This is a genomic window from Rhodococcus globerulus (assembly GCF_019334125.1).
Lineage (GTDB): Bacteria > Actinomycetota > Actinomycetes > Mycobacteriales > Mycobacteriaceae > Rhodococcus_F > Rhodococcus_F globerula.
On record NZ_CP079698.1, the window covers coordinates 4,233,027 to 4,290,697 of the forward strand.

The window sequence follows — 57,671 nt, forward strand, 5'->3', positions numbered from 1 at the left end:
TGCGGCTGGCCTCTTCTTCGATCTCGGCCCACGCTGCTGCCGAAATGGGTGCTAGGTCGCGGTGCAGGTTTGTCATTGCTGGGCACTCCTTTTGAGACTGCCGATTCCGAGAGAACCGTCAGAGATGGGCTTTGTGAACGTTGCTTCGGGGACGAGCCTGGCCGGCACGTCCGGGGGATCATCGAGAAAATCCGCCGTCGGAACGAAGAAATTGATACCGGTGACGGCGGTCGAGAAATCGAGAATGCGGTCGTAGTTGCCGACGGGATTCCCGATGAACATGTTGCGGAGCATCTGCTCGGTGACCGTCGGCGATGCCGAGTAACCGATGAAGTAGGTGCCCATCTCCGCCGAGCCGACATGGCCGAACGGCATGTTGTCACGCAGAATCTGGATCTGCTCGCCAGATTCGTCCTCGATGACGGTGAGTGCGGTGTGAGCGTTGGAGGGCTTGGTGTCGTCGTCCATCTCGAGGTCTTCGAGCTTGGAGCGTCCGATGACGTTCTCCTGCTCCTCAACGGGCAGAGCATTCCACTCCGACATGTCGTGGAGATACTTCTGGACGATGACGTAGCTGCTGCCCGCGAACTCCGGATCCTCGTCGCCGACAGTGACCGCGACATATGCCGCTTGCCCGGACGGGTTCTCGGTGCCGTCCACGAACCCCATCAGATCGCGCTGCTCGAAATACTTGAATCCGTGCACCTCGTCGACCACGGAAGCCGCCCCGGCCAACCTCGTCGTCACAACCGAAGCGAACTCGAAGCACAGATCCATCTGACGGGCCCGGATGTGGAACAGCAGGTCACCCGGCGTGCGGGGAGCGTGGTGTTTGTCACCGGTCAGCTCGACAAACGGATGCAGTTCCGCAGGTCGCGGGCCCTCGAACAATCGGTCCCAGGCATCCGAACCGATGCCGACCACGGTGGCCAAGCCACCTGCGGGAACCCGGAATCCGATGGATCGCTGCAGCCCCGAGATATCAGCCAGAACGTCGTGAACTGCCTGCTCACCACCCTCGTCGATGGTGAAAACCAGGAAGATCGCAGCCTCCGTGAGCGGCGTCAGCAGTGGCTGGGGTACCGCGGGCAGGCTTGTCCCAGCTCTCTCGGCCTCGTCGATCGCACTCGTTTCCGCCATGCAGACCAGTATGGCCGATTTGGACACTCCCGGCAGCAGTAGTCGAGAAGTCCGCCTTACGGTGTCGCCGCCTGAGCACCCGCGTCGAATCCCGCCGGAATCTCGAAAATCCGGCCGTCGAAGCCGGCCCGGTAGAGGTGTCCGGCCGCAAATCCGGAATTGCCGCGCCCGTAGGTCAACACGCTCGATGCCTGAAGTCCACTGGTGAGCGCGCAGTACTGACCGGGGCCGTCGATACGCCACACCTCACCGCTGATGTCCGTGGGGACGATCGCGCGGTCTTGCGAATCCAACGTCAAACCATCTGGGGCTGAGAATATTTCGAGACCACTGAGATCAACCAGCGACTCCGAATAGCCCGGATTGTCGACGGAGATGCGGCTGACTCCCGGATTGGCAAACGTGCGCGACACGTAAAGCCACCGATTATCGGCACTCAATGCGGCCCCGTTAGCACTCGGGAGGCTCGCCCACACCGGGTCTACGGCGCCGTTGGGGCTGACCTTTCCGATCAGCGAACCAAAATCGTTGGTGGCATAGATCGTTCCGTCATGTGCCACGGCAAGACCATTTGCAGCACTCAGGCCACCGGCGATCGGCGTCACGACACCCGAGTTCACGTCCACCCGCGCGACCGACGCAGCCCGCGTCAGATCGCCGATCAGCACGCCGGCGTTGGCTCCGGTTCCCACCAGCAGTGAACCGTCCGGGCTCCACGCGAGTGCGCCCGCACCGCCGGGAACCGTCGCGATCGGGACTGCTGCCGCACCCGGCGCGTCGACTCGGAAGATGCGCCCACTCACCAGGTCTGTCGCGTACAGGCGACCCTGCCCGTCCACGGTGACACCCTCGAGGGCCGCGCCCGGAATCTGGGCGCTGAGGATTGCGGGGGACGATCCAGGGCAGGGCGGAGCGGCGGCGGCACCGGACACACCCAGAGCCAGAAGCGAACCGGCAACAAGAGCACCGGTGATACCCACTCGAATACCGCGATCGAAGATCCTGGTGCGCATCTGCGCAACGCTAGACCTTTGGCCCGATTTCGCCTAGAGAGACCGAAGGAAAGAGATCAAAAGTTCATTGACCTCGGCAGCACGTTCTTGTTGTACGAAGTGCCCCGCGCCGCCGAGAAGGTGCACACCTCGCAAGTCGGGGACGGTGTCCTTCATGCGGTCCAATGCCTTGGGGCCGCTCATCGCGATGACCGGATCCTCGGCGCCCGCGACGAAGAGCGTCGGGACGTTGATGTGAGCGCCGTCCAAATCCGCACTGCGTTCCCAATTGGCGTCGTAGGCTCGGTACCAGCTCAAGCCACCGGTGAATCCTGTTGCAGTAAAAGTCTTTACGTAGACATCGAAGTCCTCTTCCGTGAGCCACGACCACGGCAACGCGGGCGCCTCGGGGAGTACGTCCAGGTAGCCGTTTCCCTCGGAGGGGTGATCCCACACATCGAGGTATCGATAGGCACCGGACAAAGCGTGGAAGAGTCGCTGCAGGAATTCACGCGGCTGGGCGTCGAGTTCCCGCTCCGCCACACCTGGTTCTTGGAAGTAGTGGATGTGCAGAAAGTGCTTGCGCGCCATGGCGGCGTAGATTGTGGACGGCCTGGCCGGAAAGCGGTCCGGCGCATAGGGAACCGCCAAGGAGACCAGCCCCGCAACACGATCCGGGTAGCGCAGAGCGGTGGTCCACGCAGCCGGTGCGCCAAAATCGTGACCGACAAAGACGGCTTTGTCGATTCCGAGAGCGTCGAGAAGCGCGATCATCCGGGCGGCGACCGCGTCGTTGGTGTATTCGTCGATCGCATCGGGGCGTGTAGTGCCGCCGTAACCGGGCATGTCGAGCGCGATCGCCCGAAAACCCGCGTCTGCCAAGGCCGTCGACTGATGTCGATAGCTGTAGCCGAGGCCAGGGAAGCCGTGACACAGAACCACAGCTGTCCCTGAACCGGAATCGTCCATCTGCCAACGGAATCCGTCGACATCAATCGTCTTCACCGTCATGTCAGGCGCTGATCATGTCTTCCTGGTTCCAGAATGCGCGCATCGACAGGATCTTTCCGTCGTCGTCGAAGGTCATGACGTCGATGGGCGCGATGGTCAGCGTCTGCTCACCGAGCTTGGTGATCAGCGAGAAGTGGAAGGCCGCTTCGTTTCCGGCAATGCGGAGGGTGTGCAGGTGAGCTTCCTGGTCGAAGTTCTCGATCACGGAGTAGAACTCGAGAATGGACTCGCGGGTGGTGCGCACGTCGGAACCAACCGGGTCTTCGACCGTTGCACCCTCGGCATACAGGGCCACAACCTGGGCGGCAGTGCCCGTGGCGACTGTCTCGATGTAGGCGTCGACGGTCTTGCGGATTACCTCTGCGGACGGTGCCATGGTCTACCCCTCGTAGTTAGAACAGGTTCTAATTCTGAGGATAACCTACGTCTCTGATCCACGGGTCAGGTTTCGAGCACCTTGCGCAGGCGAGCCTTCTTCCGGTTCTCCCGCACGATCCAGACGACATCGGTGTCGTCCGACGCCTCCAGGCAGACGAATGCCTGCAGGGCGTTCTCCGGATCCGCCGCGACCGCGACGCTCCAGCAGTATCCGAGCGCCTGCCGGAGAGTACGTGTGTCGGCGTCACGACGGGAATCAGCTGGTTGCGAGACGATCCACTCGGTAGCGTCTCGGCACACCCGGACGGCCAGCACAGCGTTGGTCTTGTCCTTCAGCAACCGCGGCTCGCAGATCCCGGCAGCCGCTGCGCGCAGCATCAATGGATGGGTGGAGCGTGCCCACTGCTCGATGATCGCCCGGAACAATTCCGGATCCGTGTCGCCTATCGCCTGAACAGCCATCGCGGCAGCTTCACGTGCACGCCACGACGCACTGGTGGTCGCCTCCGTCAGACTGCCCAAAACAGCCTTGTCGCGCGAACGAACAAGGATGAATCCGAACCCGACGATCCCACAGCAGCGGATGTATTCGTCTTCGGACTCCACCGCCTGCAGGATGTCGTCGCTGTCGGCGCCGCGCGCGAACTCGAGCATGAGCGCGAGGTTCGCGCGCGGGCCGGGCAATCCTGAACGCTCCTGCAGATAACTCCACAGTTCATCGCCGTCCAGATCCGCGAACGTCATGGGAGTCCTTTCGTCGGTACACCCAATCCTGTCAGCCCGGATCTACACGCGCAGCATTTCCGATCAGTGAGCAGGAAGGAGGGACGTCTCCTGCGCCGCGCCGTCTTCTGCGCCGATCTGGACGATGTTTCGCGGCAGGAACACAGCTGCGATCGCGCCGAGAACTGCTGCAGCAGCGCCGATCAGGAACGCGATACGCATGCCCTCGTCGGTGTAGAACACAGCGCCCTCCATCGCCATCGCGATGTGCGAGTTCAAGACCGTGAAGGCGATGACGGGAAGCACTGCGGGGAAGATGCTCTGGAAGACCGCGACCATGCTCGCCGTGGTCGCCTGCAACTGCGGCGGCACTGCTTCGATGAGCAGGTTCGGAATCGACGCGTAGCCCATACCCATACCGACGCCGAAGATTCCGGCAAAGATGATGAGCAGCGGCTTGTTGTCGTGGATGGTCGCTGTCAAGGTGAACCCGACCGCCATGAGGGTCATGCCGATGATCATCAGCAGACGAGGTCGGATGTTGCGGCCAACGAGGAAGCCGACGATCAAGCCACCGACCACTACCATGCCGCCCAGAGGCGCCTGGAAGATCGCGAATCCTTCTGCCGTGACGCCGAATCCGTATCCCAACCCGAGGACTGCTGGGGTCATCACCATCATCGGTAGCAGAATCGTGAATACGCCCGAAGCGCCGTAGCAGAACCCTGCGCCGACGGCAGTGAGCATCACCGAACGCTTACCGAAGTAGCGCAGGTCGATCAGCGGCTCACGGATGGCGCGAGCAGAGGCCACCCACGCGATCAGTAGCGCGACGCCGCCGATCAGATAAGCCAGCGTCGAACCACTCTTCCAGCCCCAGGTCGGACCGAAGCTGACGCCGATCAGAATTCCTGCGATACCCGATCCGAGGAGCGCCGCACCGATCAGATCGACCGACGAGCGTAGTCGCACAGCAGATTCCGCCGTCGAAGCGAAGATCATGCCGCCAAGGATGATCAACCCGACGAAGAAGAACCAGAAGATGCTCCGGAAACCGTGGTTGTCGATCAACCAACCCGTGAGGAACGGCGCCGGAATAGCGATCAGACCCATACCGGAAGTTGCGATACTGACTGCCAGCGCAACAGTTTTCGGCGGAAACACATCTCGAATGAGGGAGTAGCTCAAGAACAAGCATGGAACGAGCAGACCCGTCAGCGCCCGGCCCAGAATCAGGACGGCATAGCTCGGCGCGATCGCCGAGATGAAGGATCCGACTGCTGCACCCGCAACCGCAAGGAGCAGGATTTTTCGCTTGCCGTACATGTCTGCCAGCTTGCCGAGCAGTGGCGACGCAACCGCACCCAGCAGCAGGAACGACGTCAGCAGCCAGGCTCCCTGCGTCGTTTGATAGTGCACCGAAATTGCGGGCAACGCCGTGGAAATCATCATGTAGCTCACTGCGAGCATTTCCAGGAGTAGAACGATTGACGCCAGCGAGAACACCAATCGCGGAGTCCACCGCTCCGGTATCGATGTCGGTTCAGACAGACTGGGAGACGAACCGGAGCTGTGGACATCAGACGCCATGGCTGGAGATCCTTTCGGGAAATCTGCGAATTCGATTGACCCCCTGTCGAATACAGCCAACCGGGGGCCTTGCTGGGAAGTGCGGTGAACGACAGCTACCGATCTCGGTAACGTGTTACCTGCATCACAGCCCTCGCGTCGAACGCGCGCTACGCCATGTTCCGCGGAGCGGGACAATCAGGACAACGACTGAACGGCCCCCAGATACGACTGTGCGCCCTTCTGGTAGCCGGAACTACCAAAAGGGCGCACAGGGCCGAAGGCCCTACAGGACGATGTTCACCATCTTGCCGGGCACGACGATCACCTTGCGGGGCGCATTGCCCTCGAGCAGGGCAACGATCTTCTCGTCGGCCAGCGCGATCTCCTCGACAGCCTTGCGATCGGCGTCGGCCGGGACGCTGATGCGGCTACGCACCTTGCCGTTGACCTGGATCGGGTACTCGACGGTGTCCTCGACGAGCCACTTCTCCTCGACAGCCGGGAAGGGCCCGTGCGCAAGGGATTCCGTGTGACCGAGGCGTGACCACAGCTCTTCTGCCAGGTGCGGTGCCAGGGGAGCGAGCATCAGCACCAGCGGTTCGACGGCGGAGCGCGGAGCGCCGCCGGGGAAGGCCTTGGTGAGGTGGTTGTTGTACTCGATCAGCTTGGCGGCCGCAGTGTTGTCGCGCAGTGCGGTGTAATCCTCGCTGACACCGGCGATTGCCTTGTTGAGTGCACGAAGCGTCTCTTCGCCCGGGGCGTCGTCGGTGACGCGGGGCTTGCCGGTCTCCTCGTCGATGACAACACGCCACACGCGCTGCAGGAAGCGCGAAGCACCGACGACGTCCTTGGTCGCCCAGGGACGCGAGGTGTCCAGCGGACCCATCGACATCTCGTACACACGGAGAGTGTCCGCACCGAATTCGGCGCAGATCTCGTCCGGCGCAACGGCATTCTTCAGGCTCTTGCCCATCTTGCCGTACTCACGGTTGACCTCGGCGCCGTCGTAGAAGTACTTGCCGTCCTTCTCGACGACCTCTTCGGCGGGCACGTAGACGCCACGGGCATCGGTGTACGCGAAGGCCTGGATGTAGCCCTGGTTGTACAGGCGACGGTACGGCTCGCTCGAGGACACATAGCCCAGGTCGAAGAGCACCTTGTGCCAGAACCGCGAGTACAGCAGGTGCAGCACCGCGTGCTCGACGCCGCCGACGTAGAGGTCGACTCCACCGGGATCGTTGGGGCCGTGCAGCTCCGGACGCGGGCCCGTCCAGTAGGCCTCGTTCTGCGGATCGCAGAATGTGTCCTGGTTGGTGGGGTCGATGTAGCGCAGCTGGTACCACGAGCTACCGGCCCACTGCGGCATGACGTTGGTGTCGCGGTGGTAGGTCTGCAGGCCGTCGCCGAGGTCGAGTTCGACGTTGACCCAGTCGGTTGCCTTGTTCAGCGGGGGAGAGGGCTCTGAGTTGGCGTCGTCCGGATCGAAGGACACGGGTGCGTAGTCCTCGACCTCCGGAAGAACCACCGGCAGAGCCGAATCCGGTAGAGCATGCGCGTTTCCGGCAGCGTCGTACACGATCGGGAAAGGCTCGCCCCAGTAACGCTGACGCGCGAAGAGCCAGTCGCGCAGCTTGTACTGGATGGTGCCCTTGCCGTGACCGGACTCCTCGAGCTTGCTGATGACGGTGGCCTTGGCCTCAGCCACGTCCAGACCGTCGAGGTAGTCGGAATTCACCAGAGCGCCGTCACCGGAGTACGCGGCCTCCGAAACATCGCCGCCGGCAATAACTTCGAGAATATCGAGACCGAAAGCGTTGGCGAACTCCCAGTCACGGTGATCGTGTCCCGGAACAGCCATGATCGCGCCGGTACCGTAGCCGGTCAGAACGTAATCGGCGATGAAGACCGGAACCTTGTGGCCGTTGACGGGGTTGATCGCGTAGGAACCGAGGAAGACGCCGGTCTTCTCCTTGTTTTCCTGACGCTCCAGGTCCGTCTTGGCAGCGATCGACTTACGGTATGCCGCAACAGCTTCCGCAGGAGTGGTGGCGCCACCGGTCCAGCGCGCGTCGACGCCTTCCGGCCATTCGTCGGCAACAAGCTTGTCGACCAGATCGTGCTCGGGAGCCAGCGTCACGTACGTGGCACCGAACAGCGTGTCGGGACGCGTCGTGAATACGTCGATGCCGTATTCACCTGCCGCAAAGGTAACTTCGGCGCCGTACGAGCGGCCGATCCAGTTGCGCTGCATGGCCTTGACCTTGTCCGGCCAATCCAGGTATTCGAGATCGTCGACCAGGCGGTCGGAGTACGCGGTGATGCGCATCATCCACTGCTGGAGGTGCTTGCGGAAGACGGGGAAGTTGCCGCGGTCGCTACGACCGTCGGCAGTGACCTCTTCGTTGGCCAGCACGGTACCCAGACCGGGGCACCAGTTCACCATCGAATCGGACTGGTAGACAAGGCGGTACGAGTCCACAACCTTGGCCTTCTCGGCCACGGTCAGCGAAGCCCAGTCGCGGCCGTCGTCGACAGCGCGTTCACCGGACTCGAACTCGGCTTCCAGCTCCGAGATACGACGGGCCTTGCCGGCCGCCTTGTCGTACCACGCGCCGTGGATCTGCAGGAAGATCCACTGCGTCCAGTGATAGAAGTCGACATCCGTCGTCGCCAGGCTACGACGCTCGTCATGGCCCAGGCCAAGGCGTCGGAGCTGACGCTTCATGTTGGCGATATTCGCCTCGGTGGTCGTGCGCGGGTGGGTACCCGTCTGCACGGCGTACTGCTCGGCCGGCAGACCGAAGGCGTCGTAGCCGAGGGTGTGCAGGACGTTGCGGCCGTGCATGCGATGGAAGCGCGCAAAGACGTCGGTGGCGATGTAGCCGAGCGGGTGGCCGACGTGCAGACCCGAACCCGAGGGGTACGGGAACATGTCCTGAACGAACAGCTTGTCGGCGGGCACGCCGTCGGGGGAGGAGAGCGGACCGACCGGATTGGGCGCGTTGAACGTGCCCTCCTCGCTCCAGCGGTCCTGCCAGCGCTGCTCGATCTGGCCGGCAAGCTCCGCGGTGTAGCGGTGCTGCGGGGTGGCGTCGACTGGTGAATCGGGGGACTGCGGAGACTCGGTCACTGTGGTCGCTATCTACTTGGCTGCCGTTGAATACCGTTAACCAGGGTAGAGCCTGCGCCACCCGGGCATACCATCAACTCCACTCGCGCCTATCCTGTATGGGTGATCGTTGTTGCTGTAGTGCTGTTCGTGCTCGCTCTTGCCGTTGGTGGAGTCGCTGTTGCCGGACTGATCGGCAAGCTTCCGCGTAACCGCTGGGCGGGTATCCGGACCCCGGATACGTTGCGAAGCGAAGAATCGTTTGCGCTCGCCAACAAGGTGGCAGGCCCGACGATGGCCGCTGCGGCAGGCCTCCTCGTTCTCGGTGGCATCGGCGCATTGACGATGAGCACCGCCATGGGCCTCGGCATCGCTCTTGTCGCCGTGGTGGGCGCAGTGTTCACCGCTGGTTTCGGCGGCAGCATCGGCGCCCGAGCGGCCGCAGCCCTGCCCGAGCAGAGCGGTTGCGGCAACGACTGCAACTGCGGACACACCGAAGAACCCGCGGCCGAAACCCCCGAAGCCAAGGCAAATGCCGCCGACTGCGGCACCGGCTCCTGCGGTGCCTGCTCGCTCAAGGATGCTTGCCAGCCGACTCATTGATTCACGTGAAACATCGTGTAATCGATCCCGCCGGGGCATTCTTCGGTCTCCTTATCCCCGTGCTGTGCGCGCTCGGCGGCGTTGTACTCACAACACTGTGGGACCCCCGGCTCCCCGACAAGATCGCCACGCACTGGTCCATGACGTCGGCCGACGGCTTTGCGACACCCACGACCAGCGCGTGGACGTTTGCTCTGCTGACCATTCTGTTCGGCGCCGGACTCTCGGCAATCGCAGCTCTCGCGCCCGCGATGCTGATGATGCGTCGATTCATGATTGTCCTCGGCCTGATCGTGGTGGGCATCATCACCGGTGGCCAGGTCGCATCGCTCCACGCTCAACTCGACGTGGTCGACCCGTCGTCCGTTCCCGCGCCCATCGGAGCCCTCGCGGCCGGAGCGCTCGGAGGATGCGTCGTCGGCCTGCTCGGAGCGTCGTTGCTACGCGACTATCGCCAGCGCACCGCGGCGACGGAAGCTCCGAACCGCGCTCTGCCCCGTAGCGACGCTGCACTGCCCATCACCGACGACGTCGGGTTCTCCACCAAGGGTTCCGTGATCTTCGGACTGATCATGGCGGCGCCCGGAATCATCCTCGGCCTGGTCAGCTCCGTCTGGTTCTTGGCACTGTTCCTCGTGCTTGCCGTGTTCTGCGTGACCCTCGTTCGCTTCCGTGTTGTTGTCGACACCACCGAGATCAAGGTGTTCAACATGGGCATGCCTGCCATGACCTACGGCGTCGACGAGGTTGTCGGTGCCAAGGTCGCGGAGATCAAACCATTTGCGGATTTCGGCGGCTGGGGACTCAAGAGCAAGGGGCGTCGCAACTACGGCATCGTCACGCGCACCGGCCCCGCAGTCGTCATTACTTTTGCGGGCGGCGACAAGCTCACCGTCACCACCCCGAAAGCCGACGACATCGCCGGCGCATTGAACAGCCTCGCCGACGCCCGGAGCAGTTAATCGATCGCGCTCGACCCGATCGCTTCCTTCGTCTTCTCGAGATAGCCACACGCGGCGCTGCGGGCTCTGTTGACATCTCGGTCCTCGATGGCTGCCGCGACTCCTCGGTGATGCAGCGACGTCAATGACGGCGGGTGCACACCTTCCGTCACGTTGTAGGTGGCTCGAACGGTTTCGAGGATGCCGGCAAACAATTCCTTCAGAACCGGATTGTGTGCGGCCTCGACAACCGCGATGTGGAAGCCGAGATCGACCTCGACAAAATCGTCCCCGGCGTGGTCTCGCTTCTCCGCCAGCTCACGCAGAATCCGGACGTCCTCGTCCGTGCGCCGCTCGCACGCCAATCGGACCGCCTCGACCTCGAGCGCCCGACGCACCTCGAAGACGTACGTCATCTCTTCGACCGCGGCGTGGCGGCCCAGCAGACCGCCGATATCCGTCCGCGCCCGGACAAAGGTGCCCGATCCCCGCCGGATCTCGAGCACACCCGTAGATGTCAGGGTCTTGATTGCCTCTCGGACAGTGTTCCGCCCGACGCCCAGGACGCTCATCAGCTCCGGCTCCGTCGGGATGCGATTGCCGACGGTCCACGAACCATCCGCGATCTGCGCACGCATCCACTCGAGGGATTGTTCGTACGCCGATTCCTTGCGAACCACTGTCATCTGCCCATCCTCACAGCTTTTGCGCCATTCGCGCCATTCGTTCCGCTCCCTTACGATACGTAGGACGACCCATGTATTTGAGGAGGGGCTTCCCACGTCCACGACAGCACTCACCGCGCAAACCGCAACCCGCCGGACCAATCGACACTTCTACGGTGTCGGCTACGTCCTCACCGTGATCCTGCTCGGCGCGAACATGCCCACCTCCGTCTACGGGCTCTACCGCAGCGAGTTCGGATTCACGCCCACAATCCAGACGCTCATCTACGGCGTCTACGTCGCTGGGTTGGTGCCGGCGCTGCTGTTCTTCGGCCCACTCTCCGACTTTCTCGGCCGACGCGCCGTGCTCCTGATGTCACTGGCTTTGAGCGTCGCCGGAACGCTTGTCCTCGCTTTTGCCGACGCCACCGTCTGGCTGTTTCTCGGTCGAATCGCACAAGGAATTGCGGTGGGCGCAGTCAGCGCGGCCGGTAGCGCGGCGCTCGTTGAACAGGAACCGACGTTCGATCACCGTCGCGCAGCTCTCGTCTCCACTGTGACGGGTGCGCTCGGGGGCGCGCTGGGACCGCTCGTCTCGGGCGCAATTGCGCAATACCTGCCCCAACCGCTGCGCCTGCCGTACCTGATTTTCCTTGTCGCGTTTGTTCCCGCCCTGATCGTTCTGTTGCTGCTGCCGCGCGGCACAAGGACCGCTCGCCCGAAGAGCCTGTTCCAGATTCCCCGCGTTCCCGCGGTAATCCAGCAAACGTTCTGGCTCAGTTCACTTGCTGTCGCACTCTCCTGGGGAGCGGTCGGCCTGTTCCAATCCGTAGTCCCGTCCTGGATGACCAGCTTGCTCGGGATCAACAATCTTCTACTTGCCGGCGGCGCTGCCGCACTGGTCATGATCTGCTCCGTGATCGCTCAACTCGGTGGCAGCCGGATGGACCCCCGCGCGTCCACGATCGTCGGTCTCGGAATTCTTGCTCTCGGGATGATCGGGTTACTTGTTGTCGATATCGTTCCGAGCCTCGCACTGCTGAGCGTTGTCACCATTGTGGTCGGCGCCGGGCACGGATTGGTATTTGCCGGCGGCATGAAACGAGTCAACGCCGCGGCGCGAGCACACGCCCGCGAAAGCCACGGCGCGATCCTCGCGGCGTTCTTTACCGTCAGTTACGCGGGGTTGGCGATACCGTCCATTCTCGCGGGCATCGCCATCACCGTCCAAGGGATGCAGACCGCGATAATCGAGCTGTCGATCATCGGAGCAGTCTTGTGCCTGGTCATGATGACCTTCAACGCCCGCGCAGCACGTCGTTATCCTTAGCCAGGTGAAGTTTCTCAGCAGGTTCTACATCGACGGGTTCATCCTCGGCATCATCATCGCCGCAGTGCTCGGAAGTGTGTTCCCGGTATCGGGCACCGCTGAGACAGTGCTCGACTGGGCCACCAAGATCGCCATCGGCTTCCTGTTCCTGCTCTACGGCGCCCGCCTCTCGCCGCAGGAAGCCTGGAAGGGCGTCAAACACTGGCGGCTGCACAGCGTCGTGTTGGCGTCGACGTTTATCTTGTTCCCCTTGATCGGCCTGGCACTGCGATTCCTGTCGCCGACGCTGATCAGCGACGAGCTGTACACCGGCATCCTCTACATGTGCCTGGTCCCGTCGACGGTTCAGTCGTCGATCGCCTTCACGTCAATTGCCAAGGGAAACGTTGCGGGCGCGATCGTCAGTGCGTCGTTCTCCAACCTGATCGGCGTCTTCATCACCCCGCTGTTGGTGGTTCTCCTGATGAATACCACCGGCGAGGCAACCGTCGATTTCTCGGCGATCCTCGACATCGTCGTGCAGTTGCTGATCCCGTTCATCATTGGCCAGCTGATCCGGCCACTGGTAATCGGCTGGCTTCAAAAGTACGCAGAGCCAACAAAGTTCGTCGACCGCGGGTCCATCCTTCTGGTTGTCTTTGCCGCCTTCAGTGAGAGCATGAAGGAAGGCATCTGGAGCACCATCACGATCTGGCAGATCCTGATCCTGGTGGCGGTGTGCTGCGTGATCCTCGCGGTGGTGCTTGCGGTGACAACCTTCGCGGGGCGCAGGCTCGGCTTCGATCTAGCCGATCAGATCGTCATCATCTTCTGCGGATCGAAGAAATCCTTGGCGACGGGCCTGCCGATGGCGGCTGTCCTGTTCGCGGGTCAACCTGTCGGCCTGATCGTGTTGCCGCTGATGATCTTCCATCAAATCCAGCTGATCGTGTGTGCCGCGCTGGCGCAACGCTTCGCGAACCGGGATCCCATCAGAGTTGGTTAGATCAGTTCCGCTCAACCTCGATGGGATGAGTGGCCAACATGGCCAGCGGCAATGGTTGGCGTCGTAGCACCCGGGCCCACACATCGATACGCGACGGCGTCACAACGTCCGACGGCAAGGAAGCGGTCACCATCCAGTCGTCACGCTCGAGTTCCGAATCAAGCTGCCCAACAGTCCAACCCGAATACCCGGCGAAGATACGAATTCCCTCGACCAGCGGAGCAATCACGTTGGGATCGGAATCCAGATCCACCATCACCACCTTGCCGTCGACGCGCCGCAAACCCGCGACACCGTCGATGATTGCCCCGTTGCGCGCGGTGCCGAGACACAGTGCGGAATCGCGTTTCACCGGCCCGCCGACGTAGAGGGCCGACGGATTGGCGGCCAGTGGCGCCCACTGCGGAAGGACGTTCTGCACAGTCGTCTCGCTCGGCCGATTGATCACGACGCCAAGACTTCCCGCGTCGTTGTGTTCGATCATGTAGATGACGGTGCGGCGGAACGCAGGTTCAACGAGGTCGATGGACGACACCAACAAGCTGCCTGGCCCAACCTCGGGTTCGATCCAGGCCATACGGTCTTCGGGTTCTTCTGCGTGCGACACACCTACATCATCTCACTCCAAGCCCGCCATTCCCGCGAGCAAGGCGAGGTGCCGCTCGAAAAGCTCGGCCGGTTCGGTGAAGGTGTCCGATCCATACTGCCCGAACACCTCGAAGTTCACAGAACCGAACAGCGACACCCACACCAAGGTTCCGCGGGTGATTGCCTCGGGCCGCAATTCGACGCCCATCTCCGCGCGCACACGTTCCAGATCCGCCTTCAAGGGTTCACCGACTGCTGCGTCGGGGAACGATGTGAGGGCACCCGCCCGATGCGCGCTGTCGACTATTGCGATCAGCCTGGTGACCACCCGCGTGCCCGGCCCGGTGGTTTGCTCACCCGGTGCGTTGTAGCCGGGCACCGGACTGCCGAACAGCAGTCCGTATCTAGCGGGTTCGCGTATCGCCCAGGCCCGCACGGCTCGGCCCAACGCCAAAAACTGCCCCCGATAATCTTCTGCCGCAACAGCATCCACTGCAGCATCCACTTCGGCGCCCAGCTCGGTGTAAGCATCCACGACAAGAAGGGTGAGCAGTTCGTCGCGGCTGGCCACATACCGGTAGACCGCCGAGGATACGACGCCCAGATCTCGCGCCACCGCGCGTAGCGACAGAGCCGCAGCGCCGACCGCTGCCAGATGCTCGCGGCCGATCCGGGTGATGTCTTGCAAGGTCTGTTCACGCGCGCGTTCGCGGGGGGTACCGGCCATGGGAACAGCTTGCCTCAATTCCGAGAGCAGAGCCAACAAACGAGAGCAGTGTCGATAAAAGAGAGCAGTGCTCTTGACATAGTCATCCACGTGGTGCATCCTAGAAATCGAGAGCAGTGCTCTCTAAACCACGAACCTCAGGTAGGAGACATCATGTCGAACCTCGAAATCGTCACCGGCGCAGGACCAGTCGGATCCACCGTGGCGCTACGACTCGCCGAGCAGGGGATCAACGTCCGTCTCCTGACCAGATCCGGAAGCGGACCTGCGCACCCACGGATCGAGCGTCGACGCGTCGATGTGTCGGATCGAGACGCACTGCGCGCCGCCGCCGAGGGCGCCACCGCGATCTACCACTGCATTCATGCCGCCTACAACGCCGCGGACTGGGAACGCGAACTCCCCGCGGCAGAAAAAGTCATCCTCGACGTCGCAGCCTCGTTGAATGCCGTTGTGGTGTTCCCCGAAAGCCTCTACGCGTACAACTCCGACACCGTGATGACGGAATCCGACCCCCGCAACGTCACCGGCGGTAAGCGCGGAGTGCGCGCGATGCTACTGCGCGCCCGCGAAGCCTCTGCCACACCGACCGTCAGCGTGGTGGCGTCGGACTTCTTCGGCCCCTACGTGCGCACAGCTCACGCCGGCGAACGCATGGCTCCGAAAGTGATGGCAGGAAAGAAGATTCGGGTAATCGGATCGGCAGATCAGCCACACTCCTTCACGTACGTACCCGATCTTGCGGCAGCGATGATCGCCGCGGCACACAACCCGGAACTGTGGAACTCCGTCCTGCACGCACCCACCGGACCCGCGCTCACCCAACGCACCATTGCCGAGGCGTTTGCCGACGCCGCAGGAGCCCCCGCCGCCAAGGTGGGCGTACTCCCTGCCTGGGTTCTCGATACCGTCGGCAAGGTACACACCGATACCCGCGAACTGGCAGAGATGAACTACCAGTTCACCAAGCCTTTCGTGATGGATTCGACTGCCAGCGAAGCCCTCCTCGGGCTGTCGCCGACGCCACTCGATCAGGCAGCGCGCGAAACTGTCGGCTGGTGGCGAGCAGAACAGGCCCGCACCGCGGCAGCCTGAAGAGCACGCACCTTTCCAATGAATGGGATTTGCGTTCCCACCCGGCCCACGAGCTCCCTAGTGTCCACGTCACACCGAGCGAAGCACTAGAGAGGTACTTATGCCCACGCTTCTACGAACAACCACTCTGCCCGTCGAGCCGGACCAGATCTGGTCTGTGATCAAAGGATTCGACGAACTCGCCTCATGGCACCCGCGCGTCCCCCCTTCCGAAATGGAAGAAAGCGCAGACCCGACCACGCCAGGTGCCGTACGCCGATTCATCGTCGACGGCAATGTCGTAGCACGTGAAGAGTTGATCGAGCATGACAACAGCGGCCGAACGTACAGCTACGAGGTACTCGACCAACCGCTACCGGTCAAGAACTACATTGCGCGCATCGAAGTAGTTCCGACGCCTGACGGCAGTGAAGTCAGGTGGACCGCCACCTACGACGGAGGCGACGAGATCATCCCCGTCGTGGAGAACGCCTTCGGCGACAACGTGTACCTGGTTGGCCTCGATGCATTGCGGGACCGGTTCGACGGTCGATAGTTCGGTTCCCGCTAGAGTTTCACTACATGACCCCAGCCTCGAACCGCCGCGAGGCCTGGTCCCGGACGCTCCACACCGTGCGGGAATCCCCGGGCCTCGGACGGTTGGCGCTTGTCCGCTTCTCGAGCCAGTTCGGCGACGGGTTGTTTCAGGCCGCGCTGGGCGGCGCGATCCTGTTCAACCCGGAACGCGAGACAGATCCCGTGGCGATTGCGGCGGGGTTTGCCGTACTGCTGCTGCCCTATTCGATCATCGGACCCTTTGCGGGTGCGCTACTCGATCGCCTCGACCGGCGCCTCGTCCTGCTGTGGGCAAGTGTTCTGCGCGGTCTGCTGATCCTCACGACCGCTGTTCTGCTCGCCAGCGGGGGAGGGGACACGCCGCTGCTGTTGTGCGCATTGGCGGCTATCGGGGTCAGCCGATTTGTTGGCGCCGGAGTCTCGGCTGCACTACCGAAAGTGGTTCGGCAATCCTGGTTGGTGGCCACCAATTCCGTTCTCACAACCGCAGGTTCAGTGGTGTCAGCCCTGGGCGCAACCGCGGCGGTGAGCATTATCGGGATTGTGGGTGCCGGTGATCGGGCGTCCGCAATCGCCGTGGCGTGCGCTGCCGTCGGATCGGCCGTTGCAGCTGTGGCAGCTGCACGGTTCACCGCCAGATCCCTTGGCCCCACCACCTCGGAAAGAATCAACACGGGCGCTCTTCATTCCGTTCTGACGGGCCTGAAGACCGGAGCCACTGCCGTCTGGGAGGCTCCCGGTGTCACTACCACGATGATCGGAATCGGCGCGCACAGAATCTGTTTCGGCATCAACACACTGATCATGGTGCTGGTGCTTCGGAACACGTCCAACGGCTCGGCGCTCCCTGGTGGGATGGCGGGATTCGGTGTTGCCGTTGGCGCTACGGCCATCGGCATGCTGATCGCCGCACTGATCACACCGTTTGTGATTCCGCGGCTCGGTCGCTCGCGAACCGTCACCTACGCACTGACGGCCGCCGTGATCATCCAACTCGTTTTTGTCACCACACTGACGCAGGGATCACTCCTGATCGCCGCATTCCTTCTCGGCATTGCCGGCCAAACCGTGAAACTGGCCGGCGACGCGGCGATGCAGATCGACATCGACGACAACCGTCGTGGCCAGGTTTTCTCCTTGCAGGACACCGTGTTCAACGTCGCGTTCATCGGTGCGATCGCCGCCGCGTCGACGGTGATCGCACCCGACGGCAAGAGCGTCGGATTAGCCCTTGCCGGTGCGGGCGTCTACGCCGCCGGACTGTCGGCGGTGTTGATCAACCGCAAAAAGCGAGAAGGCTAGGACTGCTGGGCAGCCCACCACTTCAACAGTTCGGCCTCGGCCTCGTCGCGGTCGAGGGGACCACGATCGAGACGCAACTCCTTGAGGAAGGTCCACGCCTTACCCACCTGGGGACCGGCAGGAATGTTCAACAGTTCCATGATGGCGTTGCCGTCGAGGTCCGGACGCACCCGAGCGAGGTCTTCCTGCTCGGCGATACGGGCGATCCGCTCTTCGATGTCGTCGTAGGTGGCCTGCAACTGCGCGGCCCGACGCTTGTTGCGGGTGGTGCAGTCGGCGCGCACCAACTTGTGCAAGCGGGGGAGTAGTTCACCGGCATCTGTGACGTACCGGCGTACGGCAGAGTCCGTCCACTGCCCCTTGCCGTAACCGTGAAAACGCAAGTGCAGGAACACGAGCTGCGAGATGTCGTCCACCATCTGCTTGGAGAACTTGAGGGCACGCAAACGCTTGCGCACGAGCTTGGCACCGACAACCTCGTGGTGATGGAAGCTGACGCCGCCGCCGGGCTCGTTGCGCTTGGTGTCCGGCTTGCCGATGTCGTGAAGCAGTGCGGCCCAACGTAATACGAGGTCCGGGTCGCCATCCTCGAGGTCGATGGCCTGCTGCAGCACCGTCAGAGAGTGCTGGTAGACGTCCTTGTGCTGGTGATGCTCGTCGATCTCGAGCTTCATCTGCGGGATCTCGGGCAACACGTAATCTGCCAAACCGGAATCGACCATGACGTTGATGCCGTCCAACGGGTACATGCCGAGCATGAGCTTGTTGAGTTCGGTCTGCACGCGTTCGGCCGTGATCCGCTCGATCTGCGAAGCCATGTCCTTGATGGCGTCGAAAACGCGATTGTTCAACGTGAAACCAAGCTGAGATACGAACCGTGCCGCGCGCAGCATCCGCAGCGGATCGTCGTTGAACGAGTTCTCGGGAGCCGACGGCGTATCGAGTTCCCCGGCGAGCAGAGCGTCCATGCCGTTCAGCGGATCGATAAACGTGAACGAACCGTCGGCGCCTATCGCCATGGCCATCGCGTTGACCGTGAAATCACGACGCACCAGATCGTCGGCAAGATTCTCGCCGTACTGGACTACCGGATTACGGGACACACGATCGTAGGCATCGGCCCGGAACGTCGTGATCTCGATCTCCTGGCCGTCCTTGATGGCGCTGATCGTGCCGAAATCGATCCCGGTATCCCACTGCTTGTCGACCCAGCCCTTGAGCAGAGCCTGCACCTTCTCGGGACGCGCGTCCGTCGTGAAATCCAGATCACCGCTGAACCGGCCAAGGATTGTGTCGCGCACGCTGCCACCTACCAGGTACAGCTCGTGGCCGGCCGCTGCGAAGCGCTCACCCAGCGGGGTCAACACATCGGAGAGCGTGCGCAATGTGTCGGAAGCGTCGGCAAGGAGCCGTGCACGGCGATCGGCATCGGAGGTAGGGGCAGTCACGTCGATTGAGCTTACTTAAGGTGCGCAAATAGCAGAACGCGCATATCAACGCGAGCACCCGGTTTGCGCGGGTTACCGGCCAACCAGACGATGCCAACTAGTATCGATGGGGTGTCAGGTGCCGAACGAACGAACAGGAGCCGCCGCAACTCGCGGCGTCGTCCTGCCGTCGGCAATCCTGAACGATCCCCGATGCGTACAGTCCGCGAAACTTCGGCGGGCGGATTGGTCGTCGACGGCTGGGGCGGCCCGCCCGAACGCCTGTGTGCTGCACTGATCGGACGAACCGACCGCCGTGGTCGTCTGTTGTGGTCACTGCCCAAGGGACACATCGAGCAGGGCGAGACCGCCGAGCAGACGGCGATGCGTGAGGTCGAGGAAGAAACGGGCATTCAGGGAACCGTCCTCGCGCCACTCGGCAGCATCGACTACTGGTTTGTCACCGAGGGCCGACGCGTCCATAAAACGGTGCACCACTATCTCTTGAGATTCCTCGGCGGCGAACTGTCCGACGAAGACGTCGAAGTCACCGAAGTGGCCTGGGTACCGCTCGCGGAACTGCACTCACGCCTGGCGTACGCGGACGAACGAAAACTAGCCGAACTTGCCGCACAGATGATCGCCGAGATGCCCCACGCACCCATGCTTCCGAAGGAACCGGACGCAGGATGAAAATGGCTCTACGGCGAGCGGGCATCGCCGCTCTGGTGATGGCCGCTGTCGGTGTGACGGGATCGCTCGGGGCGGCACCGGCACACGCACTCCCCGCCTCGCACGACAAACACGTTCAGGCACCACGCACCAGCACCGACGGCAAGTTCCTCGAACTGTCCATCGAATCCACGACACCGACCACCGTCACGACAACCAGCACGCCCACCGTCGTGGTGAAGGGCACGGTCAAGAACGTCGGCGACCGTCCCGTCGAAGACGTCGGAGTGCGGTTGCAACGAGCGCCGGCCATCGACAATGCAGCCGACGTACGCGATGCCCTCGAATTCGACCAAGCCATTTTCGACACAGTCGGCGAGTTCGACACCGTCGCCACCAGCCTCGAGCGGGGCGAATCCAGGCCGTTCACCCTCTCGCTGCCACTGCGCAGCACTACCGGAACCTCACTGGAGATCTCCGAGCCCGGCGTCTACCCGATGCTTGTCAATGTCAACGGCACCCCCGAATACGGCGGCGCAGCCCGGCTCGACGACGCGCGTTTCCTCCTCCCGGTACTCGGCGTTCCCAGCGCGACCAACACACGAACGTCAAGCACCTCGGCTTCAGCCGTCGTCGCACCCGACACGTCCAATCCCGTCGGCGTGACGATGATGTGGCCGCTCGCTACCGCTCCCAGCCTGGTCGGCGGAATCCCCGGATCCGTCAATGACCCCGTTCGACTGATCAACGACGACCTCGCCACCGAACTCTCGGACGGCGGACGCCTCGACGCGCTTGTCGACGCCGTCGAAAATGCCACGAAACCCGAGATCGACGCCGACAACAAGGTGCGGGATTCGCTGTGCCTCGCCATCGACCCCGACCTCGTGATCACGGTCGACAACATGACCCGCGGTTATCTGGTCGTCGACAACGCGGCAGACCCCACCGGCGCAGCCCACGACGGTCGCGGACAGGATGCGGCGTCCAATTGGTTGTCGCGAATCAAGACGCTGGCAGCATCGATGTGTACGACGTCGGTTCCGTTTGCGCAGGCAGATCTCGCGGCAGTCGGTACCGTCGCCCATCCCGAACTGACGGCGACGGCCATCGACCGGCCGGCCGACATCGTCGACACCATTCTCGGCGTGACTTCGCTCCGCAATTTCGTGTGGCCGGATTCCGGAGTCCTCGATTCCGTCACCGTTGACACTCTGAGCACCAGGCCGACAACCACCCTCGTAGCGGCCTCGTCCGTGGATTCGAGCGAGGCACAACTGTCCTCGCGCATCACCGACACCGTCGACGCACTTGCCTTCGACACAGCGGCGGCCGCAGCTTTTGCCGCGACCGGATCCAACCCGTCGACGCCGTCGTACATCGACGAGGACACCGCGCCGCAACTCGAGACGGAATCGCGGGTTGCCCGGAGACAGGACGCACTCGGCGCGATGGCGTGGTCCGCGTTGACTCCCACCGCCGTGCCACGCAATCAGATTCTGGCGCCGCCGCAACTATGGAGCGCCGACGCGGAGGACGCCGGCGCGATGCTGTCGATGCTCGCCACGCTCATCCGCTCCGGCCTGGCGACACCACAGTCCCTTCCGGCGCTGCTCGGCACACAACCCGGCGCTACGGACACGGCAACTCTCGAATATCCGGAGCGGGCAACTCAGGACGGTCCGCAAACAGCGGTCATCGACACGGCGAAGGCTCAACTGCCCCGAATCGATGCGCTCGAACTCTCACTCGTCGACGACCCGCAGGTTCTGCTCACTCCGCGCTCCTTCACCGCCCCGCTGCGTGAGGATCTGCTGCGCGCGATGAGTTCGGCCAACCGGCGCGATACCAGTATCTTGTCCGTCCGGAATGCCGAACGTGCTGCAAGCATCCGCGCAGGCAACGTGACCACCAGCGTCAACGGTCTCTATCAAGCCGTCAGCGTCGTATCGCCGGGCGGCGTGTACACACTGGCGTCCGGTCAAAGCCCGCTGCTCCTCGTGGCCCGCAACGAACTGCCGATCGCCATCAACGTCAACCTGCGGGTGGACGCTCCGCCGGAGATGAAGATCAGTGACATCGGTCCCAAACAATTGCCGCCGCGCGGTAGCCGACAATTGACTGTGCCAGCGGAAATGAACGATTCCCGCAAGGTGGTCGTGAGCTTCTCGCTCACCACCACCGACGGGTTCCAATTGGGCAGCCCGACCAGCGTGACCGTACGGTCGAATGCATACGGTCGTCCGTTGGCCGCTGTGACAGCCACAGCAGGAGGATTGTTGTTGTTCTTGGCCGGACGACGGCTGTGGCATCGATATCGGGGTCAGCCCGACCCAGCTGATGAAGGGTACAAACGTTCATGACCGGGAATCCGCCTGAGGGCAAACGGTCCGCGATCACGCGCCGGAGCACCGCAACCGCGTCACATCCGCGCATGCCACCGTGGGAACGCGGGTACCCGATCCAGCCGGTCAACCCGGACGCACGTTTCGACGACTCACCAACCATGACCATTCCGGTCATCCGCGACTACCCGCGGTACCGGGAAGCGGAAATGGAGTTGGCGAACCGTCCCGTCTCCGAGTCCGGTGACGTCGACCCCGACTCTCACGTTCTGCCAGGAGACCGCAAGGAATCCAACTCGCGACTTCTCGCGGCGACGGGTTCCATCGCCATCGCGACACTGACGAGCCGCATCACGGGATTCGCCAAGCAGCTGATGATCCTGATGGTTCTCGGTCCGGCCATCGCCAGTTCGTTCACAGTCGCCAGCCAGATCCCGAACATGATCGCGGAGCTGGTTCTCGGTGCAGTGTTGACCGCGATCGTCGTGCCGGTCCTTGTCCGCGCCGAACGCGAAGACAAGGACAAAGGCGAAGCCTTCATCCGACGCCTCTTCACGGCGTCCCTTGTCCTTCTCGGCATGGCCGCGCTACTCGCGACCCTCGCCGCACCTGTGCTCACCAAATACGTCTTCCTGTCCGAAGACGGCAAGGTCAGCACCGACCTGACGACGGCCCTGTCGTACCTGCTACTGCCGGCGATCCTGTTCTACGGACTGTCTGCGCTGTTCACGGCGTTCCTCAATACCCGTCAGGTCTTCAAACCCGGAGCCTGGGCGCCGGTGCTCAACAACATGGTCGTCCTCGTGGTGCTCGTGATCTACCGCCTGACACCAGGTGAGATCTCGCTGAATCCGGTCTCGATGGGTGACGCAAAACTGCTCACCCTCGGCATTGGCATCACCGTCGGCGTCATCGTGCAGGCTGCCAGCCTCATTCCCGCGCTACGACGCGAGAACATCTCCCTCAAGCCGCTGTGGGGTCTCGACGACCGCCTACGTCAGTTCGGCGGCATGGCCGTCGCCATCGTGTTGTACGTCCTGATCAGTCAGATCGGCATGATCTTCGCGACGCGCATTTCCTCGCACGCCGACGAAGCCGGCCCCGCGATCTACAGCCAGGCCTGGCTGCTGCTGCAGTTGCCGTACGGCGTCCTCGGTGTGACAGTTCTGACCGCGATCATGCCGCGCCTGAGCCGCAACGCCGCAGCCGACGACACCCCGGCCGTCGTCGACGATCTGTCGGTCGCCACGCGTCTGACCATGATCACGCTCGTTCCGATCATCATGTTCCTCACCTTCATGGGCCCCCAGGTCGGTGAAGCGCTCTACGGTTACGGCCGCTTCGGACCTGAACAGGCCGAACGTCTCGGCACTGCGGTGAGCTGGTCGGCATTCACGTTGATTCCGTACGCGCTGGTGCTGATCCAACTCCGCGTGTTCTACGCCCGCGAACAAGCCTGGACGCCGACGTGGATCGTTCTCGGAATCACCGCTGTGAAGATCGCCTTCTCCGCTCTCGTCCCACTCGTTGCATCCGATACCGATCAGGTCGTGATCCTGCTCGGTGCAGCCAACGGACTCGGCTACATCACCGGTGCGGTCATCGGTGGATACCTTCTGCACCGCAGCCTCGGAAACCTCCAGATGGCCAATGTCGGTAAGACCGTATGGTCCGTCGTCGTCGCCTCCCTGGCCGGTTCACTGACAATGATTGCCGTCGACCGGGTACTCGGATTCCACAAACTCACCGAGAACCTGGGCGGTCCCGGATCCTTCATTCGCGTAGCCGTCGGCGGCATTCTCATGCTCGCCATCACCTTCACGATCCTGTACTTCAAGAAGATCCCCGAAGTGCGCTCGGTAACGGTTGCGGTCTCCCGCAAGATTCGTTCTGTGTTGGGTCGCCCCGAACCAGCCTCGAAGTCCGCCACCGGTAATTCGGCGCAGCGCGACGACGATGCTGTAACCGAGCTGATCCCCGCCGTGCGAACGGAATCGAACCAGCACGAACGACCAGGTGCGCTGCCGTACCCTGGTCCTGGAACCACAAGGTCGCAACCCGCACAGACACGGGGATGGGCAACCGAAAGTGAAGGAGCGAGGGTGAGCGACGACAAGGTCTCCGACGACAAGAATGCCGGAACTTCTGCCGTGAAAGAGTCCACGTCGGCTGGGGCAGCGCCTACGGGTGCGCCGCGAGCAGAGGCTCCCCGGAAGCAAACACCACAGCAGCAAACACCACAGCAACAGGCGCCGCAGCAACAGGCGCCGCAGACACAGGCAATCAAGTCCGAGCCGCCCAAGGCTGTGCCGAACAAGGCGGTGCCGCAAAAGGCTGTGCCGAACAAGGCTGCGCCCCCCAACCCTGTGCCGCCCGCCGGATCTGCCAAGACGCCGCCCGCTGCACCCACCTCTACTTCCCGGCCCTCTCCCCGCGGACCGAAGCTCATTCCGGGTGCCTCCGTCGCCGGCGGCCGCTACCGTCTGCTCGCCCCGCACGGTGGCACTCGTGGACTGCAGTTCTGGGAAGCACTCGACGTCAAACTCGATCGCGAAGTAGCCCTGACGTTTGTCGACGCGGAACAGCGCGGCGACGACAACGCCCAGTCCGGTCCACAGGCCGTGCTCTCCCGCACCTTGCGCCTTGGCCGGATCAACTCGCCGGGCCTGGCCCGGGTCCTCGACGTCGTCCGCGGCAGCTCGGGCGGCATCGTCGTCGCCGAGTGGACGCCTGGCCGATCACTGCGTGAAATGGCCGAGACGACGCCGTCGCCCATCGGCGCAGCACGCGCGATCCGCAGCCTCGCGGCCGCTGCCGAGGCAGCTCACCGCTCGGGTGGCGCGCTGTCCATCGATCATCCGGATCGGGTGCGCATCAGCATCAACGGCGACGCCGTACTCGCGTTCCCCGCAACGCTTGCCGACGCCGATTCCACCAGCGACGTTCGTGGTCTTGGTGCCATGCTCTACGCCCTCATCACGGCTCGGTGGCCGCTGGCAAAGCCGTCAGCCGGACCCGTCGGCGGGTTGCTCCCGGCCGGCCGCGACGCGTCCGGGAATCCCGTCGAGGTGCGAGGAATTCGTCCCGAGGTGCCGTTCGACATCTCGGCCGTTGCCACGCGCGCACTGCAAGCAGAGAGCGGAATCCGCACTGCCGCAACGGTGCAACACATTCTCGATCAGGCATCCGTCGTCAACGACAAGACGGAACTGATTCCCGCCCTGCGCCTCGGACATCGCGACCCCGGCAACTCCGGACACGCTCTGACGGATCCCGAGGCCATCGAAGCCGAGAAGAAGAAGTCGACGCGCATGCTCGCCGCGTTGACCGCGCTGGGCGTATTCACCGTCATCGTGCTGATCCTGCTCGGCGTGTGGGTTGCCAGCTTCCTCTCCGGGAGCAGTTCCAACACTCCCTTGAGTGAACAGAGCTTCGGCTTGACCTCGGAAGCTGCTGCACCCGAGGAAAGTTCGGCTCCCGCTGCCCCGCCGGTTGCCACGGCCCCTGTCGGTGCGTCGACGGTCGCGGTGTTCTCGCCGCAGGGCACCCCGGATCAGCCGGCTACGGCCAAGAACGCCATCGACGGAAACCCCACAACGGAGTGGTCGACGGACTCGTACTTCCAGCCGTTCCCGGCGCTGAAGAACGGCGTCGGCCTGATGGTCACGCTGGACGACGCCGCGACTCTGAAGAACGTTGCCATCACGTCCGATTCGCCGGGTAGCGTCGTTGAAATCCGTTCTGCCCCTTCTGCCGGAACAACTCTCGATCAGACGAAGCAAATCGGGACCGGAACATTGAAGAACGGTGTCACGGATATTCCGGTCACCACCGACAGCCCGAGTCAGTACGTTCTCATCTGGATTACCGAACTCAGCACGCAATCCGGACAAAACCAAACAGCCATCTCGGACATAACGTTCAACGCCGCTCGATAGCCCGTCCCTGACCCCTCCCGATGGCCCGCTCCTGGGTTAACATCCGCCGGTGCACACTTATCGGGGGGGCACCGGGGGCGAGGTAACGGATGTCGAATTACTGACAGCACATGTGGCGGGCGATCCACATGCTTTCCGTGAATTGCTGACCCGGCATCAGGATCATCTATGGCACGTCGCCCGGCGTACCAGCTATTCGGACGAGGACGCCAGTGACGCCTTGCAGGAAGGCTTGCTGTCTGCGCACCGCAACGCGTCCAAGTTCCGTCGCGATGCCGCTGTGCGAAGTTGGCTCCACGCGATAGTTGTCAACGCGTGCCTGGATCGAATTCGGCGAAACAAGTCACGCCAAGCCTTTTCGCTCTCCGCCGACAATGTGGAGGAACCTCGCGATTCTCACGATCATGTCGAAGCCGTGGACATGAGGATGACCGTCGATCAAGCCTTGGCCCTGCTGCCGCCTGAGCAGCGCGCTGCCGTCGTTGCGGTGGACATGGAGGGTTATCCCGTAGCCGAGGCCGCAATTCGGCTCGGCATCCCTGTGGGAACGGTGAAGAGTCGCTGCGCTCGCGCGCGCAAGCGTCTAGCCGCCGAATTGGCCGAGTTGGGTGGCCGAGGGAACCGATCGTGATGTCGACGCGTCTAATCTTTGTGAGCACCAGAACAGGTAGCCGCGCGCAGAAAGGGGAGGCTCGTGAACGATTCGTACGTTCCTGCCCCACCTTTCTCCGAAGACTTGCTGGCCGATCTTCACGGCGGTGTTCTCGACCCCGAAACCAGTGCTGCCTTGTGGGTCCTCGTCGACGACGATCCTGACGCGCTGGCGTTCGTCAGCAAACTCGACAACGTCAGTCATTCACTGCGGACGTGGGACGAGCGCATCGCCCCGCACGAGCCCATGCCGCCCGAGTTGGCAGCGCGCATCCACAGCGCATTGGACAGCGAGTGGAAACAGCAACAGACGCAACATGATTCCGATTCGAATGTAATCTCCATCGCCCGCTCGCGACGCCGGCTACTGATGGGTGGTGCCGCTGCTGCAGCAGCCGTAGCGGTTGTGGCTGTGTTGATTGCGGTACGCCCCACCGAACCGAACGCCGTCATCACTGCGCAACCCACTCCTACCGTAAGCGAAAACCCGACTCCCGAAAGATTCCTCACCTTGATCGGATCCAAAGATCTTGGCCCACTAGAGGATTCACTCAAACTGGCAGGTTGCCTGCAGGCAAACGGATTCTCGCAAGATGAGCCACTTCTCGGATCGGGCGAGGTCACCGTCGACGGCAACCCAGCCGTGGTGCTCCTACTGCGCGGCACGCAGCCACGTCAGATCACCATCCTTGCCGTCGGCCCGGAATGTAGCGCTGACAAACCGAACACGCTGTCCGTCAACACTATCGGCTAGTTCACTTTTCTGCGACCGGCAACAGCAGTGCCAGGATGCGCTCGCGGAGTTCCTCCGTATCATCTTCCACCGCAATAAGACTCGAGAACATCGCAGCGCCGGCCGCCATCACGAGCACAGCTTTTGCGTCCAACAGTGCGGCGTCGCGGTCTTCCGAATCTTCCAGGAACAACTGGGTACTCGGCCCACTGAACCCGCGCCACAGCTCGTTACGTAGATCGTCGTGATCGCGCAATGCCGCCAATAGTCCGGGCGCCGCGGCACGAACCTCGGGCCGGGCGAACAACTGCGCGCTACCGGCCACCACCCAGCGGATCCACCCGTCGCGATCCGTTCCCTCGAAGGGCGTCAGATCCGGGGTGGCGCCGAGGATCGATCCGAGAACCAAGTGCGCTTTGGACGACCATCGACGCGACATCGACGCCCTACTGACTCCGGCTCGGGCGGCGATGGCGCGCACGCTCAATTGCTCCCAGCCGACCTCGAGCAGCATGGTGCGGGTGACTTCGAGGACTGCGTCGTCGATGCGTGGGTCTCGGGGGCGACCAGATCCTGTGGTGTTCATCGTCTCGAATTGTCGAACAGATTTGGCGTCGGCGCTATATCGTCGTAGATACGAGTCCACTGGCATCGTAATGGATCCGCCGAAGCAGGAAGAAGAACATGACCCCCACGATCTTCGAACCGGCCCGTCTCGGGCCGCTGACCTTGAAGAACCGCATCATCAAAGCTGCCACCTTCGAAGGCGTGATGCCGCGGGGAGCGATCTCCGACGACCTGATCAACTTCCACGCCGAGGTCGCTCGCGGGGGTGCCGCCATGACCACCGTCGCGTACTGCGCCGTCTCACCCGGTGGCCGCGTCCACCGCGACACCCTCGTCATGAACGAACAGGCGCTGCCCGGACTGCGCCGTCTGACCGAGACGGTCCACGCCGAAGGAGCGCTCGCCGCAGCACAGATCGGCCACGCCGGACTAGTGGCCAACACCCTCTCCAACAAAACGAAAACCCTGGCCCCGTCGACGCGATTGAGTCCGCCCGCGATGGGTCTCGTCAAGGGAGCGACACTCGCGGAACTCGGCGGCGTTGTCGCCGACTACGAGCGCACCGCGCGCATTGCCGTCGACGCCGGATTCGACGCCATCGAGGTGCACCTCGGCCACAACTATCTGCTCAGTTCGTTCATGAGCCCCAATCTGAACAAACGCCATGATCAATACGGCGGAACCGTCGCCAGGCGTGCCGAATATCCGCGTCGGGTGATCGAAGCAGTCCGCAGGGCAGCCGGACCGTCGGTTGCAGTCACGGCGAAGTTCAACATGTCCGACGGCGTCCCCAAAGGACTGTGGCTCGATCAGAGCCTGCCCATCGCCAAGATCCTCGAAGCCGATGGCCATCTCGACGCCATGCAATTGACCGGCGGCAGTTCACTTCTCAACGGAATGTACTTCTTCCGCGGCGACGTTCCGATGGCGGAATTTGTTGCGTCCCAGCCCAAACTCGTGGGTTACGGTCTCAAGTTGTACGGCCCGACGCTCTTTCCCAAGTACCCCTTCGAGGAAGGGTTCTTCCTTCCATTCGCCCGCCAGTTCCGCGAGGCGCTGAGTCTGCCACTGATCCTGCTCGGCGGTATCAATCGCGTCGACACCATCAAGGGCGCACTCGGTGAAGGTTTCGAGTTTGTAGCCATGGCTCGGGCACTGCTTCGAGATCCGCAGTTGGTCAACAAGTTTCAGTCCGAATCGGTTTCCGAAGGGCTGTGCGTCCACTGCAACAAGTGCATGCCCACCATCTACACCGGCACGCGCTGCGTCGTCCGAGAGGCTCTGCGCCCAGCGACCACATAGCGCGCAACTCCCCACTAGGCTGTTCGACGACCGAGCAGCGTACGAAAGGAGTTCACGTGCCACGCATCAACGCCGCTACCGTCGGCGAGCATCGCGCAGCGCAGCGTCGTGCGCTCCTGAACGCTGCCCGCGAGGTTCTTGCCGAAGGAACCGCGGACATCCCGTCGTTCGGTGAGATAGCCAGGCGCGCCGGACTGGCCCGATCGAGCGTCTATCAGTACTTCAACTCCCGGCAGGACCTACTCGACGCACTGGTCGAGGATTCATTCCCGCGGTGGTCGCAGAAGTTGGCTGAGGCCATGGCGGAGGCCGACGGCCCCGCCGGTCGCATCCTCGCGTACGTCGACGCCAATCTGATCCTGGCCGCAGACGGAGAACACGCGATCGCGGCGTCGCTGAGCCAAATCGCACCCGGCCCGAAGTTCGATGAGAAGAGCCGGGCACTGCACGGCGATCTTGTCACTCCGCTGCTGCACACGCTGCAAGAACTCGGCGCACGCGACCCCGCCGTCACTGCCGAACTGATCAACGCGATAGTTCACACCGGGGTCCGACAAATCGAACGCGGCACCGATCCGGATCAGGTGCGCCGCAGTGCTGGCGCCCTGGTCGCACCGTATGCACACGACCCCAGCTGAGCGCCTGACCACTTTTGCGCCGGGCCCGGGAACAACACCCCTTATCCTGGTGTTGATCGGTACGGCTCTCCAAGAAGCGGAGGGTCTGCACTCACTATTGGAAGGCTCGCATGACCACCCAGCTGGAAACCACGCCCGCGGTCCATGACGTCATCATTGTCGGTTCCGGACCGGCCGGCTACACCGCTGGTGTCTACACCGCGCGCGCTGAGCTCCAGCCCCTGCTGTTCGAGGGAACGCAGTTCGGTGGCGCCCTCATGACCACCACCGAGGTCGAGAACTTCCCCGGATTCCGCGAGGGAATCATGGGACCGGACCTGATGGAACAGATGCGTGAGCAGGCTCTGCGCTTCGACACCGACATCCGCACCGAGGACGTCGACGAGATCGACCTGAGCGGACCGATCAAAACCGTCGTCGCGAACGGCGAAACCTACGCCGCGCACGCAATCATCCTCGCGATGGGCGCCGCAGCGCGTTACCTGGGGATTCCCGGTGAAGAGCGTCTCCTCGGCCGCGGCGTCAGCGCCTGCGCCACCTGCGACGGCTTCTTCTTCCGTGACCAGGACATCGTCGTGGTCGGCGGCGGCGACTCCGCCATGGAAGAAGCAACCTTCCTCACCCGCTTCGCCCGCTCGGTCACCCTGGTGCACCGCCGCGAGGAGTTCCGCGCCTCACGCATCATGCTCGAGCGCGCCAAGGCCAACGAGAAGATCCGCTTCCTCACCAACGCCGAACCCCTCGAGGTCCTTGGCGAGAACAGTGTCACCGGCCTCGTGGTCCGCGACACCGTGACCGGCGAGACCTCCACCCTCGAGATCACCGGCATGTTCGTCGCCATCGGCCACGACCCCCGCAGTGAACTCGTCAAGGGCCAGGTAGACCTCGACGACGCCGGCTACGTCCGCGTTGCACCCGGTTCCACCGCAACCTCGGTCGACGGCGTCTTCGCGGCCGGCGACCTGGTCGATCACACGTACCGTCAGGCCATCACCGCTGCCGGCACCGGATGCTCCGCTGCGATCGACGCCGAACGCTGGCTCGCCGACCGCGGCGACATCACCGCAAACACCCTCGATGCCGCCGGTCACGCCGTCGACGTCGTCGGCGCCCCCTGATTCACCCAGCTGTCGTACCCAACCCTCGAGGAGTAACAGTGTCGAATACCGTCACCATCACCGACGATTCCTTCAAGCAGGACGTCCTGGGCAGCGACAAGCCCGTTCTCGTCGACTTCTGGGCAACCTGGTGCGGCCCGTGCAAGATGGTCGCCCCGGTTCTCGAGGAAATCGCCGGTGAGAACAGCGACAAGCTGACCATCGCCAAGCTCGACATCGACGCCAACCCGGCCGCAGCCCGCGACTTCCAGGTCATGTCGATCCCGACGCTGATCCTGTTCAAGGACGGACAGCCCATCAAGACCATCGTCGGCGCAAAGGGCAAGGCCGCGCTGCTCAAGGAACTCTCGGACGTACTCTGAGTACCCTGTGAACGTAGGGGATTCTCGCAATCCCCAGGTTTTCTGAGATAATCGATCGATGTGCCTGATCAGATCCACTTCCAGGCACATCGATCGAATTCTTTTGCCGATCCGAGAGGTTTTCACGCATGCATCGACTCCGACACGGTGATCACGGCCCGGCCGTCGCCGAGATTCGGGGCACATTGACGAAGCTGGGATATCTGCACCACATCCCGTCCAGCATTCGACGTGAAAGCGGCGACGGTGCCCATTGGGTTGCGCCGGACGTCATCTTCGATCATCACCTCGACAGCGCCGTTCGTGCCTTCCAGCAGCAACGTGGGCTACTTGTCGACGGCATCGTGGGCCCGGCAACGTATCGGTCCATTCGTGAGGCGTCGTACCGCCTAGGCGCCCGCACTCTGATCTACCAGCTGTCCGCTCCGCTGTACGGCGACGACGTGGCAGCACTACAGACCAAACTCCAGGATCTCGGCTTCTACTCGGGGCGCGTCGACGGCTTCTTCGGGCCGATGACGCACGAGTCGTTGTCGTCCTTCCAGCGTGAGATCGGCATCGCCGCCGACGGCATCTGCGGCCCCCAGACTCTGCGCTCGCTCGACCTTCTCGGAACTCGTGTCACTGGCGGTTCACCCCACGCGATCAGCGAGGAAGAACTGGTGCGGCGCAAGGGCCCGCAGCTGGGTGGAAAGCGGATCGTCATCGATCCCGGTCTGGGCGGCCCGTCCACCGGAGCGATTGTGAACGGTATCTCCGAGTCCGATGTGCTGTGGGATCTTGCGATGCGCCTCGAGGGGCGTATGGCTGCAACCGGAATGGAGACGTTCCTCTCGCGGCCGCACAATGTCGATCCGTCAGAGGCTGATCGGGCATCAACTTCCAACGCGTTCGACGCAGACCTGATGATCTCGCTGCGGTGCGACAGCAATCCCAGCCCGTCCGCAAACGGTGTGGCGAGTTTCCATTTCGGAAATTCACACGGTTCGGTCTCGAAGATCGGTCAGATTCTCACGGGGTTTGTCCAGCGCGAGATCGTTGCCCGAACTCCGTTGCAGGACAACAGGACTCATGGTCGCACGTGGGAATTGCTGCGACTGACCAACATGCCGACGGTACAGATCGACCTCGGATACCTCTCGAACGCGAATGATGCTGCGGTGCTTACCAATCCGCGCATGCGTGACACCATCGCCGAGGCCATCCTGATTTCGGTCAAACGCCTGTACCTGCTTGGCCAGGACGATCAGCCCACCGGCACGTTCACGTTTGCCGAGCTTCTTGCAGAAGAACTTTCGGTATCCGACCGCAACTGACACGCGCGTTACTCACACGCGTGTCAGTTCACCGACCTGAATCATCTCGAGGGCCGCGGCCTGCAGGAGTCGATCGAGGGCTTCCTCGACGTCGACTTTCCACTCGTGGTCCCGATCGAGTTCGAGCCGCAAGCGTGGGTACCGATGATGGGGCGCAACAACCTCGAAGCCGTAATCCTCGAGGAAATCTGCGCTGATCATGCATTCCTCCGGTGAACATTCCAATGCTGCAGTTGCCGACGCGATATCCGACGCCGACTCCTGCTCATGTGCGCGGATACCAAAAGCTTCGAGGGCTCGGACACCGCGTCGAACGAGATCGGTCACGACAGCGGAAATGAGGGCCGGCCCGAGGCTTTCCTCGACGCCCGACGGCTCCAGCCGAAGACTGGTCAGCAGAACGGCGTCAGAGCTGACGGGACTGGTGGGGAACATCTGGGCGCGCGGAATGGTGCGGGGAGGGGCGTAGAGAGCGCTGCCGAGTGGTTTGCCGTCCTTGACCGCGACCTGGCCGCAGGATCCCCACTCGAGCATAACCATCGACAGCCACGCTTCTTTTTCGAATTCCTGATCGCAGAATCCCCGCGCATCGTGAAGGGCCGCCGGATCCATCTCCCAGAACACACAGCGGCGAGCGTGTGCCGAAAGTTGATCGAGACCGTCAAGCCGCAGCGATGTGATGACGTGAGTCGACACTGGCTAACTCACTTCCGTAGGTCGCGATCTCAATTTTGGTATCTGCCGAACATTTAGGTCTCCGCCGCACATTTTTGCCCTACCCGACGCGTTTTCCTTCTCCAGAATAAGCCACCACAACTCCGTCTGCGCTGCCGCTGCACCCGCCACATCAAAACTGTTGCGGTTCAAAGTATTTCACTTCCAGGAACCGCTCAGCATCAACATTTTGTCACAGTGACGAAACTAGCTGGTATGGATGGATGTCGATGTTTCGTCACTTGTTCGATTTCTGCGCTTCCATCATGCCCACGATGCGCTGAAGGTCATCCACCGAGCCGAACTCGACCACAATTTTGCCCTTCCGCTTACCCAAACTGACCGTCACGCGGGTGTCGAACGAGTCGGACAACCGCTCCGCCACATCCTGCAGACCCGGCATCATGATCGGCTTCCGCTTCTGTGGGGGAGCGATCTCACTGTCTGCGCGGTTGGCCAAAGTGACAGCTTCTTCTGTCGCTCGGACCGACATTCCTTCCGCCACGATGCGCGCCGCCATCACTTCCTGAGCGTCGGCACCCGCCTCGAGGGAGAGCAATGCACGAGCATGCCCGGCCGACAGGACGCCAGCAGCGACGCGTCGTTGGACAGCCACCGGCAGCTTCAGCAGACGGATCATGTTGGTCACGACGGGGCGCGAGCGACCGATACGGTTCGCCAATTCCTCGTGCGTCACTTCGAATTCTTCGAGCAACTGCTGATACGCGGCAGCCTCCTCGAGGGGATTCAACTGAACACGGTGAATGTTCTCGAGGAGCGCATCACGCAACATCGAGTTGTCGTCGGTCTCACGAATGATCGCCGGAATCTTCTCGAGGCCGGCTTCCTGACTCGCGCGCCAGCGGCGCTCACCCATGACAAGTTGGTACTTGTCGCCGTTGCGGCGAACCACGATCGGCTGCATCAAACCGAACTCACGGATGGAATGCACCAACTCCGCAAGTGCTTCTTCGTCGAAGACGTGACGCGGCTGCTTCGGGTTGGTCTCGATCAGACTCGGTTCGATCTCGAGGTAGACAGCGCCGGCGGATGTCAGTTCAGACTCGAGTTCATCCGCGGTCGGCACTGCAGTCTTTGCGGCGCCAGCTTTGGATTTTGCGGTTTTGGGGGCCGCTGTCTTCGGTGGGGGAGGGGAGGGGTTGGCCTTCTCGCCGCCGTTTTCACGGCTTCCGATGTCACCGCCTCCCACTTCGCCGCCGATGATGAGATCCGCTGCTGCCGCCCCCAGTCCGGGTGCAGTGGCCGGACCGGTAGGAATCAGTGCGGCAAGGCCGCGGCCCAATCCGCCTTTACGTGCCTGGCTCATCTCACTGCTCCTGCGTCGTAGTGGTGACAGAGCGTCCGGCCAATTCGCGGCCGGCATCGAGGTAACTCATCGCCCCGCGTGAACCCGGGTCGTAATCGAGAACGGTCATGCCGTAGCCCGGAGCTTCGGAAACCTTGACGCTTCGGGGAATCACAGCCCGGAGAACGGTGTCGCCGAAGTGCTTACGCACCTCTTCTGCCACCTGGTCGGCGAGCTTGGTGCGGCCGTCGTACATCGTCAGCAGAACGGTCGAGACATGCAGATCGGGATTCAGGTGTGCCTGCACCAATTCGATGTTTCGCAGCAACTGGCCGACACCCTCGAGGGCGTAGTACTCGCACTGAATCGGGATCAGAACTTCCTTGGCCGCGACCATCGCGTTGACGGTCAGAAGGCCGAGAGACGGCGGGCAGTCGATGAGGACGAAGTCCACGTCCAGCTCCGCGAGCACCTTGTCGTTGAGCGCGCCCTTGAGACGATTCTCGCGAGCCACCATCGACACCAGTTCGATCTCGGCGCCGGCCAAGTCGATTGTCGCGGGGATGCAGAGAAGCCGTTCACTGTGCGGGCTTGTCTGAACCGCGTCAACGGCCTTCACTTCGCCGATGAGGAGCTCATAGCTCGAAGGGGTACCCGAGGTGTGAACGACGCCCAGAGCGGTGCTGGCGTTGCCCTGAGGGTCCAAATCGACCACGAGGACGGTAAGCCCTTGAAGGGCGAGCGCAGAAGCGAGGTTGACGGTTGTTGTTGTCTTGCCGACGCCACCCTTCTGGTTGGCGATCGTGATGACCCGACGGAAAGCGGGCTTTGGCAGGGTCACCGAGTGCGGGTGCAGCACCTGGCTTGCGCGATGCGCGGCAGCGCCGATCGGAGTCTCTTCCGAGGAGATCTCGGAATAGGGAGCCGTGAAATTCTCGTCGTCATTGATCACCGGATCCGCGTTCACGCTCGGCTGCGGTGTTGCTGTTTCACGTGAAACAGCGGTCTCCGGCGACGGAGCGGTTTCGGACGTAGTAACAATTTCCGGTGAAACCACGGCTTCAGATCGACCCGACATTGACTGCTCCTTCGATTGCGAATCGACCATTGCGTGCTCTCATCATGTGTACTTCCTTCGTCATCGCTGACGCCGTTTGGGGAGACGCTCGGCCTTGACCACGACGGTGGGTGTCCGGAGAAATTTGGATCCACACTCGAGTATTTCGAACTTGCCCGCGCCGAGTTTGGTCAACGCGGTTCGGTCGCGCTCGATCTCTTCCGCAGCGCTCGAACCCTTCAGCGCAAGCATCCGACCGTGCTCGTGAATGAGGGGGAGTGACCAACGGGCCAGCTTTTCCAACGGCGCAACAGCACGCGACGTCACTACGTCGGCACCGCCGGCTTCCTTCACTACGCCAGATTCTTCGGCGCGCCCCCGGACCACCAGAACATCCAATCCGTTGGATTCGATGAACTCGGCGAGGTACACAGACCGTCGTAGAAGCGGTTCAACCAGGGTGACTTTGAGGTCCGGCCGCGCGATTGCGAGAGGGATACCCGGCAACCCGGCTCCACTTCCTACGTCGACAACAGACTCACCTTCGGCGATCAACTCACCAATAACAGCGCAGTTGAGCAAGTGACGTTCCCAGAGTCGCGGCACCTCGCGAGGTCCGATGAGCCCACGCTCAACGCCGTCCGTTGCCAGAGATTGGTAGTAGCGTTCTGCAATGTCGTATCGATCGCCGAACACAGCGCGCGCAGTCGCTTGTTCATCCCAGTCAACCGACGCCGCACCATTTTGTTCCACGTGAAACATCCTCCCGCGTATACCGCGAAATCAACAATCAAGACCAAAGTTATTATCCGTGTTATCGCCGACAAGTGTTCACTTCTACGCGTCGACTCGCTGTGAGTCTGCCAACTCATTCGCGGTCGCGCCAGGTTTCACGTGAAACATGCCCATTCAAAGAGAGATACCCCTCGAGCAGTATCATCACAGTGACGAAACTAAGCGGGGTTCCTTTATGGGGAAATTTCATCCCGAAAACTGTCTAATTCATTGAACTTGAGGTGAGGCGTTTCACGTGAAACCATCCGGCGCATTCATCCCGCCCCAGACATTCTGAAAATGACACTTACCGACTCGTGGCTCACGTACATGGGTGCGGGTTCTACTCACTTCATGACGGCCAGGAACAGCCGACCGGGGGAGGGGACTTCATCGGCAGCCTGTTCCCGAACTTCGGTTTGCTCGGTCTCGACGAATTAGTCGCCAACCATAAATACTGCCGAGATCCGGAAACACTCCATGACACTGAAGGACTCGGCGACGACTGGATTCAGGTCGCTCGGCAGCAACAAGGTTTCGTTCGCGAGTTCGGCTGGGAGGTCGCTGATGACTGCAATCCTGTATCGGCGTCGTTGACGGACTATGTCGATTCGGTTCGGATCAGTATCGAATCGGGCACCGAACATTCCGGCCTGCTTCCGACCTTCGAGGAAGGCGCGCTCATATGGGACGTCGACTACAGCGACAGCCCTCCGCCGGTACCTCCGCCGGTACCTCCGCCGAAACCGACTGTGATTCGAATACCGTTCGCCCTAACGAGCTTTCTGCCGTCACAGATCGGTCCCGAAGATGACCTGATCGATCTCGACTTCGTCAGGCAAGCAATCATCGACGGTTGTACGCGATCTACCGCCCCAAGTGCCCCCGCCAACGAGGTGTCTCGGTCAGTTGGCTCCTCGGGCTCGACACACGGACTGTCACATTCGTTGCCGTGGTGACGGATATCGGCAACGAGGTGATCGTTCACGAGATACCAGAAGAGGGTGCCGTTTCCGCGACCGTTTCACGTGAAACCGATTGCCGGAAAATGCAAAAAGAATGCGAGCCCCGGATCGAATCCGGGGCTCGCATTCTCGTACTGCTGGGGGAGTGTCAGTCCTTCAGGACAACCACTCGACGTGACGGCTCAGCGCCTTCACTTTCGCTCGATACGCCCTTCACCTTGGCGACGGCGTCGTGCACGATCTTGCGTTCGAACGGCGTCATCGGCGCCAGTTCTTCACGCTCACCGGTTTCGAGAACACGTGCAGCAGCCTCGGCACCGAGGGCACTGAGTGCTTCACGACGGCCTGCGCGCCACCCGGCGATATCGAGCATCAAGCGGCTACGTTCGCCTGTGGACTGCTGGACGGCAAGGCGGGTCAATTCCTGGAGAGCGTCGAGAACCTCGCCCTTACGGCCAACCAGCTTGGTCAGATCGTCCCCGCCGTCGATGCTGACGATCGCACGATCGCCCTCGACGTCCAGGTCGATATCACCGTCGAAGTCGAGTACATCGAGCAACTGCTCGAGGTAATCGCCGGCGATTTCGCCTTCTTCGATCAGGTCGTCGTCAGAATCGTCGATGTCTGAATCTTCGACGTCGACGTCGGTAACGGGCGCAGCGATTTCAGTGCTCACGTCTGCGTTTTCTCCATCCAAAGCGGTGTCAGCATCACTGGACATTGGTCGTTCTCTTTCCTCGATCAGCGCCGCTTATTGCGCTTGGGGGAGTTACCGCGATTGCTCTGTGGCCGGTTCTGTTTCGGTTTCGACGAAGCGCCGCCACCCCCCGAGCCGGTGGGCTTGGTCGCTGGCTTGTCGGCCTTGTTGAGAGATACCTCGGGCAACTCGGATTCGTCTGATGATTCCGTCGCACTCAGTGCTGCCGGAGATCCCTTTTTCTTGGCGGGATTCGGGCGAGCACCGGGCTTGGGAGCATTGTCGTTTCGACGTGAGATCGCTTCTTGCTTCTTCTCTTCTTCTTCGGCATCGATCTTGCGGAAGACGAGGTGCTGCTGGCCGTAGGTCCAGATGTTGTTGGCAACCCAGTACAGAAGAATTGCGATAGGCAGGAACGGTCCACCGACCAGAACACCGAGCGGGAAAACGTAGAGCGCGAGCTTGTTCATGATCGCGGACTGTGGATTCGCTGCGGCAGCTTCGGACTGGCGGGCGACGGATGCGCGGGAGTTGAAGTGCGTAGCAATGCTCGCGATGATCATCAGCGGAGCTGCAACCAGGATGATGTTCAGTCGTGACGGCAACTCGGGAACGTTCTCGGTGACGTAAGCCTGAAGCTGTGCGACTGGGGTTGTGATCGCAGCCGAGATCGGTGCACCGAACAGACGTGCGTCCAGGAAGGATTGCACATCCGCAGCGCTGAACACGTAGTTAGGCGTGCTGGCGTTCGTAGCGGGATCCATACCCAGCTGACCCATACCGGTTCCGGTTCGGTTGAACGAACGTAGAACGTGGAACAGACCGATGAAGACGGGTGCCTGAGCCAAGACCGGGAGGCAACCCATGATCGGGTTGAATCCGTGCTCTTTCTGGAGCTTCTGCATCTCGACAGCTTGACGCTGACGGTCACCTGAGTACTTCTTCTGCAGAGCCTTGATCTGCGGCTGCAGTTCCTGCATCTGTCTGGTGGTGCGGACCTGCTTCACGAACGGCTTGTACAGAACCGCACGCAGCGTAAACACCAGGAACACCACTGCGAGTGCCCAGGCGAAACCGCTGTCTGCGCCGAACACAAAGCCGAAGACCTTGTGCCAGACCCACAGAATCGCGGAGACCGGATAGTAAATGAAATTGAGCACGGCTCTAAGTACTCCTCTGTTCGTCCATAGGACCGCGGTGGCGGCAACCCGCATCACGGCCACGACGGGGCGGAACGGGGTCCCACCCTCCAGAATGCCAGGGGGCACACTTCGCCAACCGCACCACAGTCAAGAAAAGGCCTTTGATCGCCCCGTGCGTACGGAGGGCATCCACCGCATACTCGCTACACGTGGGGGTGAACCGGCAGGTCGGCATCCGCAGGGGCGACACATACGTCCGGTACAACTCGATACAGAAGATGAGAACAGTGGCGGGAGCGCGACGCACAGCCTTCAAAACCGTCAGAAAACGGGAGGCTGAGGGAGTTTCGATCTGCTCATCGAGCGGAGTACTCATGGCTCTTCACTTACCGACACCAATAGATTCATTTTGCCCAGACCTGCGCGCAACTGCTTGGCCAACTCATCGGAACTGGCGCTCGCGCTACCTGGAAGTGCACGAATAACCACATCGGTTTCCGGTGAAACCTGTTGTGCGAGGTCTGCACATATATGACGAAGCCGGCGCGCGACTCGATGTCGAATCACCGCCGGCCCGACAGCCTTGCTCACGATCAGCCCGAATCGGGGACCGTGATTTGTTACTACCAACGCCTCTACCTGCTCGCGATCAAACGCGTGCACGACAAGGTCGCGTCTTCCCATACGACGACCACGTCGCACCGCCACGGAAAAATCCGAGTGGCGGCGCAACCGGTACGGCTCAGGCAACACCCCGAGCTCCTGATCTCAGAATCAGATCAGGCTGTCAGGGAATCGCGGCCCTTACGGCGACGCGCCGAAACGATTGCACGACCCGCACGGGTACGCATACGAAGACGGAAGCCGTGAACACGCGCGCGGCGGCGATTATTCGGCTGGAACGTCCGCTTGCCCTTGGCCACGGTCAACACTCCTCGAAGTTCATTGGCGCCTCCCGGCGCCCTCTAATTGATCGGCGCCACCTGAGCGCCTTGGATCTAACGGTCTTCTCCACCCGGCAAGCGGCTTGGATAATCCTTCCGACCCGACATATGTAGTCAGCACGAAACGATCACCACCAGCGGGTGACTGTTCGAGGTTACTTACCACCGTTGCCAAGGTCAAACCAGCGCATTCGGCGGACACTCCTTCGAAGCAGAAGCGACACGCCGAATGTCCTCGAATCCCCGATTTTCGAACCCAGATGTGCATAGGTCGTTGACCTCGAGCGAGGCACCGAGTGTGACCTTGGCAACATTTTCGCAACGGTGCTCAGAGCATACAAAACCCGGTGTACGCAATTCCGGCAGAGAAGCACTCGACAAGGCCTCATCTGCACGTTCGGTCCGGGGGTCAGGTTGCGACGCGGAAACCCAAGTTTTGGCATTCATCCACAGGGCTGTGAGTATCAACGCACCGCTACCGCCGAGTGTCCAACGCCTCGAGTTACATCAAAAGGCCAGGTAGATCGACTTCGGGTCGGATTCTCAGGAAAAATCCCACAAATAAACCGACTCGGTGCACGTTTGTCCACATCTGTGGATAATTGTGTGGAAACACAGTTCAGGTGGCATATTCGTAGGCTGTTACGAGGTTTCTCACCTCAGGTGGCAGACACACCAACAGACATAACAAAAGTGTCACACCAGCGCACATCCCCACCACCGAACATCCATGCCGCAGCAACGTGCTCGGTAGCGCCAGCGAACTCGCTGTCGGTGAAACACGGAAGGAACCACGTGAACGACGATCCCAACGCGCTCGAACGTGCCTGGGTCGACGTGGTTGCAGAACTCACGAGTGATGACCCCGGGAACGATCTTCCGATACTGAGTAGTAAGCAGAAGGCATTCGTCCGCCTGGTGAGACCACTCACACTCGCGCAAGGATTTGCACTCCTCTCGGTTCCGTCGTCCTTCGCTCAGGAGACCATCGAGCGCGATCTGCGCGAACCGATTCTGCAAGCACTCGGACGACATCTCGGTGGACAGGTCGAGGGCCTCGGCGTCCGTATCGCTCCTCCCGACGAAGATTCGGCAGAACCGGAAGAGCGCACAGGAAGCCGGCAGTTCGAATCGGTCAGCAGTTCCGGCGCCTACCGTCGACGCCGATTCACCGAAGGCGACGGAGAACCATCCGACTCCGAGACCGCCGAGAGCGAAGAGGTCGACGACGACCGGGAAGCATTGGCGAGCGTTCACGAATCGTGGCCGTCGTACTTCACGAAACCGCCGTCGACGCCATCCTCGTCGAATTCCGGTGCAAACAGCCTCAACGCGAAGTACACGTTCGACACGTTTGTCATCGGTTCGTCCAACCGATTTGCTCACGCCGCCGCGGTCGCGATCGCGGAGGCGCCCGCCCGGGCCTACAACCCTCTCTTCATCTGGGGCGCGTCCGGGCTCGGCAAGACGCATCTGCTGCACGCGGCCGGCCACTATGCGCAACGGCTCTTTCCCGGTATGCGCGTGAAGTACGTCTCCACGGAAGAATTCACGAACGACTTCATCAACAGTCTTCGCGACGACCGCAAGGTGGCATTCAAGCGCCGCTACCGCGAGACGGACGTCCTCCTCGTCGACGACATCCAGTTCATCGAAGGCAAGGAAGGTATCCAGGAAGAGTTCTTCCACACCTTCAACACCTTGCACAACGCGAACAAACAGATCGTCGTCTCCTCCGACCGGCCGCCCAAGCAGTTGGCAACCCTCGAGGAGCGTCTGCGAACGCGATTCGAATGGGGCCTGATCACCGACGTTCAGCCGCCGGAACTCGAGACGCGTATCGCGATCTTGAGCAAGAAGGCGCGGATGGATCGCCTCGAGGTGCCGCACGACGTCCTCGAGCTGATCGCCAGCCGGATCGAGCGCAACATCCGCGAGCTCGAGGGCGCGTTGATTCGTGTCACCGCGTTTGCCTCGCTCAACCGGCAGCCGTTGGATCTCACGTTGGCGGAAGTTGTCCTTCGGGACCTGATGCCTGATTCGTCGAGCCTCGAGATCAATGCGGCGACGATCATGGCCGTGACGGCCGAATACTTCAATATGTCGATCGACGACCTCTGCGGGCCGGGTAAGGCCCGTCCGCTCGCTCAGGCACGCCAGATCTCTATGTATCTGTGCCGTGAGCTGACGGATTTGTCATTGCCGAAGATCGGTCAGACGTTCGGGCGTGACCACACCACGGTCATGTACGCGGACAAGAAGATCCGTAAGGAAATGACCGAACGTCGCAAGGTGTACGACCAGGTACAAGAGCTGACGGCTCGGATCAAGCAGCGTTCCAAGCGCTGACCTGCATTTTTACCGGTGCCCCCTCGAGGGGGAAAGTCCTTCCCTCGAGGGGGCACCGCTGTGTCGACTGCGTCCCTCGAGGGCGTGTCATTCCTCCAAACCCACGACACGCCAGGGTTCGACACGCCGATTTAGTTAAACCTTTCGTTTCTTCTGGAAAGTATTCACATCTGGGGATAACTGTGTGGATAACTTCGAAAGTCTGTGGAGATCTCGAGGAGTAATCCGAAAACTTCTTGTCTGTGCACAGAGGGGCCTGATCGCTCCTCGAGTCTGTCCTCGAGAAGTCCACAAGCCCTCGAGGGGGCAGACCTGCATCGACAACCGTTACTCCACAGATTGCACAGGACTTATTACTACTACTGAGAAATTTCTAGGAAAAGCTCTTTAAAAGTAGATTTGTGGACAACTCCTGTGAGGAACCTCGGAACGGGCCTCGCTCGTCCCCGTCTCGGCTTTCCTGATCGCCCCTCGAGGGCATACGGTTGGCGTCGCACCCCGTTGTGCCAAACTTGTCATCTGACGTCTGTGCCAGACTTGCTGTCACCAGAACATGCCTACCGAGAGGAATTACCCGGCGATGGAGCTTGGAAGCCTGAAGTTTCGCGTATCCCGGGAAGAGTTCGCAGATTCAGTTGCATGGGTTGCCCGTAGCCTCCCCTCGAGGCCGCCGGTTCCCGTTCTCGGTGGCGTTCTTCTCGATGCAACCGAACAGGGACTCACGGTCTCCGGCTTCGACTACGAGGTATCCGCTCAGGTTCGCGTTTCCGCAGATGTCACCACTGTCGGTCAGGTCCTGGTTTCCGGTCGCCTCCTTGCCGACATCACCAAGTCCTTGCCCAACAAGCCTGTCGATGTCACCCTCGAGGGCACTCGCGTTCTGATCTCGTGCGGAAGCGCAAAGTTCTCCCTGCCGACGATGCCGGTCGAGGACTACCCGCAGCTTCCGACGCTTCCGCAGCAGTCGGGTTCCATCCCGGTAGATCTGTTCTCCGAAGCGATCAGTCAGGTTGCCATCGCAGCCGGTAAAGATGACACCCTGCCGATGTTGACCGGTATTCGCGTCGAGATCGCCCAGAATTCCATTGTTCTGGCTGCGACCGACCGTTTCCGTCTTGCTGTCCGTGAGCTCGAATGGATGCCGGCAAACCCCGATGTCGAGGCTGCGGTTCTCATCCCGGCAAAGACCCTGTCCGAATCCGCGAAAACGCTTGCCGGAAACGCAAGTTCACCGGTCGAGCTGGCTCTCGGTTCCGGCTCGAGCATCGGCAACGACGGCCTCCTCGGTATCGTCAACGACGGCCGTCGCACAACGACTCGCCTCCTCGATGCCGAGTTCCCGAAGTTCCGCCAGCTTCTGCCGGCGCAGCACACGGCTATGGCAACCGTCGAGGTTGTTCCACTGATCGAAGCCATCAAGCGTGTAGCTCTCGTGGCAGAGCGTGGCGCTCAGGTGCGTTTGCAGTTCTCTTCCGAGGGACTGCTGCTCTCCGCTGGTGGCGACGACGCCGGCCGCGCTGAGGAAACTCTCAACGCAACGTTCCAGGGTGAGCCGTTGACCATTGCGTTCAACCCCGGATACCTCACGGATGGACTGAACTCGCTGCACAGCGAGAACGTCCTGTTCGGCTTCACGACGCCCAGCCGTCCCGCAGTTCTGCGTCCGGCTACCGACGAAGATCCGACACCGGACGAGTCGGGTAACTTCGCTGCGCCCTCGAGCGAATACACCTACCTGCTGATGCCGGTTCGACTTCCAGGCTGATAATTGCTGTTGGGCGGCATGAGTGTTCGTTCGTAGATTCTCGTTGCGGGACTTCCGTTCGTGGGATTCCCTGACACTCGATCTGGTACCGGGAACCACTGTGTTCCTCGGTTCCAACGGGCACGGTAAAACCAACATCCTCGAGTCGCTCGGCTACTTGTCGACGCTGTCTTCTCATCGGGTTTCTTCTGATGCCCCGATGATTCGCAACGGTTCCGCTAGCGCTTTTGCCGGTGCAACGGTGGTCAATTCCGGTCGTGAACTCACCATCGACGTCGAGCTGATCGAGGGAAAGTCCAACCGCGCCAGGATAAATCAGTCGCCGGCGCGGCGTCCCCGCGAAGTACTCGGCATCCTTCAGTCCGTGATGTTTGCGCCGGAGGATCTGTCGTTGGTTCGCGGTGATCCTGGTGACCGCCGGCGATATCTCGACGAATTGTTGACGTTCCGCATCCCTCGAATGGCCGCTGTACGTGCGGATTACGACAAGGTGTTACGTCAACGCTCAGCGCTGCTGAAAACGGCGGGCGGGGCACTACGACGCGGTTCCGGTAGCGGCGAGAATGTTCTCTCCACCCTCGAGGTGTGGGACGGGCATTTGGCGGCGCACGGCGCACAATTGTTGGCCGGACGCCTCGAGTTGGTTCACGATCTCGCTCCGCACCTTGCCGAATCGTATCGCTCGATAGCGCCGGAATCGAGGCCAGCGTCGATGCGATACCGCAGCAGCCTCGGAATGTCCTTGGATCCTGAATTCACCGATCCCACAAGGATTCCCGGAATCGACGACGTCGCGTACCTCGAGGAGCGTTTCCATCACGAACTGTCGGTGATGCGAACCAAGGAAATCGATCGGGGTGTATGTCTGGTCGGTCCGCACCGTGACGACCTCGAGTTGATTCTCGGGGACAGCCCCGCAAAGGGTTTTGCCAGTCATGGGGAATCGTGGTCGTTTGCGTTGTCGCTGCGGCTCGCGGGGTTTGCGTTGCTGCGAACAGAAGGCAGTGACCCCGTATTGCTGCTCGACGACGTTTTTGCGGAATTGGATCGGCGCCGTCGCCGTGCGTTGGCTGCGGTCGCCGCCACCGCTGAACAGGTCATTGTCACCGCCGCAGTTCCGGAGGACGTTCCGGACGAACTCGAGGCAGCCAAGTTCGGCGTCGAAGCATCGGAAACACCCGAAGGTCGTATTTCACGGATAGTCTCGAAAGACTGGTCTGCGACGACGGACTTGTCCGAGGGGGTCGAGAATCGTGACTGACGAAAAAGAGCCCGAACTTCGGGGTATCGATTTGGCTCGCCGAGCCCTCGAGGAGGCCCGCGCTGCGGCTAAGGCCAATGGCAAAGCTGTCGGCCAGGGCCGGTCGTCGCCCAAGTTCGGTAGCGGTAGGCCGCGTCGACGCGGAGGGTGGTCCGGCCCCGGCCCCGATGCCCGCGACCCACAACCGTTCGGTGCACTGACCAGCGCGGTATCCAAATCACGCGGCTGGTCCCCGAGAGTGTCCGAAGGGACGGTTCTCGGCCGGTGGCCGCAGGTTGTCGGTGAAGACATCTCGGCGCACGCCGAGCCCATTTCCCTTCGTGAAGGGGTTCTGAGCATCTCGGCGGAGTCGACGGCCTGGGCGACTCAGTTGCGGATGATGCAGTCCCAGATTCTCGCGAAAATCGCAGTTGCTGTGGGTGACGGCGTCGTGAAGACACTACGAATTACAGGACCGAGCGCACCCAGTTGGCGTAAAGGCGAAAGGCACGTCAAAGGCCGCGGACCTCGCGATACGTATGGCTGAGTAAGGCCTGGTTGTACCTATTACTTCATGTTACAGTTACCCCCGTTACTGGGTGAACTGTGTCACAGAGCATGAAGGGGTAGTCAGATGCCGAGCAAGGTACATGCCGAGCCTGATCACATCTTGTTGCAGGCACGCAATGTCGAATTCGACTGGTCCGACCTGCCGATGCACTGGATTCCGGGCGACCCGTTCAGTACTCACGTACTCAACGTGCTGCATCTGCTGCTTCCAGCCGGTGAAGAGTGGTTTGTCGAAACGTTCAAGGAAGCACTCCCTCTCATCGAAGACGAGAAACTTCGTGACGACGTTGTCGGCTTCATCGGCCAGGAAGCCATGCACGCCGGTGCTCACACCGGTGTGCTGGTCCATCTGAAAGAAAACGGACTTGATCCGACGCCGTACACGCAGCAGATGGAATGGGCCTTCTCGAAACTGCTCGGACCCCGTCCCCTGACAGGCTTGCGAGCCGAGAATCACCTGGTCGAGCGTCTGGCGATCATCGCAGCCATCGAACACATCACAGCGTTTCTCGGTGACTGGGTTCTCAACGCCGACGGTCTGGATCGGGCCGGTATGCACCCGACGATGCTCGACCTGCTTCGTTGGCACGGAGCCGAGGAAGTCGAACACCGCTCCGTCGCGTACGACGTGATGCGCTACTTCGACAAGCGTGAAACCCGCCGTATCCGCACTCAGATCCTGGTCACGCCCGTCATCGTGTGGTTGTGGATCCGCGGAACCCGATTCCTGATGCGCAACGATCCCGAACTTGCCAACCAGGCGCCGAGTCGGCGTCGCCCGCACTTGTCGGATTTTGTGGCAGCAGGCAAGCGCGGCACCGTCCCCACCAGTTTCGAACTGGTCAAGCGGATGTCGACGTACTTCTCCAAGTCGTATCACCCCGGAAAAGAAGGTTCGACGGCTCAGGCCGTGAAGTACCTGGCATCCTCGCCGGCCGCGCAGGCGGCGGCACGGTGATTCCGTCGATCGCCAGGATCAAGGACGTCCTGATCGGGCACGACGGTCTTCCGCGGCACCAGGCTCCGCCAGATCTCGCAGGTCGCGCTCGCCCCGATCGGGCTATGCGGATCACAGAGTCGTTGGCGGACAAGTACCTTCGCGTTCTGACGGCATACGACTACAACCCGAAGATCGCCGGTCACAACCCGGATACCGCGCTGAACATGATGGTCAGTGCCCGCGAGGTCGTGGCGACAGACGAGAATGTTGTCCGCCTGCGCTTCGAGTCTGCAGACGGCTCACCGCTTCCCCCGTGGCAGCCCGGCTCTCATCTGGATTTCCATTTGCCTTCCGGTTTGCGTCGACAGTATTCGCTCTGCGGTGACCCCGCTGATCGCTGGGGATATACCGTCGCCGTGCGCCGAATTCCCGACGGTGGTGGTGGTTCCGTCGAAATGCATGCACTGCAACCAGGCGAGCACGTGACAGTTCGTGGTCCGCGCAACGGGTTTCCCTTTGTCGGCGAGGGTGGTGCACTCTTCATTGCCGGTGGTATCGGAATTACTCCGATCATTGCAATGGTCCGGGCCGCAAAGGAATTGGGAATGGACTGGCACTTCGTGTACTCGGGCCGCTCCCGCGAGTCCATGCCGTTCCTCGAGGAGATCGCTACCTGGGAATCGGAACGAGTATTCGTGCGGCCTGACGATGAATTCGGATTACCCACTGCCACAGATCTTCTGGAAAAGGCTCCGGAAGGTGGAGCCGTATATTGCTGTGGCCCGACGCCCATGCTCGACGCAGTGCGCACGAGTTTTCGTGAAACCTACTCCACGGCTTTGCATTTCGAAAGATTTGGAGCTCCGCCGGTAATTGGCGGGGTCCCGTTCGAAGTTCAATTGGTCAGCTCCGGTGAAGTGTTGACCGTGAATGCCGACCAGTCGGCACTCGACGTTGTCCGGAAAACCCTGCCCGGTGTCGGCTACTCGTGCCAGCAAGGCTTCTGCGGGACCTGCCGGGTGAAGGTTCTCGCCGGCACTCCGGATCACCGCGAAAACCGACTGACCGATGCCGAACGCGAAAACGAGATGCTGATTTGTGTGTCGCGTTCCGACGGCGGACGACTGGTACTCGATCTCTAGTTCTACTCACCTACGAAGGGTCTGCAGATGACCAAGCACGCGCCTCTCCATGCCGTAACTGCACGCAGCGTCACCAACGGTGCCGTCAGCCTTGCCGTATTCGAGCAGGGCCCGGTGGACGGTGAGACGATCGTCCTCGTTCACGGGTGGCCGGACACTCACGAACTGTGGAACCGCGTCGCGGCGCTGCTGGCCGACAATTTCCGTGTTGTCACCTACGACAGCCGTGGGGCCGGCGAGAGCACGATCCCGTCGCGAGTGCAGGACTACCAACTCAGTGCGATGGCCGGTGATCTGTTTGCCGTGATCGACGCCGTCAGTCCGAACGAGCCGGTTCACGTCGTTGCTCATGACTGGGGATCCGTCGAAACCTGGGAGGCCGTCTGCGAGCCGGGCGCCGAGGAAAAGATCGCATCCTTCAGTTCCATATCGGGACCGAATCTCGACCATCTCGGTAAATGGATCCGTTCCAGTGCGTCCAAGCGGCGGTTCCGCGGGCCGGCCGCGCAAGCTGTGGCGTCGGCGTACACGGTGCTGTTTCAGATTCCAGGTCTGTGCACGGTGCCGTTGCGGCTGTGGTTTTCCAAGCACTGGCCGGCATTTCTGGGATTTTTCGACGGTCTCGACCCGAAATCGGTGGTGACCGCGCCGACAATTGCCGACGACATGGTTAACGGTCTCAAGTTGTACCGAGCCAATATTCGGCCTGCTCTGGGCAAACCGCGTGAACGGTACACGGACGTTCCCGTTCAGTTGATCCTGAACAAGTACGACAAGGCAGTTCGCCCGGTGGGCTTCGAAGATACGGAAAAATGGGTCTCCGACCTGCGGCGAACCGAAATTGCGGCCGGTCACTGGTCGCCGATTTCACACGCCGGCGAGGTTGCCGAACATGCGCAGGCCTTTATTGCGAGCCTGAGAGAGCGTCGCCGGGAGAAGCAAACGTCCTAGCGATTCACCCTCCCAGGACCAAAATAATTCGCCTGTGGCGCAGCCAGGGGTGTCATTGGGCGGTTCCTGTCGGTGCTTACCAGTAAGATGGTCTCCGGTAACTAGCGGCAACATTCTCGAACCCGCTCCGACGACACCCGCAAGGGCTTGCTGACGGCTGCGCTCGAGTATTGACGGAGAAGGAGAGCTACCAACCCGTGGCTGCCCAGAAGTCAGATACAAGCACTTCCAGCAAGGACTACAACGCGTCGTCCATCACAGTCCTCGAAGGACTGGAAGCGGTACGTAAGCGCCCAGGCATGTACATCGGTTCCACCGGTGAGCGCGGCCTGCACCACCTGATTTGGGAGGTCGTCGACAACTCTGTCGACGAGGCGATGGCCGGACACGCCACCAAGGTCGAGGTCACCCTCCTCGAAGACGGCGGAATTCGCGTCGTCGACGACGGTCGTGGCATCCCGGTCGGAATGCACGCGTCCGGAGTTCCCACCGTCGAGGTCGTGCTGACTCAGCTGCACGCCGGTGGCAAGTTCGACTCCGATTCCTATGCCGTCTCCGGTGGTCTGCACGGTGTGGGCATCTCGGTGGTCAACGCGCTCTCCACCAGGCTCGACGTCGACATCAAGGTCGACGGCTACGAGTGGCATCAGACGTACACGGACTCCAAGCCCGGCGAGCTCATTCAAGGTCCCGCCACCAAGGAGACCGGTACCACGGTCAGCTTCTGGGCGGATCCCGAGATCTTCGAGACCACGCGCTACAACTTCGAGACCGTTGCGCGTCGCCTGCAGGAAATGGCTTTCCTCAACAAGGGTCTGACGATCACGCTCACCGACGAGCGCGCCGAGGTCATCGATGTCGACGAGGAATCGATCGACGTCGCGGAGGCACCCAAGTCGGCAGCCGAGACGCAGGAAGCGGCTGCTGCCGCTCCGCGCAAGGCCAAGACCCGCGTCTACCACTACCCGGGTGGACTCGAGGACTACGTCCGTCACATCAACAAGTCCAAGAGCCCCATCCACAACTCGGTGGTCGGATTTACGGCCAAGGGCACGGGCCACGAGCTCGAGGTAGCAATGCAGTGGAACTCCGGTTACTCGGAGTCCGTGCACACCTTCGCCAACACCATCAACACGCATGAGGGTGGAACGCACGAAGAGGGCTTCCGCGCGGCGCTCACCACGGTCGTCAACAAGTACGCCCGTGACAAGAAGCTGCTCAAGGAAAAAGAGCAGAACCTCAACGGTGACGACATCCGTGAGGGTCTCGCAGCCATCGTGTCGGTCAAGGTCGGTGAGCCGCAGTTCGAGGGCCAGACCAAGACCAAGCTCGGCAACACCGAGGTCAAGTCCTTTGTACAGAAGGCGTGCAACGAGCATCTTCAGCACTGGCTAGAGGCCAACCCCGCTGACGCCAAGACCATCGTGAACAAGGCGGTCTCGTCGGCGCAGGCCCGTATCGCTGCCCGTAAGGCCCGCGAATTGGTTCGCCGTAAGAGCGCGACCGATCTCGGTGGCCTGCCAGGCAAGCTTGCGGACTGCCGCTCCAACGATCCGGAAAAGTCCGAGATCTACATCGTGGAGGGTGACTCGGCAGGTGGCTCGGCCAAGTCCGGCCGCGACTCGATGTACCAGGCAATTCTGCCGCTGCGCGGCAAGATCCTCAACGTCGAGAAGGCCCGTCTTGACCGTGCATTGAAGAACACCGAAATCCAGTCGATGATCACCGCCTTCGGCACCGGCATCCACGACGAGTTCGATATCGCGAAGCTGCGCTATCACAAGATCGTGCTCATGGCCGACGCCGACGTCGACGGTCAGCACATCGCGACGCTGCTGCTCACGCTGCTGTTCCGCTTCATGCGCCCGCTGGTCGAGCACGGTCACGTCTACCTGGCCCAGCCGCCGCTGTACAAGCTGAAGTGGCAGCGCAGCGAGCCGGAATTCGCGTACTCCGATCGTGAGCGCGACGTCTTGGTGAAGGCTGGTCTCGAATCCGGCAAGAAGATCAACAAGGACGACGGCATCCAGCGTTACAAAGGCCTTGGCGAGATGAACGCCAAGGAACTGTGGGAAACCACGATGGACCCGACGGTGCGCGTTCTGCGCTTGGTGACGTTGGACGATGCCGCTGCCGCCGACGAACTGTTCAGCGTGTTGATGGGTGAGGACGTCGAGGCCCGGCGCAGCTTCATCATCCGCAATGCCAGGGATGTCCGTTTCCTCGACGTGTAGGGCCTACGGCCCTGTGCGCCTTTCCGGTAGCTCCGACAACCACGAAGGCGCACAAGGGGCTCGCCCCCATCTTCTTCTTAAGAAAGTGAACTCATGACCGACACCACGTTGCCACCGGACGGACCGCAGCACGACCGCATCGAACCGGTCGACATCCAGCAGGAAATGCAGAGCAGCTACATCGACTACGCCATGAGCGTCATCGTCGGTCGCGCTCTGCCGGATGTGCGCGACGGCCTCAAGCCCGTGCACCGCCGCGTGCTGTACGCGATGTACGACACCGGCAATCGCCCCGATCGCGGATATGTGAAGTCTGCCCGTCCGGTCGCCGAGACCATGGGTAACTACCACCCCCACGGCGACTCCTCGATCTACGACACCCTGGTCCGTATGGCCCAGCCGTGGTCGCTGCGGTACCCCCTCGTCGACGGTCAGGGCAACTTCGGTTCCCGTGGCAACGACGGCGCCGCCGCCATGCGTTACACGGAGTGCCGTCTCACGCCGCTCGCCATGGAGATGCTGCGTGAAATCGACCACGACACAGTCGATTTCACACCGAACTACGACGGTAAGACGCAGGAACCGACGGTTCTCCCCAGCCGCGTTCCGAACCTGCTGATCAACGGCTCCAACGGTATTGCCGTCGGTATGGCCACCAACATTCCGCCGCACAACCTGCGTGAAGTTGCCGAAGCCATCTACTGGGCACTCGAGAACTACGAAGCCGACGAGGAATCCACTCTCGCTGCCGTCATGGAGCGGGTCAAGGGACCGGACTTCCCGACGCACGGCCTCATCGTGGGCGGCCAGGGTATTCAGGACGCCTACACCACCGGTCGCGGCTCCGTCCGTATGCGCGGTGTGGTCGAGGTCGAAGAAGATGCCAAGGGCCGCACCACAATTGTCATCACCGAGCTGCCCTACCAGGTCAACCCGGACAACCTGATCACCTCCATCGCGGATCAGGTTCGTGACGCCAAGATCGCCGGCATCTCCGATATTCACGACGAGTCTTCCGACCGCGTCGGCATGCGCATCGTTGTCACCGTCAAACGTGACGCGGTTGCCAAGGTTGTGTTGAACAACCTGTACAAGCACACGCAGCTGCAGACCAGCTTCGGCTGCAACATGCTCTCCATCGTCGACGGTGTGCCGCGCACCCTGCGCCTCGACCAGATGATCCGTCTGTACACGACGCATCAGCTCGAGGTCATCGTCCGTCGTACCCAGTACCTGCTCCGTAAGGCCGAAGAGCGCGCTCACATCTTGCGTGGTCTGGTCAAGGCTCTCGACGCTTTGGACGAGGTCATCGCCTTGATCCGTGCGTCGCAGACCGTCGACGTCGCCCGGGCCGGATTGATGAACCTCCTCGACGTCGACGAGATTCAGGCCGACGCGATCCTCGCGATGCAGCTGCGACGTCTGGCCGCCCTCGAGCGTCAGAAGATCGTCGACGAATTGGCCGAAATCGAAATCGAAATCGCCGATTACAAGGACATTCTGGCCAAGCCTGAGCGTCAGCGCGCGATCGTTCGTGACGAGCTCAAGGAAATTGTCGACAAGTACGGCGACGACCGTCGTACTCGCATCATCGCCGCCGACGGCGACGTCAACGACGAAGACCTCATCGCCCGTGAGGACGTTGTTGTCACGATCACCGAGACCGGCTACGCCAAGCGCACCAAGACCGACCTGTACCGCTCGCAGAAGCGCGGCGGCAAGGGCGTTCAGGGTGCCGGCCTCAAGCAGGACGACATCGTCTCGCACTTCTTCGTCAGCTCGACGCACGACTGGCTGCTGTTCTTCACCACGAAGGGCCGCGTCTACCGCGCCAAGGCATACGAACTGCCCGAGGCCAGCCGCACCGCTCGAGGTCAGCATGTCGCCAACCTGCTGGCCTTCCAGCCGGACGAGCGCATCCAGTCCGTCATCCAGATCAAGACGTACGACGACGCGCCTTACCTGGTACTTGCCACCCGCAACGGTCTGGTCAAGAAGTCCAAGCTCACGGACTTCGACTCCAACCGCAGCGGCGGCATCGTTGCCATCAACCTGCGCGGCGACGACGAATTGGTCGGAGCTGTTCTGTGCTCCGCCGACGACGATCTGCTTCTCGTCTCGGCACAGGGCCAGTCGATCCGTTTCTCGGCCACTGACGAAGCACTACGGCCCATGGGTCGCGCAACGTCCGGTGTCCAGGGCATGCGCTTCAACGGCGAGGACGAGCTGCTCTCGCTCAACGTCGTCCGTGAAGGCAAGTTCCTGCTGGTCGCCACTTCCGGTGGTTACTCCAAGCGAACCGGCATGGAGGACTACCCGGTCCAGGGTCGCGGCGGCAAGGGCGTACTCACCATTCAGTACGACAAGAAACGTGGCACTCTGGTCGGAGCGCTCATCGTCGACGACGACGACGAGCTGTACGCGATCACCTCGGGCGGCGGCGTCATCAGGACAGCTGCCAAGCAGGTTCGTAAGGCCGGACGCCAGACCAAGGGCGTGCGTCTGATGAACCTCGGCGAAGGCGACACCTTGCTCGCAATTGCGCGCAACGCCGACGAACCCGAAGAGATCGCTGCCGCAAACACCGACAGTGCAGACAATGCCGATGGAGCTAAGGAGTCCTAGTGAGCACTCCCAACCAGCCGGGCAGTGACCAGAAGAGCACGAGCACTTCCGGTTCGACGCCCCCAAAGCCGGAGCAGCCAGCTGCTCCGGCGGGTGCAGGGGGCTCGCAGTCTCCCGTTGAGGCTTCGAAACCTCCGGCCGCTGGTAAGCCAAGCGGCTCTGCCGCCGATTCCAAGGCTGTGGCCGACAAGTCGGCACAGCCTGCGGCTGGGAAGAGTTCACCGGCTGCTCCCGCTGCCCCGAAGGCACCTGACGCGCCTGCACCGGCTAATCAGGCACGGGGTAATCAGGCGCCGCCGTGGCAGCGTGGTCAGCAGCAGTCAGGTCCGCAGCAGCCTGTTACGCAGCAGGCAGGGGCACAGCAGCCTGTTTCTCAGCAGCCTGGAGTGCAGCAGCGCGAACCCCAGACCAACATCACCCGTCCGGCTGCGCCGCGACCCGATGTTCGGAAGGGGCCTGCACCTGCTGCCGGGAAACCGCCGGTCGGTCCGCCGAACCAGCGGCCAACAGGTCCTGGATCTCCGTCGCAGCCGCCGGCTCGGCCGGTGGTCACGGGAACGGCTGCTCCGAAGGTCACGAACAACGCGGTCACGAACAACGCGGCCATGAACAACGCGGTCGACAACAAGACCGTCGCGAACAAGACCGTCGCCGACAAGACTGTGGCAAATAAGACGGTTGCGAATAAGACGGTTGCCCCGCCGAAGGGGCCGAACGCACCGGCCGGAAATGCTCCGGCCGGTCCCCGGGCCAAGGCTGCGGCGATCGACGGTCCGACTCGGCATATCAGCCGTAAGGATCTGCCGAAGGACATGCCGGACCTCTCCGAGGCGAAGCATCCCCTGCCGCAGGCGGCCGTCGGTGACAAAAATCACGTCGCTGCCGTTGCGGCTGCGTCCAGCGGGGGGCCTTTACGGGCGACGGTACAGATCCGTCGTATCGATCCGTGGTCCACGCTCAAGATCACTTCTGTGATCTCGGTTTCACTTTTCTTCGTGTGGATGGTGGCTGTCGGTCTTCTGTACGTCGTTTTGGACGGCATGGGCGTCTGGGACCGCCTGAACAACGCTTTTACGGACATCGTGTCCGATGGCGGATCCGACGGACTGGTGACAGCGGGGCAAGTCTTCGGCTATTCCGCAGTGATCGGTTTGGCGAACATGGTGTTGTTCACCGCGCTCGTCACGATCGGATCGTTCATCTACAACCTCTGCAGTGACTTGGTTGGCGGCGTCGAGGTAACTCTCGCAGACCGCGACTGACCTGCATAAACGTTGCCCCACCGGACCCGTTTTGGTGTTAGCGGGCCGGTGGGGTAATCTTTGAAACCGGTTCAGGGGCCTATAGCTCAGGTGGTTAGAGCGCTTTACTGATAATGAAGAGGTCGGAGGTTCAAGTCCTCCTAGGCCCACTCCTTGTGCCGAAGAAGGGTTGCTGGAATGAAGGTTTTCCTGCTTGTCGGGGCTAGCATTCTGGTGTCTCTCGTAGTCACCAAGTTGATCAAAAGTCAGCGCGGAGACAAGGTTTGGCACGATTTGGAAACAAGCTAGAACATAGGTACTCTGACTCCGGTCGGAAAACCGAACGGGGCCTTAGCTCAGTTGGTAGAGCGCTGCCTTTGCAAGGCAGATGTCAGGAGTTCGAATCTCCTAGGCTCCACAGTAAGAAAACACCCTCCCGGGAAACTGGGAGGGTGTTTTTGTCTGTGCGCACCCAGATCGTGAGAATTAGCATGCCGACTGGGCGGTACGGTGCCTGAAATCGGACGCTCTGCGCTTACGATTCCCGCATGAGATCTGTGTGGGACCGCATACGCCGCTATTGCGGGACGCTTCATCCTGTCGGCCTTGCCTTTGCACTGGTGTTTTTCACCTGGTCGATGACCCCGTCGCTGCTGCCCCGAGTGTGGTATTTGCAGGGCGTCGCGACGGGTATTTCTCTGGCAATGGGTTACGCGATCGGAACTCTGGTCGCGTGGACGGTTCGCAAGTGTGGCGTCGAACCGCAGTGGTCGGAGCGCACGAAGAAGATCGCGTGGCGGACGATGGCGGTGGTGGCCGTGATCGCGGTTCCGCTCTTCTTGATTCTGGGGGCGCGGTGGCAGCGGATCGTCCGTGAACTTGTCGGTATGCCGCGTGACAGTGCGGCAAACTACCTTCTGGTTGCGCTTATTTCGCTGTTCATCTGGTTCATCCTGCTCGAGGCATCGCGCGGCATTCGCCATTCCACGAACCGCCTTTCGCAGTTCGCATTGCGGTTCGTCCCGAAGGAAGCGGCGAAGGTCGCCAGCCTTGTTGTGGTTCTCGCTCTTGCTGTCTTTGTCGTGAACGGTGCGCTGTACAACGGGTTGATCGCGTTCGCGAACTGGAGCTTCTCTGGTGCGGATACCGAAACTCCGGACGGTATCGAACAGCCGCTCATTGCCGAACGCAGTGGTTCACCGATGTCTGCGGAAGCCTGGGACTCGCTGGGGCAGGAAGGGCGCACCTTCATGGGTAGTGGCCCCACCGCGGCGGAGATCACGGCGCTGACGGGGCGTGAGGCGAAGCAGCCGATCCGCGTGTATGCCGGGCGTGAGTCCTCGGATTCGATTCGCGGCGTGGCAAACCGGGTTGTGGACGAACTCAAGCGCACCGGTGGGTTCGACCGCGGAACTCTGGCCGTCGTGACAACCACGGGTCGTGGTTGGGTCAACGAGGATGTGGCGTCGGCGTTCGAATATGTCGAGGACGGTGACACCGCCATTGCGTCGATGCAGTACTCGTTCCTGCCGAGTCCGTTGGCCTTCATCGCGGACCGCGAAACTCCGATGGTTGCCGGCCGCGCGTTGTTCAACGCTGTTTTTGCGGAGTGGATCAACCTGCCCGTGGAGACGCGTCCCGAGTTGGTCGTGTTCGGCGAGAGCCTCGGTTCGTACGGCGGCCAGGCCGCTTTTGCCGGGGACCAGGACATGATGACGCGCGTGGACGGAGCTTTGTGGGTGGGCACACCCAACTTCACGGAGCAGTGGCAGGAGATCACGAACAATCGTGACTCTGGTTCGCGGGAGATTCTTCCCGTGATCGACGGCGGCGAGTCGATCCGTTTTGCCGCGGATCCGATCGACTTGGAGCTCGAGGCCGACTGGGCTGACGATCGAATCGTCTACTGGCAGCACGCCAGTGACCCCATCACGTGGTGGTCGTTCGACCTCCTCCTCAACAAGCCGGACTGGTTGAGCGAAAAGCCGGAGGGCCGCGACGTCGATCCGGGGATGACGTGGATTCCTCTTGTAACGTTCTGGCAGGTCACGCTCGACATGGTGTTCTCGGCGGATGTTCCGTCGGGTCATGGGCACAACTACGGCGAAGATGCCGCGGACATGTGGGCCAACATCTTGCATCCGACGACGTGGACGCCGGAGAACACCGAGCAGTTGCGTGCGCTCCTGACCAACAATGTGGAGCCGACGAAATAGGTGAAAGTAGCTGT

General features: G+C 61.8%; 51 protein-coding genes and 2 tRNA genes (1 of these 53 only partly in view). 31 read left to right on the plus strand and 22 right to left on the minus strand.

Annotated elements, in window-relative coordinates; translation table 11 throughout:
• The 8 genes from KYT97_RS19275 to leuS all read right to left on the minus strand — a co-directional run.
• Positions 1–76, minus strand: the start of a protein-coding gene (locus KYT97_RS19275; protein ID WP_033235271.1) for a family 1 encapsulin nanocompartment shell protein. The gene continues 719 nt to the left of window position 1, outside the view; the window shows 76 of its 795 coding nt (coding positions 1–76); it begins with the start codon at positions 74–76; the stop codon falls past the left edge of the window.
• Entirely contained in the window at positions 73–1,140 is a 1,068-nt protein-coding gene (locus KYT97_RS19280) for a Dyp-type peroxidase (protein WP_095888072.1), read from the minus strand. Before KYT97_RS19280 ends, KYT97_RS19275 begins: the two co-directional genes overlap by 4 nt.
• Before the next feature lie 56 nt (positions 1,141–1,196).
• Positions 1,197–2,153, minus strand: a complete 957-nt coding sequence (locus KYT97_RS19285; protein WP_219110482.1) for an SMP-30/gluconolactonase/LRE family protein — start codon at positions 2,151–2,153, stop codon at positions 1,197–1,199.
• A 33-nt stretch (positions 2,154–2,186) separates the two neighbouring features.
• Positions 2,187–3,143, minus strand: a complete 957-nt coding sequence (locus KYT97_RS19290) for an alpha/beta fold hydrolase (RefSeq protein ID WP_141485294.1) — start codon at positions 3,141–3,143, stop codon at positions 2,187–2,189.
• A 1-nt stretch (position 3,144) separates the two neighbouring features.
• Complete coding sequence (locus KYT97_RS19295) at positions 3,145–3,519, minus strand: nuclear transport factor 2 family protein (protein ID WP_033235274.1); 375 nt, start codon at positions 3,517–3,519, stop codon at positions 3,145–3,147.
• A 65-nt stretch (positions 3,520–3,584) separates the two neighbouring features.
• Positions 3,585–4,265, minus strand: coding sequence for a hypothetical protein (locus KYT97_RS19300; protein ID WP_219110483.1), 681 nt, complete (start codon positions 4,263–4,265; stop codon positions 3,585–3,587).
• A gap of 63 nt (positions 4,266–4,328) precedes the next feature.
• On the minus strand, positions 4,329–5,834 hold the full coding sequence (locus KYT97_RS19305; RefSeq protein ID WP_045066027.1) for an MFS transporter: 1,506 nt from the start codon (positions 5,832–5,834) through the stop codon (positions 4,329–4,331).
• 265 nt (positions 5,835–6,099) lie between these two features.
• Positions 6,100–8,946: a leucine--tRNA ligase gene (gene leuS, locus KYT97_RS19310; protein ID WP_219110484.1), complete on the minus strand. Its 2,847-nt coding sequence runs from the start codon at positions 8,944–8,946 to the stop codon at positions 6,100–6,102.
• Positions 8,947–9,048: 102 nt separating this feature from the next.
• Between leuS and KYT97_RS19315 the strand changes: the two genes are divergently transcribed.
• Both KYT97_RS19315 and KYT97_RS19320 read left to right on the plus strand, forming a co-directional pair.
• On the plus strand, positions 9,049–9,528 hold the full coding sequence (locus KYT97_RS19315) for an SdpI family protein (protein WP_045066030.1): 480 nt from the start codon (positions 9,049–9,051) through the stop codon (positions 9,526–9,528).
• Positions 9,529–9,533: 5 nt separating this feature from the next.
• Positions 9,534–10,490: a DUF1648 domain-containing protein gene (locus KYT97_RS19320; protein ID WP_219110485.1), complete on the plus strand. Its 957-nt coding sequence runs from the start codon at positions 9,534–9,536 to the stop codon at positions 10,488–10,490.
• Here KYT97_RS19320 and KYT97_RS19325 read toward each other — a convergent pair.
• A complete protein-coding gene (locus tag KYT97_RS19325; RefSeq protein ID WP_219110486.1) occupies positions 10,487–11,155 on the minus strand; it encodes a FadR/GntR family transcriptional regulator in 669 nt (222 codons plus the stop codon). The genes KYT97_RS19320 and KYT97_RS19325 overlap by 4 nt on opposite strands.
• Positions 11,156–11,210: 55 nt before the next feature.
• Here KYT97_RS19325 and KYT97_RS19330 point away from each other — a divergent pair, with 55 nt between their 5' ends.
• Together KYT97_RS19330 and KYT97_RS19335 are read left to right on the plus strand one after the other, a co-directional pair.
• Positions 11,211–12,464 carry an MFS transporter gene (locus KYT97_RS19330; RefSeq protein ID WP_116104273.1) on the plus strand — a complete coding sequence of 418 codons (1,254 nt, stop codon included), beginning with the start codon at positions 11,211–11,213 and terminating at the stop codon, positions 12,462–12,464.
• Positions 12,465–12,468: 4 nt separating this feature from the next.
• Positions 12,469–13,449 carry a bile acid:sodium symporter family protein gene (locus tag KYT97_RS19335; protein WP_033235281.1) on the plus strand — a complete coding sequence of 327 codons (981 nt, stop codon included), beginning with the start codon at positions 12,469–12,471 and terminating at the stop codon, positions 13,447–13,449.
• Between the two features lies 1 nt (position 13,450).
• Here KYT97_RS19335 and KYT97_RS19340 read toward each other — a convergent pair whose 3' ends face one another.
• Both KYT97_RS19340 and KYT97_RS19345 read right to left on the minus strand, forming a co-directional pair.
• Positions 13,451–14,056, minus strand: coding sequence for a YqgE/AlgH family protein (locus tag KYT97_RS19340; protein ID WP_219110487.1), 606 nt, complete (start codon positions 14,054–14,056; stop codon positions 13,451–13,453).
• A gap of 12 nt (positions 14,057–14,068) precedes the next feature.
• Positions 14,069–14,764, minus strand: a complete 696-nt coding sequence (locus KYT97_RS19345) for a TetR/AcrR family transcriptional regulator (RefSeq protein WP_045066036.1) — start codon at positions 14,762–14,764, stop codon at positions 14,069–14,071.
• 153 nt (positions 14,765–14,917) lie between these two features.
• Between KYT97_RS19345 and KYT97_RS19350 the strand changes: the two genes are divergently transcribed.
• The 3 genes from KYT97_RS19350 to KYT97_RS19360 all read left to right on the plus strand — a co-directional run bounded on the left by KYT97_RS19350 (position 14,918) and on the right by KYT97_RS19360 (position 17,716).
• Entirely contained in the window at positions 14,918–15,859 is a 942-nt protein-coding gene (locus KYT97_RS19350; protein ID WP_219110488.1) for an NAD-dependent epimerase/dehydratase family protein, read from the plus strand.
• A 100-nt stretch (positions 15,860–15,959) separates the two neighbouring features.
• Positions 15,960–16,394, plus strand: a complete 435-nt coding sequence (locus KYT97_RS19355) for an SRPBCC family protein (RefSeq protein ID WP_141485304.1) — start codon at positions 15,960–15,962, stop codon at positions 16,392–16,394.
• A 26-nt stretch (positions 16,395–16,420) separates the two neighbouring features.
• Positions 16,421–17,716 carry an MFS transporter gene (locus KYT97_RS19360; RefSeq protein ID WP_219110489.1) on the plus strand — a complete coding sequence of 432 codons (1,296 nt, stop codon included), beginning with the start codon at positions 16,421–16,423 and terminating at the stop codon, positions 17,714–17,716.
• Here the strand turns inward: KYT97_RS19360 and KYT97_RS19365 are convergent.
• Entirely contained in the window at positions 17,713–19,164 is a 1,452-nt protein-coding gene (locus tag KYT97_RS19365) for a CCA tRNA nucleotidyltransferase (RefSeq protein WP_219110490.1), read from the minus strand. The two genes, KYT97_RS19360 and KYT97_RS19365, sit on opposite strands and share 4 nt — an antisense overlap.
• 192 nt (positions 19,165–19,356) lie before the next feature.
• Between KYT97_RS19365 and KYT97_RS19370 the strand changes: the two genes are divergently transcribed.
• The 5 genes from KYT97_RS19370 (at position 19,357) to KYT97_RS19390 (ending at position 27,503) form a co-directional block, all read left to right on the plus strand.
• Entirely contained in the window at positions 19,357–19,836 is a 480-nt protein-coding gene (locus tag KYT97_RS19370; RefSeq protein ID WP_080711774.1) for an NUDIX hydrolase, read from the plus strand.
• On the plus strand, positions 19,833–22,178 hold the full coding sequence (locus tag KYT97_RS19375; protein ID WP_219110491.1) for a DUF6049 family protein: 2,346 nt from the start codon (positions 19,833–19,835) through the stop codon (positions 22,176–22,178). The genes KYT97_RS19370 and KYT97_RS19375 overlap by 4 nt, the downstream gene beginning before the upstream one ends.
• Entirely contained in the window at positions 22,175–26,098 is a 3,924-nt protein-coding gene (locus KYT97_RS19380; RefSeq protein ID WP_219110492.1) for a murein biosynthesis integral membrane protein MurJ, read from the plus strand. The genes KYT97_RS19375 and KYT97_RS19380 overlap by 4 nt, the downstream gene beginning before the upstream one ends.
• Before the next feature lie 49 nt (positions 26,099–26,147).
• Complete coding sequence (sigM, locus tag KYT97_RS19385; protein WP_095887541.1) at positions 26,148–26,729, plus strand: RNA polymerase sigma factor SigM; 582 nt, start codon at positions 26,148–26,150, stop codon at positions 26,727–26,729.
• A gap of 63 nt (positions 26,730–26,792) precedes the next feature.
• Complete coding sequence (locus KYT97_RS19390) at positions 26,793–27,503, plus strand: anti-sigma factor (RefSeq protein ID WP_116104215.1); 711 nt, start codon at positions 26,793–26,795, stop codon at positions 27,501–27,503.
• A gap of 1 nt (position 27,504) precedes the next feature.
• Here the strand turns inward: KYT97_RS19390 and KYT97_RS19395 are convergent, their stop codons facing one another.
• Positions 27,505–28,068, minus strand: a complete 564-nt coding sequence (locus KYT97_RS19395) for a helix-turn-helix domain-containing protein (RefSeq protein WP_045066051.1) — start codon at positions 28,066–28,068, stop codon at positions 27,505–27,507.
• Positions 28,069–28,166: 98 nt separating this feature from the next.
• Between KYT97_RS19395 and nox the strand changes: the two genes are divergently transcribed.
• The 5 genes from nox (at position 28,167) to KYT97_RS19420 (ending at position 32,785) form a co-directional block, all read left to right on the plus strand.
• Complete coding sequence (nox, locus tag KYT97_RS19400) at positions 28,167–29,351, plus strand: 4,4'-dithiodibutanoate disulfide reductase (RefSeq protein ID WP_219110493.1); 1,185 nt, start codon at positions 28,167–28,169, stop codon at positions 29,349–29,351.
• Positions 29,352–29,407: 56 nt separating this feature from the next.
• A complete protein-coding gene (locus KYT97_RS19405) occupies positions 29,408–29,989 on the plus strand; it encodes a TetR/AcrR family transcriptional regulator (protein ID WP_033235295.1) in 582 nt (193 codons plus the stop codon).
• 110 nt (positions 29,990–30,099) lie between these two features.
• The gene (gene trxB, locus KYT97_RS19410) at positions 30,100–31,107 is read left to right on the plus strand and encodes a thioredoxin-disulfide reductase (RefSeq protein WP_033235296.1); all 1,008 of its coding nucleotides are present in this window, start codon (positions 30,100–30,102) and stop codon (positions 31,105–31,107) included.
• A gap of 38 nt (positions 31,108–31,145) precedes the next feature.
• Entirely contained in the window at positions 31,146–31,469 is a 324-nt protein-coding gene (gene trxA / locus KYT97_RS19415; RefSeq protein WP_033235297.1) for a thioredoxin, read from the plus strand.
• Between the two features lie 128 nt (positions 31,470–31,597).
• Positions 31,598–32,785, plus strand: a complete 1,188-nt coding sequence (locus KYT97_RS19420; RefSeq protein ID WP_033235298.1) for an N-acetylmuramoyl-L-alanine amidase — start codon at positions 31,598–31,600, stop codon at positions 32,783–32,785.
• A 12-nt stretch (positions 32,786–32,797) separates the two neighbouring features.
• Here KYT97_RS19420 and KYT97_RS19425 read toward each other — a convergent pair whose 3' ends face one another.
• From KYT97_RS19425 to rsmG, 4 genes are all read right to left on the minus strand, one after another.
• Positions 32,798–33,481, minus strand: a complete 684-nt coding sequence (locus KYT97_RS19425) for a hypothetical protein (RefSeq protein ID WP_033235299.1) — start codon at positions 33,479–33,481, stop codon at positions 32,798–32,800.
• A 256-nt stretch (positions 33,482–33,737) separates the two neighbouring features.
• Positions 33,738–34,826 (minus strand): ParB/RepB/Spo0J family partition protein, encoded by a 1,089-nt coding sequence (locus KYT97_RS19430; protein WP_219110494.1) that lies wholly within the window; start codon positions 34,824–34,826, stop codon positions 33,738–33,740.
• 1 nt (position 34,827) lies between these two features.
• The gene (locus tag KYT97_RS19435) at positions 34,828–35,883 is read right to left on the minus strand and encodes a ParA family protein (protein WP_233363932.1); all 1,056 of its coding nucleotides are present in this window, start codon (positions 35,881–35,883) and stop codon (positions 34,828–34,830) included.
• A 60-nt stretch (positions 35,884–35,943) separates the two neighbouring features.
• The gene (rsmG, locus tag KYT97_RS19440) at positions 35,944–36,624 is read right to left on the minus strand and encodes a 16S rRNA (guanine(527)-N(7))-methyltransferase RsmG (protein WP_033235301.1); all 681 of its coding nucleotides are present in this window, start codon (positions 36,622–36,624) and stop codon (positions 35,944–35,946) included.
• 329 nt (positions 36,625–36,953) lie between these two features.
• Here rsmG and KYT97_RS19445 point away from each other — a divergent pair, with 329 nt between their 5' ends.
• Positions 36,954–37,595: a hypothetical protein gene (locus KYT97_RS19445; protein WP_219110495.1), complete on the plus strand. Its 642-nt coding sequence runs from the start codon at positions 36,954–36,956 to the stop codon at positions 37,593–37,595.
• Between the two features lie 154 nt (positions 37,596–37,749).
• On the opposite strand, the gene KYT97_RS19450 is transcribed toward KYT97_RS19445, so the two are convergent.
• The 5 genes from KYT97_RS19450 to rpmH are packed head-to-tail and all read right to left on the minus strand — an operon-like array spanning position 37,750 to position 40,363.
• Complete coding sequence (locus KYT97_RS19450) at positions 37,750–38,322, minus strand: Jag family protein (RefSeq protein WP_033235303.1); 573 nt, start codon at positions 38,320–38,322, stop codon at positions 37,750–37,752.
• 20 nt (positions 38,323–38,342) lie between these two features.
• Positions 38,343–39,458, minus strand: coding sequence for a membrane protein insertase YidC (gene yidC, locus KYT97_RS19455; protein ID WP_033235304.1), 1,116 nt, complete (start codon positions 39,456–39,458; stop codon positions 38,343–38,345).
• 4 nt (positions 39,459–39,462) lie between these two features.
• Entirely contained in the window at positions 39,463–39,816 is a 354-nt protein-coding gene (gene yidD, locus KYT97_RS19460) for a membrane protein insertion efficiency factor YidD (protein ID WP_072782717.1), read from the minus strand.
• Positions 39,813–40,193 (minus strand): ribonuclease P protein component, encoded by a 381-nt coding sequence (rnpA, locus tag KYT97_RS19465; protein ID WP_045066064.1) that lies wholly within the window; start codon positions 40,191–40,193, stop codon positions 39,813–39,815. Before rnpA ends, yidD begins: the two co-directional genes overlap by 4 nt.
• A 26-nt stretch (positions 40,194–40,219) precedes the next feature.
• Positions 40,220–40,363, minus strand: a complete 144-nt coding sequence (rpmH, locus tag KYT97_RS19470; RefSeq protein WP_003942540.1) for a 50S ribosomal protein L34 — start codon at positions 40,361–40,363, stop codon at positions 40,220–40,222.
• Positions 40,364–41,179: 816 nt separating this feature from the next.
• Between rpmH and dnaA the strand changes: the two genes are divergently transcribed.
• The 13 genes from dnaA to KYT97_RS19535 all read left to right on the plus strand — a co-directional run bounded on the left by dnaA (position 41,180) and on the right by KYT97_RS19535 (position 57,657).
• Positions 41,180–42,733 carry a chromosomal replication initiator protein DnaA gene (gene dnaA, locus KYT97_RS19475; RefSeq protein WP_033235306.1) on the plus strand — a complete coding sequence of 518 codons (1,554 nt, stop codon included), beginning with the start codon at positions 41,180–41,182 and terminating at the stop codon, positions 42,731–42,733.
• A 580-nt stretch (positions 42,734–43,313) separates the two neighbouring features.
• Positions 43,314–44,498 (plus strand): DNA polymerase III subunit beta, encoded by a 1,185-nt coding sequence (dnaN, locus tag KYT97_RS19480; RefSeq protein ID WP_033235307.1) that lies wholly within the window; start codon positions 43,314–43,316, stop codon positions 44,496–44,498.
• Between the two features lie 22 nt (positions 44,499–44,520).
• A complete protein-coding gene (recF, locus tag KYT97_RS19485; protein WP_095887548.1) occupies positions 44,521–45,759 on the plus strand; it encodes a DNA replication/repair protein RecF in 1,239 nt (412 codons plus the stop codon).
• Positions 45,752–46,285, plus strand: a complete 534-nt coding sequence (locus KYT97_RS19490) for a DUF721 family protein (protein WP_033235309.1) — start codon at positions 45,752–45,754, stop codon at positions 46,283–46,285. The genes recF and KYT97_RS19490 overlap by 8 nt, the downstream gene beginning before the upstream one ends.
• A gap of 87 nt (positions 46,286–46,372) precedes the next feature.
• The gene (locus tag KYT97_RS19495) at positions 46,373–47,266 is read left to right on the plus strand and encodes a metal-dependent hydrolase (RefSeq protein ID WP_219110496.1); all 894 of its coding nucleotides are present in this window, start codon (positions 46,373–46,375) and stop codon (positions 47,264–47,266) included.
• 104 nt (positions 47,267–47,370) lie between these two features.
• Positions 47,371–48,390 (plus strand): PDR/VanB family oxidoreductase, encoded by a 1,020-nt coding sequence (locus KYT97_RS19500; RefSeq protein ID WP_425332409.1) that lies wholly within the window; start codon positions 47,371–47,373, stop codon positions 48,388–48,390.
• A 27-nt stretch (positions 48,391–48,417) separates the two neighbouring features.
• A complete protein-coding gene (locus tag KYT97_RS19505; protein WP_141485314.1) occupies positions 48,418–49,341 on the plus strand; it encodes an alpha/beta fold hydrolase in 924 nt (307 codons plus the stop codon).
• 197 nt (positions 49,342–49,538) lie between these two features.
• A complete protein-coding gene (gene gyrB / locus KYT97_RS19510) occupies positions 49,539–51,575 on the plus strand; it encodes a DNA topoisomerase (ATP-hydrolyzing) subunit B (protein WP_033235312.1) in 2,037 nt (678 codons plus the stop codon).
• Positions 51,576–51,668: 93 nt separating this feature from the next.
• Complete coding sequence (gyrA, locus tag KYT97_RS19515; RefSeq protein WP_033235313.1) at positions 51,669–54,200, plus strand: DNA gyrase subunit A; 2,532 nt, start codon at positions 51,669–51,671, stop codon at positions 54,198–54,200.
• On the plus strand, positions 54,200–55,462 hold the full coding sequence (locus KYT97_RS19520; protein ID WP_219110497.1) for a DUF3566 domain-containing protein: 1,263 nt from the start codon (positions 54,200–54,202) through the stop codon (positions 55,460–55,462). Before gyrA ends, KYT97_RS19520 begins: the two co-directional genes overlap by 1 nt.
• A gap of 75 nt (positions 55,463–55,537) precedes the next feature.
• Positions 55,538–55,611, plus strand: a tRNA-Ile gene (locus tag KYT97_RS19525).
• A 175-nt stretch (positions 55,612–55,786) separates the two neighbouring features.
• A tRNA-Ala gene (locus KYT97_RS19530) sits at positions 55,787–55,859 on the plus strand.
• Between the two features lie 130 nt (positions 55,860–55,989).
• Positions 55,990–57,657 carry an alpha/beta hydrolase gene (locus KYT97_RS19535; protein ID WP_033235315.1) on the plus strand — a complete coding sequence of 556 codons (1,668 nt, stop codon included), beginning with the start codon at positions 55,990–55,992 and terminating at the stop codon, positions 57,655–57,657.
• Positions 57,658–57,671: the final 14 nt, after the last annotated feature.

Coding starts and splice junctions, on each gene's coding strand:
- KYT97_RS19280 (WP_095888072.1), bottom strand. CDS start 1,140: ATGGCGGAAACGAGTGCGATCGACGAGGCCGAGAGAGCTGGGACAAGC.
- KYT97_RS19285 (WP_219110482.1), bottom strand. CDS start 2,153: ATGCGCACCAGGATCTTCGATCGCGGTATTCGAGTGGGTATCACCGGT.
- KYT97_RS19290 (WP_141485294.1), bottom strand. CDS start 3,143: ATGACGGTGAAGACGATTGATGTCGACGGATTCCGTTGGCAGATGGAC.
- KYT97_RS19295 (WP_033235274.1), bottom strand. CDS start 3,519: ATGGCACCGTCCGCAGAGGTAATCCGCAAGACCGTCGACGCCTACATC.
- KYT97_RS19300 (WP_219110483.1), bottom strand. CDS start 4,265: ATGACGTTCGCGGATCTGGACGGCGATGAACTGTGGAGTTATCTGCAG.
- KYT97_RS19305 (WP_045066027.1), bottom strand. CDS start 5,834: ATGGCGTCTGATGTCCACAGCTCCGGTTCGTCTCCCAGTCTGTCTGAA.
- KYT97_RS19325 (WP_219110486.1), bottom strand. CDS start 11,155: ATGACAGTGGTTCGCAAGGAATCGGCGTACGAACAATCCCTCGAGTGG.
- KYT97_RS19345 (WP_045066036.1), bottom strand. CDS start 14,764: ATGGCCGGTACCCCCCGCGAACGCGCGCGTGAACAGACCTTGCAAGAC.
- KYT97_RS19350 (WP_219110488.1), top strand. CDS start 14,918: ATGTCGAACCTCGAAATCGTCACCGGCGCAGGACCAGTCGGATCCACC.
- KYT97_RS19355 (WP_141485304.1), top strand. CDS start 15,960: ATGCCCACGCTTCTACGAACAACCACTCTGCCCGTCGAGCCGGACCAG.
- KYT97_RS19360 (WP_219110489.1), top strand. CDS start 16,421: ATGACCCCAGCCTCGAACCGCCGCGAGGCCTGGTCCCGGACGCTCCAC.
- KYT97_RS19370 (WP_080711774.1), top strand. CDS start 19,357: ATGCGTACAGTCCGCGAAACTTCGGCGGGCGGATTGGTCGTCGACGGC.
- KYT97_RS19375 (WP_219110491.1), top strand. CDS start 19,833: ATGAAAATGGCTCTACGGCGAGCGGGCATCGCCGCTCTGGTGATGGCC.
- KYT97_RS19380 (WP_219110492.1), top strand. CDS start 22,175: ATGACCGGGAATCCGCCTGAGGGCAAACGGTCCGCGATCACGCGCCGG.
- KYT97_RS19395 (WP_045066051.1), bottom strand. CDS start 28,068: ATGAACACCACAGGATCTGGTCGCCCCCGAGACCCACGCATCGACGAC.
- nox (WP_219110493.1), top strand. CDS start 28,167: ATGACCCCCACGATCTTCGAACCGGCCCGTCTCGGGCCGCTGACCTTG.
- trxB (WP_033235296.1), top strand. CDS start 30,100: ATGACCACCCAGCTGGAAACCACGCCCGCGGTCCATGACGTCATCATT.
- KYT97_RS19420 (WP_033235298.1), top strand. CDS start 31,598: ATGCATCGACTCCGACACGGTGATCACGGCCCGGCCGTCGCCGAGATT.
- KYT97_RS19430 (WP_219110494.1), bottom strand. CDS start 34,826: ATGAGCCAGGCACGTAAAGGCGGATTGGGCCGCGGCCTTGCCGCACTG.
- KYT97_RS19435 (WP_233363932.1), bottom strand. CDS start 35,883: ATGTCGGGTCGATCTGAAGCCGTGGTTTCACCGGAAATTGTTACTACG.
- rsmG (WP_033235301.1), bottom strand. CDS start 36,624: ATGTTTCACGTGGAACAAAATGGTGCGGCGTCGGTTGACTGGGATGAA.
- KYT97_RS19450 (WP_033235303.1), bottom strand. CDS start 38,322: ATGTCCAGTGATGCTGACACCGCTTTGGATGGAGAAAACGCAGACGTG.
- yidD (WP_072782717.1), bottom strand. CDS start 39,816: ATGAGTACTCCGCTCGATGAGCAGATCGAAACTCCCTCAGCCTCCCGT.
- dnaN (WP_033235307.1), top strand. CDS start 43,314: ATGGAGCTTGGAAGCCTGAAGTTTCGCGTATCCCGGGAAGAGTTCGCA.
- KYT97_RS19495 (WP_219110496.1), top strand. CDS start 46,373: ATGCCGAGCAAGGTACATGCCGAGCCTGATCACATCTTGTTGCAGGCA.
- KYT97_RS19500 (WP_425332409.1), top strand. CDS start 47,371: ATGCGGATCACAGAGTCGTTGGCGGACAAGTACCTTCGCGTTCTGACG.
- KYT97_RS19505 (WP_141485314.1), top strand. CDS start 48,418: ATGACCAAGCACGCGCCTCTCCATGCCGTAACTGCACGCAGCGTCACC.
- gyrA (WP_033235313.1), top strand. CDS start 51,669: ATGACCGACACCACGTTGCCACCGGACGGACCGCAGCACGACCGCATC.
- KYT97_RS19535 (WP_033235315.1), top strand. CDS start 55,990: ATGAGATCTGTGTGGGACCGCATACGCCGCTATTGCGGGACGCTTCAT.